The 57,671-nt window shown below is 59.4% G+C and carries 41 protein-coding genes and 1 pseudogene (1 of these 42 running past the window's edge); 25 read left to right on the forward strand and 17 right to left on the reverse strand.

The window, feature by feature from the left end:
* Nucleotides 1-590: 590 nt before the first annotated feature.
* The 4 genes from FJ398_00005 to FJ398_00020 all read right to left on the reverse strand — a co-directional run bounded on the left by FJ398_00005 (nt 591) and on the right by FJ398_00020 (nt 5,304).
* A complete protein-coding gene (locus FJ398_00005) occupies nt 591-1,406 on the reverse strand; it encodes an ATP-binding cassette domain-containing protein (GenBank protein ID MBM3836343.1) in 816 nt (271 codons plus the stop codon).
* A 106-nt stretch (nt 1,407-1,512) separates the two neighbouring features.
* Nucleotides 1,513-1,893, reverse strand: a complete 381-nt coding sequence (locus FJ398_00010; GenBank protein ID MBM3836344.1) for a hypothetical protein — start codon at nt 1,891-1,893, stop codon at nt 1,513-1,515.
* A 52-nt stretch (nt 1,894-1,945) separates the two neighbouring features.
* Nucleotides 1,946-2,227, reverse strand: coding sequence for a hypothetical protein (locus FJ398_00015; protein ID MBM3836345.1), 282 nt, complete (start codon nt 2,225-2,227; stop codon nt 1,946-1,948).
* Nucleotides 2,228-2,424: 197 nt separating this feature from the next.
* Nucleotides 2,425-5,304 (reverse strand): hypothetical protein, encoded by a 2,880-nt coding sequence (locus tag FJ398_00020; protein MBM3836346.1) that lies wholly within the window; start codon nt 5,302-5,304, stop codon nt 2,425-2,427.
* A 318-nt stretch (nt 5,305-5,622) separates the two neighbouring features.
* Here FJ398_00020 and FJ398_00025 point away from each other — a divergent pair, with 318 nt between their 5' ends.
* The 3 genes from FJ398_00025 (at nt 5,623) to FJ398_00035 (ending at nt 11,559) form a co-directional block, all read left to right on the forward strand.
* The gene (locus FJ398_00025) at nt 5,623-8,931 is read left to right on the forward strand and encodes a c-type cytochrome (GenBank protein ID MBM3836347.1); all 3,309 of its coding nucleotides are present in this window, start codon (nt 5,623-5,625) and stop codon (nt 8,929-8,931) included.
* Nucleotides 8,932-9,185: 254 nt separating this feature from the next.
* Nucleotides 9,186-10,502 (forward strand): amino-acid N-acetyltransferase, encoded by a 1,317-nt coding sequence (gene argA / locus FJ398_00030; protein ID MBM3836348.1) that lies wholly within the window; start codon nt 9,186-9,188, stop codon nt 10,500-10,502.
* A gap of 202 nt (nt 10,503-10,704) precedes the next feature.
* The gene (locus tag FJ398_00035; GenBank protein ID MBM3836349.1) at nt 10,705-11,559 is read left to right on the forward strand and encodes a L,D-transpeptidase; all 855 of its coding nucleotides are present in this window, start codon (nt 10,705-10,707) and stop codon (nt 11,557-11,559) included.
* Between the two features lie 5 nt (nt 11,560-11,564).
* Here FJ398_00035 and FJ398_00040 read toward each other — a convergent pair whose 3' ends face one another.
* The 4 genes from FJ398_00040 to FJ398_00055 form a co-directional block, all read right to left on the reverse strand.
* Nucleotides 11,565-12,353: a type II secretion system protein gene (locus tag FJ398_00040; protein ID MBM3836350.1), complete on the reverse strand. Its 789-nt coding sequence runs from the start codon at nt 12,351-12,353 to the stop codon at nt 11,565-11,567.
* 302 nt (nt 12,354-12,655) lie between these two features.
* Nucleotides 12,656-14,134 (reverse strand): DUF1501 domain-containing protein, encoded by a 1,479-nt coding sequence (locus tag FJ398_00045; GenBank protein ID MBM3836351.1) that lies wholly within the window; start codon nt 14,132-14,134, stop codon nt 12,656-12,658.
* Between the two features lie 181 nt (nt 14,135-14,315).
* Nucleotides 14,316-17,444, reverse strand: coding sequence for a DUF1549 domain-containing protein (locus FJ398_00050; GenBank protein MBM3836352.1), 3,129 nt, complete (start codon nt 17,442-17,444; stop codon nt 14,316-14,318).
* Nucleotides 17,445-17,751: 307 nt separating this feature from the next.
* Entirely contained in the window at nt 17,752-18,210 is a 459-nt protein-coding gene (locus tag FJ398_00055) for a hypothetical protein (GenBank protein ID MBM3836353.1), read from the reverse strand.
* Nucleotides 18,211-18,947: 737 nt separating this feature from the next.
* Between FJ398_00055 and FJ398_00060 the strand changes: the two genes are divergently transcribed.
* Nucleotides 18,948-22,595, forward strand: a complete 3,648-nt coding sequence (locus FJ398_00060; GenBank protein ID MBM3836354.1) for an MFS transporter — start codon at nt 18,948-18,950, stop codon at nt 22,593-22,595.
* Between the two features lie 247 nt (nt 22,596-22,842).
* Here FJ398_00060 and FJ398_00065 read toward each other — a convergent pair whose 3' ends face one another.
* The 4 genes and pseudogenes from FJ398_00065 to FJ398_00080 all read right to left on the reverse strand — a co-directional run bounded on the left by FJ398_00065 (nt 22,843) and on the right by FJ398_00080 (nt 26,814).
* Nucleotides 22,843-23,400, reverse strand: coding sequence for a hypothetical protein (locus FJ398_00065; protein MBM3836355.1), 558 nt, complete (start codon nt 23,398-23,400; stop codon nt 22,843-22,845).
* 811 nt (nt 23,401-24,211) lie between these two features.
* A pseudogene (locus FJ398_00070) lies at nt 24,212-25,517 on the reverse strand (serine/threonine protein kinase).
* Nucleotides 25,518-25,819: 302 nt separating this feature from the next.
* Nucleotides 25,820-26,398: a sigma-70 family RNA polymerase sigma factor gene (locus FJ398_00075; GenBank protein ID MBM3836356.1), complete on the reverse strand. Its 579-nt coding sequence runs from the start codon at nt 26,396-26,398 to the stop codon at nt 25,820-25,822.
* 167 nt (nt 26,399-26,565) lie between these two features.
* On the reverse strand, nt 26,566-26,814 hold the full coding sequence (locus FJ398_00080) for a hypothetical protein (protein ID MBM3836357.1): 249 nt from the start codon (nt 26,812-26,814) through the stop codon (nt 26,566-26,568).
* Between the two features lie 266 nt (nt 26,815-27,080).
* On the opposite strand from FJ398_00080, the gene pap reads away from it, so the two are divergent.
* The 9 genes from pap (at nt 27,081) to FJ398_00125 (ending at nt 38,768) form a co-directional block, all read left to right on the forward strand.
* Complete coding sequence (gene pap / locus FJ398_00085) at nt 27,081-28,562, forward strand: polyphosphate:AMP phosphotransferase (GenBank protein MBM3836358.1); 1,482 nt, start codon at nt 27,081-27,083, stop codon at nt 28,560-28,562.
* Between the two features lie 105 nt (nt 28,563-28,667).
* Nucleotides 28,668-29,672, forward strand: coding sequence for a magnesium/cobalt transporter CorA (gene corA / locus FJ398_00090; protein ID MBM3836359.1), 1,005 nt, complete (start codon nt 28,668-28,670; stop codon nt 29,670-29,672).
* A 3-nt stretch (nt 29,673-29,675) separates the two neighbouring features.
* Nucleotides 29,676-30,929: a PAS domain S-box protein gene (locus FJ398_00095; GenBank protein ID MBM3836360.1), complete on the forward strand. Its 1,254-nt coding sequence runs from the start codon at nt 29,676-29,678 to the stop codon at nt 30,927-30,929.
* On the forward strand, nt 30,922-32,298 hold the full coding sequence (locus tag FJ398_00100) for a sigma-54-dependent Fis family transcriptional regulator (GenBank protein ID MBM3836361.1): 1,377 nt from the start codon (nt 30,922-30,924) through the stop codon (nt 32,296-32,298). The genes FJ398_00095 and FJ398_00100 overlap by 8 nt, the downstream gene beginning before the upstream one ends.
* On the forward strand, nt 32,295-34,106 hold the full coding sequence (locus FJ398_00105) for a glycosyltransferase family 39 protein (protein MBM3836362.1): 1,812 nt from the start codon (nt 32,295-32,297) through the stop codon (nt 34,104-34,106). The genes FJ398_00100 and FJ398_00105 overlap by 4 nt, the downstream gene beginning before the upstream one ends.
* A gap of 119 nt (nt 34,107-34,225) precedes the next feature.
* Nucleotides 34,226-35,503, forward strand: coding sequence for a hypothetical protein (locus FJ398_00110; protein ID MBM3836363.1), 1,278 nt, complete (start codon nt 34,226-34,228; stop codon nt 35,501-35,503).
* Between the two features lie 59 nt (nt 35,504-35,562).
* Nucleotides 35,563-37,734, forward strand: a complete 2,172-nt coding sequence (locus FJ398_00115; protein ID MBM3836364.1) for a polysaccharide biosynthesis tyrosine autokinase — start codon at nt 35,563-35,565, stop codon at nt 37,732-37,734.
* A 38-nt stretch (nt 37,735-37,772) separates the two neighbouring features.
* The gene (locus FJ398_00120) at nt 37,773-38,378 is read left to right on the forward strand and encodes a polysaccharide export protein (protein ID MBM3836365.1); all 606 of its coding nucleotides are present in this window, start codon (nt 37,773-37,775) and stop codon (nt 38,376-38,378) included.
* Nucleotides 38,379-38,768: an FHA domain-containing protein gene (locus FJ398_00125; protein MBM3836366.1), complete on the forward strand. Its 390-nt coding sequence runs from the start codon at nt 38,379-38,381 to the stop codon at nt 38,766-38,768. It abuts the gene before it with no gap.
* Between the two features lie 4 nt (nt 38,769-38,772).
* Here FJ398_00125 and FJ398_00130 read toward each other — a convergent pair whose 3' ends face one another.
* Nucleotides 38,773-39,702 (reverse strand): metalloregulator ArsR/SmtB family transcription factor, encoded by a 930-nt coding sequence (locus tag FJ398_00130; GenBank protein ID MBM3836367.1) that lies wholly within the window; start codon nt 39,700-39,702, stop codon nt 38,773-38,775.
* Nucleotides 39,686-40,261, reverse strand: a complete 576-nt coding sequence (locus FJ398_00135; GenBank protein ID MBM3836368.1) for a hypothetical protein — start codon at nt 40,259-40,261, stop codon at nt 39,686-39,688. Before FJ398_00135 ends, FJ398_00130 begins: the two co-directional genes overlap by 17 nt.
* A gap of 417 nt (nt 40,262-40,678) precedes the next feature.
* On the opposite strand from FJ398_00135, the gene FJ398_00140 reads away from it, so the two are divergent.
* Both FJ398_00140 and FJ398_00145 read left to right on the forward strand, forming a co-directional pair.
* Entirely contained in the window at nt 40,679-41,857 is a 1,179-nt protein-coding gene (locus tag FJ398_00140; GenBank protein MBM3836369.1) for a methionine adenosyltransferase, read from the forward strand.
* Between the two features lie 75 nt (nt 41,858-41,932).
* Nucleotides 41,933-43,429: an adenosylhomocysteinase gene (locus tag FJ398_00145; GenBank protein MBM3836370.1), complete on the forward strand. Its 1,497-nt coding sequence runs from the start codon at nt 41,933-41,935 to the stop codon at nt 43,427-43,429.
* Here the strand turns inward: FJ398_00145 and FJ398_00150 are convergent, their stop codons facing one another.
* Nucleotides 43,430-44,149, reverse strand: a complete 720-nt coding sequence (locus FJ398_00150; protein MBM3836371.1) for a hypothetical protein — start codon at nt 44,147-44,149, stop codon at nt 43,430-43,432.
* Between the two features lie 676 nt (nt 44,150-44,825).
* Here FJ398_00150 and mutS point away from each other — a divergent pair.
* From mutS to FJ398_00165, 3 genes are all read left to right on the forward strand, one after another.
* Nucleotides 44,826-47,498, forward strand: coding sequence for a DNA mismatch repair protein MutS (gene mutS / locus FJ398_00155; protein ID MBM3836372.1), 2,673 nt, complete (start codon nt 44,826-44,828; stop codon nt 47,496-47,498).
* A 94-nt stretch (nt 47,499-47,592) separates the two neighbouring features.
* Entirely contained in the window at nt 47,593-48,000 is a 408-nt protein-coding gene (locus tag FJ398_00160; GenBank protein MBM3836373.1) for a hypothetical protein, read from the forward strand.
* Nucleotides 48,001-48,138: 138 nt separating this feature from the next.
* Nucleotides 48,139-48,375, forward strand: coding sequence for a hypothetical protein (locus FJ398_00165; protein MBM3836374.1), 237 nt, complete (start codon nt 48,139-48,141; stop codon nt 48,373-48,375).
* Nucleotides 48,376-48,614: 239 nt separating this feature from the next.
* On the opposite strand, the gene FJ398_00170 is transcribed toward FJ398_00165, so the two are convergent.
* Complete coding sequence (locus FJ398_00170; protein ID MBM3836375.1) at nt 48,615-48,809, reverse strand: hypothetical protein; 195 nt, start codon at nt 48,807-48,809, stop codon at nt 48,615-48,617.
* An 886-nt stretch (nt 48,810-49,695) separates the two neighbouring features.
* Between FJ398_00170 and FJ398_00175 the strand changes: the two genes are divergently transcribed.
* From FJ398_00175 to FJ398_00195, 5 genes are all read left to right on the forward strand, one after another.
* A complete protein-coding gene (locus FJ398_00175; GenBank protein MBM3836376.1) occupies nt 49,696-50,079 on the forward strand; it encodes a hypothetical protein in 384 nt (127 codons plus the stop codon).
* Between the two features lie 131 nt (nt 50,080-50,210).
* The gene (locus tag FJ398_00180; GenBank protein ID MBM3836377.1) at nt 50,211-51,644 is read left to right on the forward strand and encodes a polysaccharide lyase; all 1,434 of its coding nucleotides are present in this window, start codon (nt 50,211-50,213) and stop codon (nt 51,642-51,644) included.
* Between the two features lie 146 nt (nt 51,645-51,790).
* A complete protein-coding gene (locus tag FJ398_00185) occupies nt 51,791-53,044 on the forward strand; it encodes an MFS transporter (GenBank protein ID MBM3836378.1) in 1,254 nt (417 codons plus the stop codon).
* A 142-nt stretch (nt 53,045-53,186) separates the two neighbouring features.
* Complete coding sequence (locus FJ398_00190) at nt 53,187-53,429, forward strand: hypothetical protein (protein MBM3836379.1); 243 nt, start codon at nt 53,187-53,189, stop codon at nt 53,427-53,429.
* Between the two features lie 431 nt (nt 53,430-53,860).
* Nucleotides 53,861-54,238, forward strand: coding sequence for a hypothetical protein (locus FJ398_00195; protein MBM3836380.1), 378 nt, complete (start codon nt 53,861-53,863; stop codon nt 54,236-54,238).
* Nucleotides 54,239-54,444: 206 nt separating this feature from the next.
* Here the strand turns inward: FJ398_00195 and FJ398_00200 are convergent, their stop codons facing one another.
* Entirely contained in the window at nt 54,445-56,259 is a 1,815-nt protein-coding gene (locus tag FJ398_00200) for a DUF1080 domain-containing protein (protein ID MBM3836381.1), read from the reverse strand.
* 232 nt (nt 56,260-56,491) lie between these two features.
* On the opposite strand from FJ398_00200, the gene FJ398_00205 reads away from it, so the two are divergent.
* Both FJ398_00205 and FJ398_00210 read left to right on the forward strand, forming a co-directional pair.
* Complete coding sequence (locus FJ398_00205; protein ID MBM3836382.1) at nt 56,492-56,869, forward strand: hypothetical protein; 378 nt, start codon at nt 56,492-56,494, stop codon at nt 56,867-56,869.
* Between the two features lie 153 nt (nt 56,870-57,022).
* A protein-coding gene (locus FJ398_00210) for a DUF4432 family protein (GenBank protein ID MBM3836383.1) crosses the window boundary here: on the forward strand, nt 57,023-57,671 show its 5' portion. 116 nt of this gene lie beyond the right edge of the window; 649 of the gene's 765 nt are visible here — the first part of the coding sequence; it begins with the start codon at nt 57,023-57,025; its stop codon lies off the right edge, out of view.

Consider the following 57,671-nt stretch of genomic DNA (forward strand, 5'->3'; position numbering starts at 1 on the left):
GTTCTGCTCACTCGAAATGACCTTTTGTTGGTTGTTAGCTGTTCTTGAACAAACATATTTCAACCAATATTGACGGGCATTTCGAGCTTTTTTCTTTTTTCAAGCCAATAATCACGCTTGTTGCAGGACTAGTGATGTGTCTCACAAAATCTGAAAAGGCACACCCCCTGCTCCTTTCGGGTTTGCGACAGACAGATTCTGAATAGAACGTCCGTCGTTTACTCAAGCAAGGCGGCTCCGGGTGGAGTCGCCTCTTTGAGTGCCAGATTTCGGGAAGCCATGACGTTTGATGGCTAAAGTTTCGCAAGAAACTGCCGAATCATAATCCACAGGGCCCAGCGTGGGCTCGGGAAGTACGAATGGCGGCTCGGTGCATTTCACGGGGCCGCTATTCTCTGCTTCAAATTTCAGATTTTTTGGATTTTTTGTTGCGTTGGACCCTGGAGGAGCGTATAAGGAAATCCTTCCTGAGACGGTTCTGGTTCTATCTGTCACAAGTGCAACCGGTTTCGTTTCCACGCTGAGCCCGCTCCTTTGGAGGTAGCGGGCTGTTTTATTGGATAGCCTGCCATTCCAGTGCCCGGGGCAAGCTACAGTATGCGCTGATCCCGGCGCGCCACGGACATCCCATAGCGCCCGTTCGCCTGCCGGAGCCGAATGTGTGCTGCGAAAGCCTTTGATAGCCGCGAAGAGTTCAACACCGCGTTCTTTTTCCCGCCAACGAGAACCTCTCCCTCCTTCAAGATGAGGACGTGGGAGAACACCGGCATGATTTCTTCGACGTGGTGCGTTACAAGGATAAGCGTTGGGGCGCGGGGCCGCCGGCCCAGACGATCCAGGAATTGGAGGAAATGCTCGCGCGCGGCGGGATCCAACCCGGCGCACGGTTCATCCAGAATCAGCACGTGCGGTTCGGCCATCAAGGCGCGACCAATGAGCACGCGCTGACGTTCGCCCTGGGAGAGGTAACCCCACGCACGATCCGCAAGATAGCCGCACTCGATTCCTGCCAGAATTCGTCGGGCGCGGCCGCGATCCGCAGCCGTGATTTTCCCCCAGTAATCGATCACCGCGTATTTGCCGCTCACGACCGTTTGCAGCGCCGGTTCATCCTCCGCCATCCACTGGCGGATGGATGAGCTGACCAGGCCAATTTTTCGGCGCAGTTCCGGCCAGTTGGCGTGACCGTATCGCTGTCCGAGCAGTTCGATCGTGCCGGCCGTTGGCGTCAGATACGCGGTCAACGCGCTCAGCAACGAAGTCTTGCCCGAACCATTCGCCCCCAGAATCACCCAGTGCTCGCCGCGCTTCACTCGCCAGGAAAGATTTCTGAGGATGGAGGTTGTCCCGCGGCGAATGTTCAGGTCGGAGACTGCGAGAACGGTCGTGCTGCGGTCGGGTTTCACGCGACAGCGAGAAAGCGAAAGAGTGCGGTCAGCCGGCGCTTAGCTTTGCCTTGTTCCCCAGGTTCTCTTCCATGCTTGTGACATGGGTGGGATCGATCGTGAGCACTCAGTCCCCTTCGATAATGAGCACCAGCACCCGGGCGCCGACGGCGATATGTTCCGGGTGGGGCACAAGAAAACTGCGTCCGTCCGACAGGCTCAACGTAAACGGCTTGAAGTTGCCACGGATTTTCTCGCGGATGCGGTCAATAATCATACATGAGATTGCGCTGTTGCGATTGTGGCCATGACCGTATTTGAACGCAGTGCTGCCAGCAAACTTCTTTTTCGCCGCGTTCCAAACCGAGCAGCGTGGCGATACGTTGCCCGTGAACGCGGTAGGGCGAGTTGACCTCAACGAGCCGCTCGACGTGCGTGGAACACATCCGACTCGGCTCGCTGGGGACAGGCTCGCCCTACCGTCCGGTTCTTTTTCGCCGCGTTCCAAACCGAGCAGCGTGGCGATACGTTGCCCGTGAACGCGGTAGGGCGAGTTGTCCTCAACGAGCCGCTCGACGTGCGTGGAACACGTCCGACTCGGCTCGCTGGGGACAGGCTCGCCCTACCGTCCGGTTCTTTTTCGCCGCGTTCCAAACCGAGCAGCGTGGCGATACGTTGCCCGTAAACACGGTAGGGCGAGTTGTCTTCAACGAGCCGCTCGACGTGCGTGGAACACGTCCGACTCGGCTCGCTGGGGACAGGCTCGCCCTACCGTCCGGTTCATGGGAAGCCTGCTTGGTTTCAGAACCATGCTCTCGCCCCATGAACTGGTAAGGACGCATTCCACCGCGTCCCTGGAATTGCACTTTCGACCGCGGAGTAAAGTCAGGGACGGAGTGGAATCCGTCCTTACCGGATTCATGGGAAAACCAATAAAGACGGCCCTCTCCTCCCTTACCCGGGAAGAGAGGGAGTCGAACGTCGAAAAAAAGAAGGCCGGACTTTTGGTCCGGCCTTCGTGTGTTTTCCTGAGAATTCGTTAGTTCTTGATTCGCCCGAAGAGAGCAGCGCCCGTGGGCTTGAAGGTGTACGGACTGGCCGCTCCGGGGACGTCCTGCCACGGACCGGTCACCGCACCCGCCGCTTGCAACGTGCCGCCGCCGGTCCACTCAATCGTGATGCTGCCGTCGGCGTTCTTGGCGAACTTGGTGAACTTCGCGCCGGCGACCGTGATCGGCCGAATTTGATCCGGAGGCGTTCCCGTGAACAATTTGCCGACTTCTTCCGCCGTCAACGCGCTGGCAAACACGGCGAAATCGTCGATATCGCCGTGGGTGTTGTTGCCGCCGCCATTATCGGAACCGATGTTCAACTGGGTGAATTCCGCGTGGAGCGGCGCCGTGTTGCGCCTGTTCTCCAGGAACAGCTTGCCATCGATCCAGATTTGTTTGTGGTCTCCGTTCTTCTGCAGAACGATGTGCCGCCACTGGCCGAAGAACGCATTGGCGTCGCCGGTGAATCCGGAGAAGGTATCGATGTTTGCTCTCAAGCGCTCCGTGTCGTTGCAGCAAGCGCCGCCGGTGTCAAAGTAGATCACACTGTCACCCCACGGTGCGTGCGCCTGGAATGTCCGATTACGCTCCCCGCCCTCGCCGCTGCTCCAAAGGACCGAGCTGTTTTTCACGACGTCCAACCGTTGCCAGAGCGAAACGGAGAGCTGATTTTGCATGCCGCCGAGGTTCATGAACGAAACGTCCTTGCCGGCGATGCGGATTGTACCGTTGACAACCGGGTCCGCCGACCCGACTTTCGCCGCGCGGTCTCCCGCCTTTCCGGTTCGTCCTTTGGCGTCGTCCGTGTACTTGGCGCCGTTCAACATTTCGCCGACGTACCCACCGACTTTAGACTTGGCTTTCGCAGGATCGCTGGCGTCGTTGAAGTCAAAGTAAGCCACCAGGTCTTTGTTGATCGCGGTGAAGGTCCATTCACGGGTCACCGCTGCCCCGCCTTCGGTGTAGCTCAACTGGGCGGTGTGAACAGACTTGGAAGCAAATGGGCTCGCCGGTTTGAACGTCACCGTCGTCACGTTCCCTTGTTTGGCGGTGGTAGCCGCGACATCGGCGCCATCCAGCTTGAGTTTAACCGTGGCGCGGTCGATCGGGCTTGCGCCATCGACGATTTCAGCCAGGACCGGTTGTTCCCCGGTCGCGCCGCCCGAATTCGCAGCGGGGTCCACCTTGCGCACGACGGCTTTCGTGCCCGTTGGCAGAATGGCACGATAAGCTTTCAGACCGCCGCTGGCGTCGTCATTGACCAATACTTTTGTGCCGTCGGCTTTGAACGTGAACCATTCGATATTGGCGCCGCCGCCGCCTTCTTCCCAAATGGTCCGGAACGCATAGACACCCGCTTCTTGGGCGACCACGCTGAAGATCGTGTCGGCCGCGCCGCGTCCGCCGTTGAATTCTCCGGCGAATCGGGGCTCCGTCAAAGCATCTCTCAGTGAACCGACCGGACCGGCCGTGGTTCGGAAGCCATCGTCGCTGTTTACGCCCATCCGGGTAATTCCGGCCGGCAATTCGATGTAAGTGATGATCTCAGCCGCGATGGCGTCGGAGCCTCCTTCCACACCGGGGATACCCGGCATCTGTTCGTCTGGAGTAAAGGCTCCGTTGCTGCCGGCGGCCTGGTCAAAGTTGATGACTTTGCTGACTTCAAACGTAATCGGCGCCCACTCAGGATTCGGAGCCTGGGCAGGACCGTCTGCGCCGCCTACGGCGCTGGGGTCAGCGTGGTTGGGAAGAGGATTTCCATCCGCGTCTCTGAACAATCCGGCGAGTTGGTGTTCGGTGCGTTTATTGGTATTCTGCGTACCGACGGAGTTGTGCTGCGTCACGCGCCAGAGGAAGCCACGTTTGCTCGTATCTGGAGTTACTTTGTAAATAGGCGTCAACAGCGCATAGTTTGGCACCGTGAACGATTTTTCCAGGGACTGAGCAGCCCCGGCGCTGTCGGCGAAATCGAGCTTTGCCGAGTGTGTCGAATTTGGCGGAAGCGCGGCAGGGGCGTCGTACAACACAGTGGTCAGCGTCCCCGACTTGGCCGCCTTTGCGGTGACGGTCGCACCATCGAAAGTCAGCTTCACCGAACTGGCACTGACTGTCAGGGCTCCAGGGCCTGTCCCGTCCTCGATACTGAAGGAAACACCTGAAAGAGAGGAACTGAAACCAGCAATGTATGGCTTCGCCAACGACGGACGGTCGAACGTAGCCAGGAATTCTCCCGGAATGGGCGCATCTCCGTCCTGGGGCAATGGATCGCCCGGTTTGGCCCACGCCACGGCCAGGTTATCGCCGCCGCCGCCTTCCTTCATCAAGCCCTCGATATAATACGGTCGATTGGCGGTGAGCCGAATCGGCTTCGATATATTGTCGAACCGTTCCGTTGGCAGGCCGGCATCCAGTCTATTCCGCCGAGTCTCGGACGCGAAGGCGCGAACTGGATTCCATGAAGACTCTCGGCAGATCAGGACCCTGTTGGCAGGAGAGTCGTCCGTGCTTAACCACAATTCCGCATTGTCATCCGCGGCGATCGCAAAAGTGTAGTCGCCTGTTGTCTTAGGATAGAGATAGCCGATGATTTGGACGCCGTAGTTGTTTTTGACGTCGGCTGGAGGCTGCGAGCCATCCGGATTCGCGGGCCACTCGAAAACAGGGGGATAAGCTACCACGTCGGGGGAATTGGGGAACCTCGGGTCATTTTTCAAAGCGGGGAGGGTGGTCCCGGTGATGTTCAAGAATTCTCGGGCGGTAATGAGTCCCTGCGGGGCCGTGGGTGCTGCCGCATTAGCTGGCTGAAAAGCCAGGCCAGCCAAAAGCAGCAATCCTGAGGCGGCTAGTTTTCTTTGGAACGGGTTCATAGGTTTTGGTTTTGAGTTGTCTGCGTCGTTTGTTGATGTGGAAGGCCCAAAGCAAGTCTTCGCAGCCAGCTATTGACGGAATAGTGCTCTTGCCTGGGGCACTCTAGTTTCGCGGATTACACACGGAACGTCGGCACGTGGCAAACCTAAAAATAGAATTCCGCTTGAGGAAGCTGTCCCCAAATCTGGTTACAGCCCGCGCGGGTGCGGAGTTCAAAGTTTCAAGTTTCAAGTTCCAAGTTTCTATCCCACGGTCTGATCAGTAGTCGGCCATCTTGTTGACACCGCCGGTCAGATGGACTCGAATGGCCGCTCCAAATGCACGCCGCGCGCCTCCAGTTCTCGATCGTCACCGCCGCATGCGCTTGGGCCTTGAGCGGACACGGCCAAACGCCGGTGCCCACCTGTCCGCCGGATTGGAAGCTGGAACTGGTCGCAGCGGCGCCGAAGATTCGCCATCCCTCGGTCGTGGCCTGCGCGCCGGATGGACGCGTCTTCGTTGCCGAAGATCCGATGGACATCAGCGCGCCCTCCGCGAACCTGGCGTTGGGCCGGATTATTTGTCTCCATCCGGGCGGACGCGCCACGGTGTTTGCCGACCAGCTTTACGCGGTGTTCGGCTTGCAATATCTCGAAGGCAAGCTCTACGTTCTGCACAACCCCAAGTTCTCCGTGTTCACGGATGACCACGGCGTCGGGCGCGACCGCGTCGATCTGATCGAATCCACGAACCCCAATCCTTGGGCGTTGGATTGGAACGATCATGTGCCGGCCAATTTCCGCCTGGCGATGGATGGATATTTCTACGTCGCGGTCGGCGACAAAGGCCTCTACGGCGCGGTGGGAAAGGACGGCAAACGGATCGATCTTTACGGCGGCGGCATTCTTCGGCTGCGTCCCGAGGCCACGCAACTTGAAGTGTATTCCACCGGTGTGCGCAACATTCTCGACGTCGCGGTCAATGCCGAGGACGACCTCTTCACTTACGACAACACCGACGAACAACAATGGATGTCGCGCCTGACGCACATGGTCGATGGCGGATTCTATGGTTACCCTTACGATTTCATCCCGCAGCAACCTTACACGCTCTGGATGATGGCCGATTACGGCGGCGGGGCGGCGACCGGCGCGCTGGCTTACAACGAAGACGCGCTCCCCTCCGAGTACCACGGCAACCTTTTCCTCGCGGACTTCGGCAAACGCCAGTTGCTCCGCGTGCGGATCGCTCGCGACGGCGGCAGCTACCGCGCGGAATCGCGCCAGGATTTTTTCACGAATGTTCCGGAGGATTTCCGTCCCGTCGGGATCGCCCTCGCGCCGGACGGCTTGAGTATTTACATCTGCGATTGGAACCATCGCGACACGAAGGCCAAGGTGGAAGCGGGCCGGTTGTTCAAGTTGAGTTACACCGGGCCAAGCCGCGCGGCTCCCAGACCGGACTGGTTCCTTCCCGCCGCGATGGGGCAGGGATGCAGCGCCAGCTTTGATGAACTGATCAAAGCACTGGCCCATCCCGCTCAAAGCGTCCGGCTGACGGCCCAACGCCAAATCTCGGCCAAAGTAGGACAGGCTTCCAGCCTGTCCGAACGGAGCGACGCGACTGACCGACTCAGCCGTTTGTTGACAGATCCCGCCGCCCCGACTCACGCCCGCTGGCACGCGCTCTGGACGCTTGATGCTATCGATGGCGGTCTCGCCGCGCGGGCGGCTGTTGTTACGGCGGTCAAGGACCGCGATCCCAGCGTGCGCCGACAGGCCATTCGCCAGCTTGGCACTCGCCGCGTGCGGGAGGCCGCGGCCTTGTTGGCGGAGCAACTCAAAGACGCAGACGCGTCAATCCGTTTCCAGGCCGCAACCGCTTTGGGCCGGCTCGGAACTCCCTCCGCCGTGCCGGCCTTGCTCGACGCGCTTGACGAACGGGATTTGTTCGCCCGTTACGCCGCCTTCACGGCGTTGAATCGAATCGGGGGCGCGGCCCCGTCTGCCTGGAACGCCATCGTCACGGGTTTGGAAAGCGCGAAGCCACGAGTTCGCGAAGGCGTGACGTCCGCCTTCCGCGACACTTACGACGCAACACTCGTAAGCATTCTGGCCAAGCTCGTCCGGGAAGCGACAAAACCAGCTCCGGCTCGCGAAGCCGCGTTGAGGGTCCTCGCCAGTTGGCACCGTCAAAGGCCGCCATGGAAAGGCGAGTGGTGGGCGTACCATCCGGTGAACGCGCCGCCACCGCAGAAGACGATCGACTGGGCGGGCACGCCGACCATTCTTGCGGCGTTGCGAGAGGGCCTGCAAGAGGCCGACCGTTCGGTTCGCCTGGCAAGTCTTCAGGGCATTCTGGAAGCGAAGGACACCGCCGCAGCGCCTCGCCTTCGAGAATTGTTTCAAAAGGAGAAAGACCCGGAGATCAAACGGGAATTGCTGGCGGCCTTCGGCGCGCTGAAAGACAACGCCGCGACGAAGCTAATCCGCAATGTCTTGAGTTTGTCCGATGCCGCTCTGCTGGCCGGCGCAATTTCCGCAGCGGAACAGATTGGCGGGGATGAATTGTCCGAGGCGCTCACGAAATTCCTTCAGACGAATCCTTCGGATCGCGCCCTGCTCCTGAAAACCCTGCAGGCGCTGGGCAATTTGAAAGTCTCCCAGGCGCGCGATGCAATCGCGGCGCACGCCACGAGCCGCGATGCGGCAATCCGCCGGCAGGCCTTCGACGCGCTGGTGAAGCTGGGTCCCGGTGTGGCGCTCTCTCAATTCCCGGCCTTGCTGGATCACCCATCGCTCGCGGTCCGGCGCAGCGCGATGCTCGCGTTGGGCGCAACAAAATCCGCCGAAGCCGTGCCGCATTTGCTGCGGGCCTATTCCGTGAATGAAACCCGCGACGAAGCGATCTCGGCCCTGGCTTCGATTCCGGATGCGCGGGCCCTGGATGCCTATTGGGCGGGACTGCTCGCGAAGGATGCGTTGCTGCGCCAGAAGTGCCGCAAAGCGCTGCAAGAAATCCGCCAGACGGCGATCCCGGAAATCGAACGCCGACTGGACGGCATGACCCCGGACATCGTGGCCGAGTTGCAATCCACGTATCGTGGCGATGCCGAAGCGTTGAAGAGCCGGCTCTTTTCGGTGCCGGTGAAAAAGCCGCAGCCCTCCGAGTATTTGGATTTCGCCTTCAAGACCGGCGGCGACGCGCAGAATGGCCGGCAAGTGTTTGCCGATTTGGGCCGCACTGCTTGCGTGAAATGTCACGCGGTGGGACGCGAAGGCGGCAACGTGGGCCCCGACCTCAGCACGATCGGCTCGCAGTTTTCGCGGCGCGAACTGGCCGAAAGCATTCTTTTTCCCAGCAAAGCCGTGCGCGAAGGCTACCAGCAAGTCATCGTAGAAACCAAAGACGACGAGAGTTTTTCCGGACTGGTGAATGCGGAAACGGCCGAAGTGCTCGTCCTGCGAGATGGCGAAGGGAATCTCCATCGAATTCCCAAGGCTCGGTTGCAGAGCCGCCGGGCGAGCGCGCTGTCGCTCATGCCGGAAGGTTTGCACGAAGTGCTCACGCCGTCGGAGTTCGCCGACCTCGTGGCGTTTCTGGAATCGTTGAAAGACGATGCCCGAAAGTCTGGCCGTGAAAAATGAAGTTGAATCAACGCCGAAACGGTCTAGTTATTCTCCCAATGAACGCGGTTAAGACAGAACGATTCAGTCGGGATTGGGGAGCGCACGCGCCCTCGCGTGTGCGGACGGGCGCCTCGCCAGTCGGATCGTCGTTGAAACCATCGCGTAATGGGGGGGACGGTTCCGTTCGATTGCATGAGGTCGGCGAGGGCGCCGACGGGAGCACGCGAGGGCGCCTGTGCTCCCCATCCGACCCGAATCGTTCCGGCTAAGACGTGAAACTCACAGACCTTCGCGGCATTCTTCAATACATTCCCAGTTTCCGGGAAAAGGTTTTCATCATCAGCATCGATGGCGCCATCGTCACCGATGAGAACTTTGCCAACATTCTGCTCGACGTCGCGGTCTTGCGCTCGCTGAACATTCGCGTCGTGCTGGTCCACGGAGCGGCGGCGCAGATCAAAGCCCTGGCCGTGGAGCAAGGAATCACGCCCTCCGATCTGGAAGGAACCGGCATTACTGATGCCCCGACCTTGAAGCTGGCGCTGACCGCGGCCAATCGCCTCACGCACGAAATCCTGGAAGGCCTTTCCGCGAATGATCTGCGCGCGGCGTGCACGAATGCGATCATCGCCCACCCCGTTGGGATTCTTCAGGGCCTCGATCATTTGTTCACGGGCAAAGTCGAGCGCGTGGACGTCGAGCTGCTCCAAACCTTGCTCAGCCAGGGCATCCTTCCGGTCGTGCCGCCGCTGGGCTTCGACGGCGATGGCAAGACGTATCGCGTCAATTCCGACGCCGTGGCGGAGTCGATTGCGGAGGGGCTGAAAGCGGCCAAGCTGATCTACATCACCACCCAGGACGGTTTGGTTCGGCAAGGCCAGCTCATTCGCCAGATGATCGTGGGCGATCTGACGCAAATCCTGACGCATCGGAAAAGCGAGTTGGCTCCGGAGGGACTCTCGAAAGCCACCTACGCGGCGGCGGCCTGCACCAGCGGCGTGCCCCGCGTCCACATCATCAACGGCCGCGTCGATGAAGGCTTGCTGGCGGAGGTGTTTTCCAACGAAGGCATCGGCACGCTCATTTACGCCAATGAATATCAGCAAGTCCGGCGCGCCATGAAGAAAGACGCGCGGAACATTCTCACCATGATCCGCAACTCCGTCGAAACCGATGAACTGGTCAAGCGCTCGCGCTCGACGGTGGAGAAACAACTGGGCGACTATTACATCTTCGAGATCGACAAAAACCCCGTGGCGTGCGTCGCGCTGCACGTTTATCCGGAGCAACGCAAGGGCGAACTCGCTTGCCTCTACGTCCGGCCTTCGCATGAAAACCAGGGCATCGGGCGCAAGCTCATCAATTACGTGGAGACGAAAGCGCGGGAACTCGGACTGGACGAGCTGATCACGCTTTCGACTCAGGCGTTCACGTATTTTCAATCCAAGGGCGGTTTTGCCGAAGGAACGCCTGACGACCTGCCGCCCGCGCGCCGCGAGAAGTACGGCCAGAGCGGGCGCAACTCCAAGGTGCTCGTCAAAAAACTGGCGAAGCCCGCTCCGGCGGACGGGCCGAAGGCCGCGGAGTGACCGTTGAACCGCGCCGTGGGAGCGTCAGAGTGTGGGAGCGTCAAAGCGCCATAGCGTGGAGGCAGAATTCCCTCAGTTCAGGGTGGGGCGAGGCTCCCGCCGGGCCCATGCCATCGAAGAAAAGCTCGGCAGCCTCGCCCGGCCGTCGTTAACTGAGGGGTCACTGAAGGCAGAATTCCTGAGAGCTTGTCGGCGACACGACGTGCGCCCAACGCGATTTGTTCTGGCGGTGGATGTCCGCACGCAGACGATGGCGCTGCTGGAGCAACGCGTGGCCGGGGGGCGGAGCGCCGGTCTCCGACCCGGCGCGTTCCGGCAACATCCGACCTCCGCGCCGAATCGGAGTTCGGAGCTTCGTTTTAAGGGAAGCTCTCACGACGTGCGACCCGTGCGTACGGCCCTTGATCCCATCGGCGGTAGGGCGAGTCCGTCCCGGCGAGCCGCTCGACGTGCTTGGAACACGTCCGGATCGGCTCGCTGGGGACAGGCTCGCCCCACCTTGAGGTTCATGGGAAGGTTCGCGGAAAGCATCCTCAATGGACCGAACGATTCGCCGCGTCGCGCCTACGTGATGCGACGGCGATACCGTATTTCCACCTCCCGGTTTGGCGTGGGCCAGAAGTCAGGCTCAAACCGGACCCCGCTCGGCTTGCACCGCGTCGCCGAAAAAATCGGCGAGGGGCGCCCCATCGGCACCGCGTTCCGGAGCCGAAAACCCGTCGGATTAGTCTGGCATGGTCTGCCGCGCGAACCCATCGTGCATCGCATTCTGTGGCTGGAAGGGCTGGAACGCGGCTTCAACCGCGGCGGAACAGTAGATTCGCACGCGCGTTACATCTACCTCCACGGGACCCACGACGAAATGACCCTGGGTCGGCCCGCTTCACGGGGCTGCATTCATGTCGCGGCCGCGGACCTGCTGCCGCTGTTTGACAAATTGCCGGTCGGGACGCTCGTTTGGATTACTGATCAGACCGCGGGAGTCAGGTTGTCGGACATTTCCAGAGCAAACCCCACCGCGTTGGTCGGCCAGTTCATTCAAACCCGAATCGAGTAAGTCTTCTACAGTCCATCTCCGCCCACGTCCGGTTTGAGCCAGGGTGTGCCGGTCCAGTACCAGCGAGAGGACTTGAGGCTTTCGATGTGCGTGTCGGCAAATGCGACGTTGCTCCGTTGATTGTGGCGCAGGTGCGGGCCGCCCCAATTCGGATCGCCGGGCGAAGTCACGCACCCGGTGCACGGCTCGTCGTTCTGCGGATCGTGCACGATCCAGCAACCCGGCTTTTCTGGAGTCGCAGGCGTGACGCACAGATTCGGGTCCTTGGTGTTCCGAGGACGGCTGCCGCCGTCGGTGAGATAAACCGTGGCCGCAGGCCGCCGCACGTCGGTATCCTTGATCTGGCGCCAGGTCGTCATGGGCCAGGTCTCCGGCCAATCGCAGCCGCCGAACCGGAAATTGGCGCTGTAGTTCGAGATTGATTTATCCTGGAGATCGCTCGGGTAAAGGGCCACGGCCTCCTTGAATTTCGGGGTCTTGCTCGGGCAGAGAATCAGGTTCGTCGTCTGTTGATACGGCTGGAGGAAATTGAACCAGGCTTTGCGGAAAACGTTCGCGCCGCGCACCTGGAACGTGAAGGAGTAACGTCCGTCGTGGTCGTCGCCATACACGCGCGCCGCGATGCTCATCTGCCGGAGGTTATTGATGCAACTGGTAGATTTGCCCTTCTCTTTCGCGCGGGACAGCGCGGGCAGCAACATACCGGCGAGGATCGCGATGATGGCGATGACCACCAGAAGTTCGATGAGGGTGAAACCTGGAGTGGGTGAGCGATGGACAGGCAGGCGCTTCATGGTAGTCCCAACGTTACCTTTGGAGGGGAAAAACTCAACGCGAAAGCCAAAGTTCGGGAGGTGTTCGCTGTGGCGCAGGTTTTCCAGCCTGCGGGTTCGGGCGACTTTCCAGTCGCCCGAAGCGGAACTGGAAAGTTCCGCTCACCAGCAGACAAGAATGTCTGCTCTACAATCGCTTGCCTCCCGTTGTTCGGCGCAAACTCATCTCCCAGGACCAAGGCGTCGTCGCTGGTGTCTCGGTCCATGATTTCAAAGCCAACTCCCCTCACCATCCCAACCGCTTCCTTTCGGCCATCGAGCGATCAGGCCAAGATCTCCCGCACCACTCGCCCTGCCACGTCAGTCAATCGAAAATCCCGGCCATTGAATCGGTAAGTCAGTTTCTCGTGATCGATGCCGAGCAAATGCAGCACGGTGGCGTGAAGATCATTGATGCTCACCTTGTCCACGGCGGCTTTGTGGCCGATTTCGTCCGTCTCGCCGTAATGAACCCCGCCTTTCACGCCGCCGCCCGCCATCCAGGTCGTGAAGGCGTGGGGGTTGTGGTCGCGGCCGGGCATTTTTGATTTTTGGGAAACGGGCAGACGGCCGAATTCGCCGCAGCAGATGACGAGAGTGGATTCGAGCAGGCCGCGTTGTTTGAGGTCCGTCAGGAGGCCCGCGATCGGCCAGTCCGTTTCTCCGGCGAACTGACGGTGGTTGCCTTCGATATCGACGTGGCCGTCCCAACTGCGTTCGTTCTCCATGCCGCCGCTGTAGATTTGAACGAACCGGACCCCGCGTTCGACGAGCCGGCGCGCCATCAAACATTGCTTGGCGAAGTGGGCGCACTCTTTGCGTTCGATGCCGTAGAGGCGCTGGATGTGCTCTGGTTCGCGCGCGATGTCGAGCGCTTCGGGCGCGGCCATCTGCATGCGATACGCGAGCTCGAAGCTTTCGATGCGCGCCGCGAGTTCGGAGTCGTCCTGCGCGGCTTCGAGATAATGCCGGTTCAGTTTCTTGAGCAAGTCGAGTTGCGCGCGCTGCCGCGAATCGTTCATCCGCTCATCGCGAGCGAGATTGTTGATGGGCGCGCCCTGGATATTGAGCGCGGTGCCCTGGAAAACCCCGGGCAGAAAGCCCGCACCCCAGTTTTGCGCGTGGCCCTTCGGCACGCCACGGCCCAGCGTGTCGTACATGACGATGAACGCCGGAAGATTCTGGTTTTCGGAGCCGAGTCCATACGTGACCCACGATCCCACGCACGGAAATCCCATCCGGCTGAAACCCGTGTTGATCTGGAACAGCGCCGGAGAATGATTGTTCGTCTCCGTGAAGCACGAGTGGATGAAGGCCATATCATCGACGTGCCGGACCATGTTTTGGAAAATCTCCGAAGCCCAGGCGCCGGATTGGCCGTGTTGCGCGAACTTGAACGGCGATTTCATCAGCGGCCCGACTTGGTCGGTAAAAAAGCCCGTTTTCTTGTCGAAGCCTTCGAGTTCCTTGCCGTCGCGCTTCGTCAACTCCGGTTTGTAATCCCAGGTATCGACCTGGCTTTGACCACCGTTCATGAAGAGCCAGATCACGGACTTTGCGGCGGCAGAGAAGTGCGACGGATGCGCGAGCAACGGATTGGCCGGAAGGCTGCCGGCCTGGGTGGAAAGCGCAAGCAGGCCATGGTCGTTCAGCAACGAAGCCAGCGCGAGCAAGCCGCAGCCCGAACCCGTACGACGCAGGAAATCGCGGCGCGATTGGAGTAGCGGACCAGGCGTGGCGATGAGATGGGGAAGTGTATTCATGGTTCGGTCAGGTTCGCGTCAACGTAGGGCAGGCTTCCAGCCTGCTCTCCCTCCGGGAGAGCCTCTGAGGCAAACGTCCAATCGCGAGGCGCGGGTTTCCACCCTGCTCCATCCGGATTGACAAAACGCGGTTTTCGAAGCGGTTTTGGGCAGGCAAGATGCCTGTCCTACGTTCGAGGTCTCATTCAACATAAATAAACTCATTCAAGCTCAGGACGGTCTGGCAGAAATCCGCCAGCGCGAGTTTCCTTGCCTCAGATCGCCCTTCGGTTTCGTACGACTTCGCTTGCTCCTCGATAAATTCGACGCCGTCGCTCAACTCGCGGCTCAGTGGCGCTCGACTCAAAGCCGCCTGGTAAGCCAGCGTGACGCACGAATCGAGATTTGAAGTTCGCTGGGCCAACGTCTCGGCAAACTGAAGCGCCGCCTTGCGCACGTGCGGATTGTTCATCATGAGCAAGGCTTGCGGCGGCACCGTCGTGGTCGCGCGCAAACCGAGGCTTTGCAGGCTGTCCGGCCCATCGAACTGGACCATCCACGGGATCAGTTTGCTGCGCTTGACCGTGAAGTAAATGCTGCGGCGGTTCATCCCTTCGTCCAGCGAACCGGCCCCCAACATGCGCGGGCTGAGTTGCCCGCTGACCGCGAGCATGGAATCGCGGATGGCCTCGGCCTCCAAACGCTGGCGGGGCCGATGCCAGAACAATCGGTTCTCGGCATCGATCTTTCCGCGCGCCTCATCGGTCTCGGTGCCCTGCAAATAAACCGCGCTGAGCATGATTTGCTTGTGCAGCGCTTTAAGTTTCCAACCGCTTCGGATGAGCTCGGTGGCAAGCCAGTCCAGCAAATCGGGATGCGTCGGCGGCGCGCCCGTCGCCCCGAAATCGCTGGGCGTGCTCACGATGCCGCGTCCCAGGTGATGTTGCCACAGTCGATTGACGATCACGCGGGCGAGCAACGCGCCCGCGCCGGCGTCCACATCGGTGATCCAGTTGGCGAGCGCCGCGCGGTGGAAAGGCGTGCGGGCGCCAGCCGGCGGTTCGCATTGCCAGCGCTTTTCAGCCGCTTGCGGCCGCATCAGCACTTGAAGAAAACCCGGCGGCGCTTCGTTCTGCTTTTGCGCCAGGTCGCCGCGCTTGAGCAAGAAAGTCTTCTCGTAAAAGTCCGGCCCTTGCGTGTGCAGCCGCACGGCGGGCAAACCTTCGCTGCAGACGAGCGCTTTGACCATTTGCGGATGCGGTTCGCGTTTGAGATGGGCTTGCACTGCGCCGTGGAGTTTCCGCCATGCGGCGTCGGTTGTTCGAAAGATTCGAGACAGCGCTTCCTTCTGCGCGTCCTCGCGTTGGTCGGGTGCAGCGGCCAGAGCCTTTTGCGCCTCGACAAACGTCTTGTGCGGAAAATGCTCCGCCCCTAGCGCCGGCACTTCAGCGGAGGTGCTGATCGATAATCGGAATCGGCCCAGGTTGTGGCGGTATTCATCCGGGCCATTGAAGCGGAGCGAGAAGTTGAGGACCGCTCCTCCGTCAAACGCGATCGGCTTTTCCAATTCAAAAATGGCCGCGTGATCCTGGCCGACCTTCGATGTCACACGCCACCCGGAGATCCTGTCCCCGTCGATCGCCGCCGCGGCGGGCGCCTTCTGATCTTCGTGGCTGGCGCGAACGTTGGCGAATTTGACCTTCTGTCTGGCTGCGTCCTTCTCTTTGGCCGGTGCGGCGCTCAACTCGAAATCGGTCAAAATAAAATCGCTGTTGTCGTTCCAGCCCGGACCGCGCCCAGGCAGAGTGTCGTGCGTCAATGCTTCGAGGCGAATCGCAGTGATATTCGTCAGCGGGGTGCGAGCGGAAAACGTGTAGGCATTGGGCACGCCCGCCGTGACCTTCACCAGATACGAGTCGTCGCTTTGCCGTTGCGCGTTGGAGATGCCGTAGTAAGCGCTGGAAACGCCGACATTTTCCGCTTCCAGCGTCAGCCACGCCGGTTGCGGCAATGGCGGATCGGACTTCAGCCATTGCTCGAATCGCGCGGGCAATTCTTCTTTCTCGAACTTCGCCAGAGCTTCGGCCAGCGGTTTGTGCTCGCGGTCGAACGCCACCTTCCGCTCGCGCGTCTGGCGTGGATTCAAATCGATGTCGTGATCGCTGCGGACCGTGGTCGTGAAGGTCGAAATCAATCGATAGTAATCCGCGGTCGGGATCGGATCGAACTTGTGATCGTGACACCGCGCGCAACCGAGCGTGAGACCGAGCATGGCCGTTCCGATCGTGTGGATCTTGTCGTCGAGCTCATCGTAACGCTCTTTCTCCGCTTGATTGGCGGTAATCTGGGTGGCGTGAGTGCCGGCGGCGAGGAACCCGGTGGCTTTCCAGGCTTCCGCTTCGTCAGGGGCAAGTTCGTCGCCGGCAATTTGCCAGCGGACGAACACATCGTACGGCAAATCCTGATTTAGCGCCCGGATGACGAAGTCCCGATATTGATAAGCGAACGGGCGATCATAATCCTGCTCGTAGCCGTGGCTTTCGCCGAAGCGCGCGAGGTCGAGCCAGTGCCGGCCCCAGCGCTCGCCGTAATGCGGGTTCGCCAGCAAGCGATCGATCAGTTTCTCGTAGGCGTCGGGAGCGTCGTTCTTCAGGAATGCCTCCACCTCCTCAGGCTTCGGAGGCAAGCCGACCAAGTCCAGGTACGCCCGGCGAATGAGCTTTCGCTTGTCCACCGGCGAGTTGGGTCTGAGGCCTCTGGCTTCGAGTCTGGCGAGAATGAAGCGATCGATCGGAGTGCGAACCCAGGAAGTCGCTTTGACCTCTGGCGGTTCGACGCGGCGCAGCGGCAGGAACGACCAGAACCTCCGCCGCTCCTCCAGGTTCATGCTGGCGGCGAGCTTTGGCGGCGCGCCTGCTTCCCTCGGATCCGGCGCGCCCATTTTCACCCATTCGACGAGGACGGCGATCTGGTCCTCCGTGAGCTTCTTCTTCGGCGGCATCTGCGTCTTTTCATCCGAGGATTTCACCGCCTTGATCAAGGCGCTGTTCTCCGGGTCCCGCGGCAGGATGACCGGGCCGTTCTCGCCGCCTTTCATCCAGCCGGCGCGCGAGTCGAGCAAAAGCCCGCCTTTCTGCTTGCCCGACTCCAGCGAATGGCACTCGTAACAATGGTCCACGAGCAAGGGCCGGACTTTCGATTCAAAGAAGGAAAGCCCCTTCTCGGTCAGAGGCGCCGCCGCGCGCGGGGAACAGACGGAACACGCGAGGCACAGGGCGAGAAAAAGGCGTCGCAAGCGACGAGGGGTTGGACGCATCGGATCAAGTATCATGGCACTTCGTATCGGCGCATTTTGGCAGTTCTTGGAAATTTCGATTCAATATGACCGGCGAAGCGCAGCGTCGCAACTCCGCAGTGGGCCGGAACGCGTCCTCACCAGGTCAAGCCGTATCCATTGAGTTTTGGCATGGGGAGCGCACGCGCCCTCGCGTGCCGTGGTCGGCGCCCTCGCCGACCACGTCGGTTCAGTCGAACCAACGACTCATGATGGAAACGCCCGACGCGTCCATTTCGACCGGCGAGGCGCGGTCGAAACGCGCGAGGGCGTGTGTGCTCCCCAATATGACTGCATAGTGCGGCTAATCCGTGATGCCAAGGATTTGACGGGCGCGACGGATCAGGCCCAAACCATGTTCCGCTTCGCCTAATTCCAGACATACCTCGCCGAGCGTCAACACTGCCATTCCGCCCCAGAATGACTGCGTTTTGCCGGAACTCGTCGCGCTTTCCAGTTCGACCCGGGCCTGAAAAAGTTCGCCCTGACGAATCCAAAAGAAACCCCGGGCAATGGCGGCCAAAGCGGCATCGAACTGCCGGGCGAGTTGCGGGATGGCAGTGGAAGCGCGATCCGGGTTGTCCGAAAACGCGCGCTCGAACAGCGGAAGAAATCCGGACGCGGACCCGTGCAGCGACACTGCGAAACGACGCACCTGCTCCAGAACCGCCGCCAATCTCGGACTCATGGCGGCGCGCCAGGCGTTGTGCGGGCGGACGGCAGGGCGTTTCCCAGGGCTGGAGAACAGAGGATCGCCACTCACGGAGCGATTCTCGCAAAGCCGCCGCGAGAAACCAGCTCTTTCGGCAAACCCCTCAAGGACGGTGGAGCGAAGCTGCTGCGGAGCTTTTCTTCGATGGCATTGGCTCGGCAGCAATTCTGATTTTGGCTTGGAGCGCGCCCATCTTGGGAGCAGCGCGCAGTGAAATCCTAACGCCACGGGCTATTCCACACGGTTTTTCCAGCCTGGGACCGCTGGGGCCGGGAAGGCCGCGCTCCAAGCACGCCAAAACGAGAATTGCTGGGCTCGGCGGGAGCCTCGCCCCACCATAACTTAACTGAGAAGACACCTCGTTTGAGACCGCCATACAACGAACCAATGCTAGCGAAATGTTTATCGATTAACACGAATTCACCGGCGCCGGCTATAGAGTGGAGCGTGACAACGAAATCCGCCTCATCCGGCTCGCCAGAGTTTGGGAAAGACGCTACACCTTCACTCACGAACGCCTGCGCATGTGATTTCCATGAACCGTCTCTTCGGACCGTGGCCTTTAGGCCGCTTCGACGCCGAACTCCAAATTGCGCGCGGAAGCAGCCTGAAGGCTGCGGTCCGCACGGTTCTCGGTTCATGGGCCGTATGCACAGCTTCTTGGCCGTGGAAACTTCCCATGAACCCGCTAGGAACGGATTCCACTCCCTCCCTGATTTTATTCAGCGGTCGAAAGAGCAATTCCGGGGACGCGGTGGAACGCGTCCTCACCAGTTCATAAGCGGCTCATGAGTAAACGCACCCATTCGCCCCTCCCTGGGGCGGAACTCGCCGTTGGCGACGGCGAATCGGCCGCCAACCGGAAGCTCCCGGAGCACGGTTTCTGGAGCTTGATCGTCACGCAATTTCAAGGCGCCTTCAGCGACAACGTCCTCAAGAATCTGGTGGTCTTTCTCATTGTTGCCACCGGGATGTCCCTGAGCGACAAACACCGGATTGGCGAACTGGTCGGCGCGCTGTTTGCGCTGCCGTTCATTCTCTTCTCGATGGCGGGCGGTTATCTCGCGGACCGGTTCAGCAAACGCGCGATCGCGATCGGCGTGAAAGTATTTGAAATCGCCGTGATGGTGTTTGCGACGGCCGGGCTGGCGCTCAATCACCTGCCGATGCAGCTTGCGGCGGTTTTTCTCATGGGCACGCACAGCGCGTTCTTTGGTCCGTCGAAATACGGACTGCTCCCGGAACTGTTGCCGGAGAAGCGGCTCTCGTGGGGCAACGGCATCCTGGAGTTGGGGACTTTCACGGCGATCATTCTGGGCACGGTTGCCGCCGGAATCATGGCGGAACAGTTGCGGGGCAGTCATCTCTGGTCGGGCCTGATCCTGACGCTGCTCGCGGCTCTCGGTTTGCTGGCCAGCCTCGGAATCACGCGCGTGCCTCCGGCCGATCCCAATCGCCAGTTCAAGCTGAACTTTCTGGCGGAAGTCCGGCGCCAGGTGGGCCTGGTGAAGAACGACCGGCCCCTGGTGCTGGCGCTGATCGGGAACACCTACTTCAATTTCCTGGGCGCGCTCTTCTTGCTGAACATCTTCTTCTATGGCTCGGAAGTCTTGCGCGTCAGTGAAGCGAACATCGGGCTGCTCAACGTCGCGCTGGCGATGGGCATCGGGACCGGCAGCGTCGCGGCGGGTTATTTGTCCGGAGGAAAAATCGAATATGGTCTCGTGCCGTTGGGCGCGATGGGCCTGACCGTCAGTGGCATTGCGCTCTCGTTTCCCGGATTGTCGTATTCGGACGCGATGCTGCGGCTGGGGTTGCTGGGATTCACGGGTGGATTCTTCATCGTGCCAATCTGCGCGCTCTTGCAGCACCGTCCGGACAAGAAGAACAAAGGCGGGCTGCTGGCCACGGCGAACTGGTTTTCCTTTGTCGGCGTGTTTCTGGCTTCGGGAGCGCATTACGCGTTCACGAGCGTCGTCGGCCTGAGTCCCGAACACATCTTCCTCGCCGGCGGGCTTCTGACGCTGGCCGGCGCGGTGTACGCCCTATGGTTGCTGCCCGACGCCCTCCTTCGATTCGGCCTGTGGGTTTTGACCCGCTCGATTTATCGGATCCGGGTCGAAGGCCGCGACCACATCCCAGAGCGCGGCGGCGCGTTGTTCGTGTGCAATCATTTGTCTCAAGTGGACGCGTTGCTGCTCCTGGCTTCAACGGACCGCCGCATTCGGTTCATCATGTACAAAGGCGTTTATGAATTACCCTGGATCAAGCCGCTCGCGCGAACCATGGGCGTCATTCCGATTTCTTCCGAACTCCGGCCGCGCGAGATGATCCAATCGCTCAAAGCCGCGAGCGTGGCCATCCAGGCCGGCGAAGTCGTTTGCATTTTTGCCGAAGGCCAGATCACGCGCATCGGACAAATGCTCCCGTTCCGCCGCGGGTTCGAGCGCATCATGAAGGACGTGGACGCGCCAATCATTCCGGTGGCACTGGACGGCGTGTGGGGCAGCATCTTCAGTTTTGAGCGCGGACGGTTCCTGTGGAAATGGCCGCGCCGGATTCCGTATCCGGTGACCGTGAATTTCGGGAAGCCGATGCCCGCGAGTTCCACACCGGTCGCAGTTCGGCAAGCGGTTCAGGAATTAAACGCCGACGCGTGGCGTTACCGCCGGTCGCAGATGCTCCCGTTGCACCGGGCTTTTGTGCGCACGGCTCGGCGGCATCCATTTCGCTTCGCGATGGCGGATGCACAAACGCCGAAGGTCACGTTTGGATCAGCTCTGACGCGCTCGGTCTTTTTGGCGCGACGGTTGCGTCCGCTCTGGAACGGGCAAACCATGGTTGGCCTGTTGTTGCCGCCAACAGTTCCGGGTGCATTGGTGAATTTCGCCGCGCTTTTGTCGGGCAAAGTTCCCGTGAATCTAAACTACACGGTGTCCGAAAGCACGCTGGCGTCCTGCGTCCGGCAGTGCGACTTGAAAACCGTCATCACGTCCAAAGCGTTTCTGGATCAGATCAAACTGAATGTGCCTTGCCATACCGTGCTCCTGGAAGAGGTGGTCGCAAACCCGCAAGCCGGTGAGAAAATCGGGGCTTGGATCCTGGCAAAGCTTTTGCCGGTGCGCATGCTCGTGGATCTCTTAAGCCGCGTTCCCCCTCACCCTAACCCTCTCCCTCAAGGAGAGGGAAATACACATCCCGTCGCGGCAGAAGGCGAAGGTGCTTTGATTAGCCAACCGCTCAAGACCGTTCCCCCTCTCCCTGAGGAAGAGGGCCGAGGTGAGGGGGAACGTGCGCTGAGAAACAATGAGCACCGCGCAACGGCTCGGAGCGCCGACCGTCTCGACGACCTGGCGACGATCATTTTTTCCAGCGGCAGCACGGGCGATCCGAAAGGCGTGATGCTGTCCCACTACAACATTGGCGCGAACATCGAACAACTCGGCCAGACGTTTGCGCTGGGGGAGCAAGACCGCGTGCTTGGCGTGCTGCCGTTTTTCCATTCCTTCGGCTTCACCGGCACGCTGTGCCTGCCCGCTGTCCTCGGAGTCGGAGTCGTGTATCACCCGAATCCGCTCGACGCGCGCGGCATTGGAGAACTCGTGCGCGACCACGGTGTGACGATGCTCCTGGCCACACCGACGTTCCTGCAAATCTACATGCGCGGGTGTTCGCCGGAACAATTCGGAAGCCTTCAATTTGTCCTGGTCGGCGCGGAGAAATTGCCGGACCGAGTGGCGAACGCATTTGAAGAGCAGTTCGGCGCGCGCCCCTTTGAAGCGTACGGCTGCACGGAGTGCGCGCCTGCGGTCACGGTCAACACGCGCGACTTCCGCGCCGCCGGTTTCCGCCAGGTGGGCGCCAAGCGCGGCAAAATCGGGCATCCATTGCCCGGCGTGAGCGTGCGCATCGTCGATCCCGAAACTCACCAGACGCTGCCCCTGGGACAGGCGGGACTGCTCCTGGTGCGCGGCCCAAACGTCATGCAAGGTTATCTGGGCCGGACCGAAAAAACGGCGGAAGTCTTGCGCGACGGCTGGTACGTCACCGGCGACATTGCGACGCTCGACGAGGATGGCTTCCTTGAAATCACGGACCGCCTGAGCCGCTTCAGCAAGATCGGCGGCGAGATGGTGCCGCACATCAAGGTGGAGGAAAAACTGCACGAAGCGGCCGGCGTCACGGACCAATCGTTCGCCGTCACGGGCGTGCCCGATGAAAAGAAAGGCGAGCGCTTGATCGTGCTCCACACGCTCTCGGACGAAAGACTGAAAGCGGCTCTGGAGAAGTTCGCGCAGACTGATCTGCCGAACCTTTGGAAACCGCGCGCAGATCAGTTCTACGGCATCGATAAGCTGCCTTACCTGGGCACGGGCAAATTGGATCTGCGAAGGATTCGAGAGTTGGCCGTGGGTTTTGCGAGCGCCGCAAAGTAGGGCAGCGCTTCCACCCTGCCCGGTATCTCCTCAGTTAACAACGGTGGCGCGACGCTCCAGGTGCGACTAAAGCTGTCGGTCAACGAAATCTTCTCCCTCTCTTCCCGCAGGGAGGAGAGGGCTGGGGAGAGGAGGGGCGTTGGCTCGCTTCTCATGTTTCCAAGAAACCCCTCTCTCAGGCCGTAGGTGTGCCGCTTCAAACGGGGGGCCGAGTGAACCATCGCTTCGGACAGGCAGGATGCACGCCCTACTTTGAGTGGCTCCTGGCTGCGTCGGGCGTGGCCGGCATTTTCGAAAGGTCCGCTCCCTTTACCGGCGGATTGAACGACGCCGAACTGTTGGTCCTGCCGGGCGTTTGGCCGGCTGCCGCAAAATAGCGGACTAACCGCTGAAGATTGACGTCCATCGTCGGCGGCCCTTTGTCGCTTCTCGATGCGTTGGCCGGTTGGGTGGGGAGCGTGAGGACTTCGACACCGCTGTCTGCTCGCCAGACCTTTGCTGTTTGATCATCGCTCCCTGTAACAATCCATTGGCCGTCTGGTGAAAATGCCACGGCATAGATGCGGCCGTTGTGTCCTTTCAGCGTGGCTGTTTCTTTGCCGCTCTCTGTCTGCCAAACTCTTGCTGTGTGATCATCGCTGCCTGTGACAATCCGCTGGCTATCTGGGGAAAATGACACCGCGTTAATGGCCCCGTTGTGTCCCGCGAAAACGATCAGCCTGTGTCCGCTCTTCGCATCCCACAACGTCGCCCTGCCGTCGAAACCGCCGCTCGCAATCCATTGATCGTTCGGCGAGTAAGCCACGCTCGAAATACGATCGCGGTCGCCTTGTCCTATGAGGCTATCCCCGCGAATTACGAGGGCAAAGAGCTGTTCGCCGGTCGATGCATCCCAAACCCGTGGTGTCGCTCCTAGTGGTCCACCGAACAGTCCAAACTGGCGAACGATCTGTTCGTATCGATCTACCTCAATTGATGGAACCGCAAAAAAAATTCACTCCAGCGCTGACGATGCGCCGAGAATCCGGAGAAAACGCCACTGAGAAAGTCATGCCGCGGTCTGATGTGAAGCTGAGAAGTTCTCTAGCGCTGGCTACGTCCCAAATTCTTATTGTTCCAAGAGGCGGGCGAGGGGCGGAAGAATTGAAACCGGCAGTGGCGAGCGAGTGGCCGTCGGGCGACATCGCCGCCGAGATGATCGATCTCTGCTCCTTGAGCATCACAAGTTTCTTCCCCGACGCGGCGTCCCAAATTATAGCAGTATCGCCTTTGGCAATTTCTTGAGCGGTATTACCAGTCCCAGCAGTGACAATTCGCTGGCCGTCGGGCGATATTGCCACGGCGTTAACCAAAAAATGCCCGCGGAGTGTCATTAGCTCCAGATGAGTCTGTTTCTGCCAGTAATACCACTCAAAGCCGCGGTCTGGATAATCCGTCGTTTCTTCCAGGATCTGGCGGACTAGCCCGACGTTGTTCTGCGCCCAGGCAAGCTGCGCCTGGTTCATGTTTGAAACATAGAGATTGTGCTGCGCTTGCTTACGGAGTTGCTCGGACCGAAAGTAAAGCGCAGTCATTCCGATGATTCCGAGAAACAAGGCCGCAGCGACCGCCGCTGCACCAGCGAAAGCCACCCTGTTTCGCCGCACCATTTTTCGGAATCGATAGCCCATGCTCGGCGCAACTGCCGTCACCGGTTCGTCGTTGAGAAAATGCTTGATGTCACTGGCAAAACCGTTGGCCGTCTCGTAGCGGTGGGCCCGATCCTTCTCCAGTGCTTTCATTACGATCCAGTCCAGATCCCCGCGAATTATCAGGCCCAGCTTCTTGGGATCGGCCCGGCGTTGACTGGCCACGCGCGTCTGTTCCTCGTCTTGCATCGTGCTCAGTCGCGTCGAGGGCTTCGGTGGTTCGACCTCTCGAATCACCCGCAAGATTTCGTTGTAACCGGCGCTGAGCAGAGCTTTCGTGTCGAACGGCGTCTGGCCGGTGAGCAGTTCGTAGAGCAACACGCCCAGGGCGTAGATGTCGCTGCGCGTGTCAATGTCCAGCCCGCTCAAGCTGGCTTGTTCCGGGCTCATGTAAGCAGGCGTGCCGATGAATTGCTGGAATTGCGTGAAGAGCGTTTTCTCGGTGAGCCGCTGCTGTGTCGATTTGGCGATGCCGAAGTCGATCACCTTCGGCACCGGGTCGTCGCAATCAGCGTCACCAGCACGTTCGAGGGCTTGAGGTCGCGGTGAATCACGCCTTTCTGATGCGCATGTTGAACCGCGGAGCAAACCTGAATGAACAGCTCCAGCCGCTGCGTGGTGTCGAGCTTGGCTTCGTCGCAAAAGCGGGTGATGGAATGCCCTGGACTAATTCCATCACAAAATAGGGACGACCCGCGGAAAGATGCTGGGGACCCTCACCCCCAACCCCTCTCCCATCCGATGGGAGAGGGTGGTCGGAGACCGGGTGAGGGCTCTCCGTCGCGCCGGCGTCCAGCACTTTCGCGATGTTCGGATGGTCCATGAGCGTGAGCGCCTGGCGCTCGGCCTCGAACCGCGCCACCACCTGGCGGGTGTCCATGCCGAGCTTGATAATTTTGAGCGCGACCTTGCGGATGACCGGCTCCTGTTGCTCGGCCATATAGACCACGCCCATGCCGCCTTCGCCGATTTGCTGGAGCAATTTGTACCGGCCAATGCGGTCGCCTGGTTTCTCGGTCAGTCCGCTTTCGGACTGGAGGGTCGGAACAAGCTCGGTCGCGTCACTGTTGAGGAAGCCCCCGGCGGCATCATGGGCACGGAGCAACTTCTCCACCCGCTGCTGCAATTCGGCATCCTCCCCGCAAGCGCGCCGGACGAATGCCGCGCGTTCGCCGGGAGCGGGAATCTCGATGGCTTGATTGAAGATCTGTTCGATGCGGTCGTTAGCACTCATTGGACAGTTCAGTTTGTTTCTTCTCTACAGTGCGCCGTCAGGCCGGAAAAAGGACCAGCCACAGATAAAACTTTTCGTTGCGGGCCGATGCCCTCAGAACGGCAATTCATTTAACCACAGAGATCGCAGAGAAAAGAAGATGAGCAAGACCAGCGTTTCACCTGCCGGGTGATGGGGTCCGACGCCTGAACTGTTTGCCCTTCTTTGTGTTCTCTGCGCTCTCTGTGGTTGAACCGCTTTTTCCAGTTTAACAGGAGAAAACGGGGCGAGGATGGCTATTTCGATTAGCTCTGTTTTCTCAGTTACCTCCGGTTTGGAGATTCCAGGGTGGACGTGGTTTCGTCGTAAAGCCAGGCGCGGGCGTAGGTCCAGTGGCGTTTGACGGTTGTCACGGAGATGCCGAGCAATGCGGCGGCTTCTTCGTTGGTCAGTCCAGCGAAAAACCGGAGTTTAACCAGGCGCGCTTTCTCCGGGTCTTCCGCTTCGAGTTTTTCGAGAGCTTCGTTGACCAACAGTACCTCGTCGGGCGCGGTCTCTGCCGCCACCGTCACGCTTTCAAGATCCAGTGGCCTTTGACCGCCGCCGCGACGCAATCGAGCTTTCGCGCGAGCGCGTTCGATTAAGATTCGCCGCATGGCTTCCGCCGCTGCGCCAAAGAAATGTCCGCGGCTGTTCCACTGGTGCCCGGCTTCATTTCCGACCAGCCGCAGCCAGGCCTCATGGACAAGCGCGGTGGGCTGAAGGGTTTGGCCGGGCGGTTCGCTGGCCATCTTATGCGCCGCAAGTTTGCGGAGCTCTTCATAGACCAGGGGAAGGAGTTGATCGGCGGCTTGAGCATGGCCCTGCTGGATCGCGTCTAAAATCTGGGTGACTTCGCTCATCGCTGGTTTCGACCGCACCCCTTGTAGCCCAGTTCAGATCAAAACCCAATCCCAATTGTCAACGGTTCAAGCCACGCCTCACGATTAGTCAGAGACGTGGTGAAAGGCGTCCGGACCGATGACAACTCTCTGGCTCAGGTTCGTATAGGATCCGCTCCCGGTTGCGATCAGTTTGGCGGTGCGCACTTGATACAGCGCGCGAACTGCCAGAGGGGAAGCATCCGTGAATGCGGTTTCGAGAATAGGTTCCCCTCCATCAGCCACACCAGGTTGCGGCCGTTCCTGTGCCGCCAGAGCAGATCGGTGTTGCCCAGCAGATTGAACACGCCGGTTCCCGTGAGTTGCCAGCCGAGATCCGGCTGAGGCTCGAACTCGAGGCTCCGCGCCAGTTCCATTCCATTCAGCAACCAGATCATGTTGCGTCCGGAACGCCGGTCGCGCCAGACCAGGTCGGTGTAATCAACCTGTAGAGCCGGTAGGACGAGCCCGTCCCGGCGAGCCGGGGCCGACGTATTGGGAACACGTTGGAGGCGGCTCGCTGGGACAGGCTCGCCCTACCGAAGTCAAACCGAGAAGTGCGGGAATCACGCGCTCAATTCTCCTTTTCAAAGTTACGCTGATGAAGAAAGATTCTTGCGCACAGACCGCACAGACAAAATCGGAGTTCGAACCGAAATCGCTTATGGCAGACACCGCCGAAGGCAATCACCGCCTCTCAAAGAAGGAATACGAGAGGCTCTTGCCTGATCTCCGCGCCCGCCTGGTCCAGGCCCAATCGGCTCTGCGCCAGGCGAATTTTTCTGTCGTCATTATCATTTCCGGAGTGGACGGCGCGGGCAAAGGCGAAGTCGTGCAGCGGCTCAACGAATGGCTCGACCCGCGCGGCGTCGATACGCAGGCATTTTGGCAGGCCACGGATGAAGAGCGCGAACGGCCGCCTTATTGGCGCTTCTGGCGGACGCTGCCGGCGCGGGGGCGACTCGGGATTTTCGTGGGTTCGTGGTACAGCCAGCCGCTGGTGGATCGGGTTTATGGAAAAACCCGGAATTCCCATCTCGATCGCGCTTTGAAGCGGATTGCGGATTTCGAGCGCACCCTGGCCGAGGACGGAACGCTGATTCTCAAGTTCGCCTTGCATCTTTCCAAGAAGGACCAGCGCCGTCGGCTCCGCGACCTGGAGAGGAATCCCGAAACGCATTGGCGCGTCCTGCCGAGCGACTGGAAACACCACCAGCTCTACGACCGGTTCACGCAGACGGCTGAGAAAGTGATCCGGCAGACCCACGGCCCAAAGACACCGTGGTTCGTTGTGGAGGCCGCCAACCCGCGCGGGCGCGATATCACCGTCGGACGCCTTCTGCTTAAGTCGCTTCAGGCGCGACTGGCTCAGCGGCGCGACGAAAAGCCAAAGAAAACCTCCTCGCGGCGTCCTGTTGAAGCCAGGAAGCCCGGGACGAATCTCCTGCGAGAGGTCGATCTCACTCAATCGCTCTCAGACAAGAAATACCACAAACAACTCGGCAAATATCAGGGACGGCTCGGACGATTGATCTGGGCGGCCAACGCGCGGAAGATTTCGACAGTAATCGTGTTCGAGGGTTGGGACGCCGCCGGCAAAGGCAGCGCCATTCGGAGGCTGACGGAAGCGATGGATCCGAGGCTTTACCGGATCATTCCCACCGCGGCGCCGAATGATGAGGAACGCGCCCACCATTATCTCTGGCGCTTCTGGCGACACATCCCCAGAGCGGGGCTGTGCACGATTTTTGACCGGTCCTGGTACGGACGTTTGCTGGTGGAACGCGTAGAAGGCTTCGCTCGCCCGGAGGAATGGAAGCGCGCGTATCAAGAGATCAAGGAGTTCGAGGAGCAACTCGCCGAGAGCGGGATTGTCGTGGTCAAGTTTTGGATTCACATCAGCAAGGCCGAACAATTGCGGCGGTTCAAGAAGCGCCAGGAGATTTCCTACAAACGTTACAAGATCACGGAAGAGGACTGGCGGAACCGGCGCCAATGGGGCGCGTACGAGCAGGCGGTGAATGAGATGGTCTTAAAGACCAGCACGGAATCCTGGAGTTGGACATTGGTCGCGGGCAATGACAAGAGATTTGCCCGAATCCAAATCTTGAAAACCCTTTGCCTCAGTCTGGGGAGAGCACTTTAGTCGATTACTTCGGTTCCCCACTAACAAATCTTGCCTTGGGGAGGGGTCCTCATAAGATGCGCGTCATCCTGACACAACTCCCGGCGAGTTTAACGGAAGCGAAGCATGATTCGGTCGTTTGCATTTACGACGCAAGGCCGCCTGCACACGAAGGACATCGAGATGTTCTTGATGCCGACGCTGTTGGCGGACACGAATCTTTTCCTCTGGGTGGACCTGGAGAACCCGGCTTCGGAAGAGACAAAATCGCTCCTGGAAGATGTTTTCCATTTCCATCCGCTCTCCATTGAGGACTGCGTCGCGGCCAGTCCGTCTCCGAAAATCGAGGAATATATCCCGAAGGAAGAAGACCGGTTTTCGCCGTATCTGTTCATGGTGATCCACGCGGTGGACTACAGCCGGAAGGACGGCGTGTTCGCGACCAGCGAGTTGAATTTCTTCCTGGGAAAGAACTTCTTGGTCACTTATCACGACGTGCCGCTGCGGAGCATCGCGTCGGTGGAGGAACGCTGCATGCGGAGCACGGTTCACATCGCCCGCGCGCCCGACCGCGTGGCCCATACGATCCTGGATTCGATCGTCGATAACTACAAACCTGCGCTGGAGGAACTGTCCCTGGAGATTGGCGAATTGGAGACGATGGCTCTGCAAAGCCCGAGCGCGGCGACGCTGAACAAGATTCTGCAGATCAAGAAAGAGGTGCTGCACCTGCGCCAGATCATCGGGCCACAGCGGGAGGTTCTGGCGCGGTTTGCCCGGGGCGAATTCAAACTCATCCGCGCCCATCTGGTCCCGTATTACCGGGACGTCTATGATGCGCTGTTCCACATTTCGGAGCTGGCGCAGAATTACACGGATTCCTTGACCGGGATTCTCCAGGTTTATCTGAACATGTCGTCGAACCAGACCGGCGAGGTCGTCAAGCTCCTGACCATGATCACGGTGATCACAACCCCGTTCATGATGGTTGGTACCTGGTACGGGATGAATTTCAAGAACATGCCCGAACTGGATTGGCCGGCGGGTTATTCGTTGGCCGCCCTGGCCACGGGTTTGTCCACGGCAGGGACGTACTGGTATTTTAAGAAACGGGGATGGTTTCGGAGGTGACCGATGGCGTCCGCGAAATCCAGTTTTCTTGACAAAGTTCTGGGCCGGATTGGCCGCCTGGACACGCACGGCCTGCAAGCGGTCGTGCAACGCCTGGCGCGCGAGCGCAGTTTCCTCGAAACGTTGTTTAACACCATCGAGGACGGCGTTCTCGTCGTGGATGAAGACGGAGAAATCATCTATCTGAATCAGGCGGTGGCCAATTTGCTCGGCGTGCAACCGGGAGCGGCCGAAGGCCAGCATATCTCCCGATATCTCCCGCAGTTGAACTGGCAGGAACTGACCCATTTGGATCGCGCCGGGGGAAGAAAAGTGATTCGGCATGAATTCGAGATCTCCTATCCGCGAGAGCGTTTTGTGCGGTTGTATGCCGCGCCGTTGGACGGAGAGACCATTGGCAGCGCCGGTCTGGCTTTGATCCTGCACGACGCCACGGAAGCGCGGCAAAAGACGTTTGAAGCCATCGAGAGCGAACGCATTCAGGCGCTCACCTTGTTGGCCGCGAGCGTGGCCCACGAAATCGGGAACCCTCTCAACGCGCTCAACCTCCATCTGCAACTCATGGAGCGCCAGCTCAAGAAGCTCAAACGCCGGTCGAGCCGTTTTCCGCGGAACGGGGCGGCTCAGGCCAGGGTTGAGGAACCTCTGGACCCGGCCGAAGTCGATGAAGTCGCCGGGAAGCTGGAAGAATTCCTGAGTGTCGCCAAGGGCGAAATCGAGCGGCTGGACTACATCATCACGCAATTCCTGCAGGCCATTCGCCCGACTCAACCCCAGGTCAAGATGGCTTGCCTGAACGACGTCGTGCACCAGACTCTGGATTTGCTCCGCCTGGAATTTGAAAACCGCGGGCAAACCGTCCAGGAAAAACTTGCGCCTGCGATCCCCCAGGCGCCCATCGATCCTCTCCAGATCAAGCAGGTGCTGGTGAATCTGGCCAAGAACGCAATGCAGGCCATGAGCAAGGGCGGCATCCTGACCGTCCAAACGGGCGCGACCCCGGATGAGGTCTGGGTCAGCCTCTCCGACACCGGCCGGGGCATTCCCGAAGAGCAACTCAACCGCATCTTCGATCCGTTCTACACGACCAAAAAGAAAGGGTCGGGATTGGGTTTGATGATCGTGCAACGGATCGTCCGCGCCCACCGGGGCATCATTGAACTGGATAGCCGCGTGGGCCGCGGCACGACCTTCCGAGTGCGGTTGCCGCTGCGGGAACGCCAGACGCGTCTGCTGGAGTCCGGCCGCCATGATTAAGCACACGTTGCTCATCGTCGATGACGAAAAGCCGACCCGCGACGGCCTCCGGGCGGCGCTCGAAGATCGCTACGATGTCTATGTCGCGGATGACGCGCCCGCCGCCGCGGCGCTGTTGGAGCGAGAGAATTTCGACGTGCTTTTGACGGATTTCCGGCTGCCCACGGACGACGGCATGAAATTGATCGCGCTCGCCAAGTCGCTTGCCAAACCGCCCGTGTCCATCCTGATGACCGCATACGGCTCGGAAGAAGTGGCGGTCGAAGCCATGAAGCGCGGGGCTGACGACTACATCGCCAAAGGCCGGTTGCAGATTGACGAGCTGGAAATGCGGATCGAACGCGCGCTGCGGCGCCAGACGCTCGAAACCGAGAACGTCTCGCTGAAACAGCAACTCGACAAGAAGTTTGGGCTCGAGAAAGTCATTGGCGAATCAACGGCGATGCACCAGGTGTTCGACGTGGTGCGCCAGGTGGCGCCGACGAAAGTGACGGTGCTGATCCAGGGCGAAAGCGGCACGGGCAAGGAACTGATCGCGCGCGCGATCCATCAACTCAGTCCGAGGGCGCGGCAGCCGATCGTGGCCGTCCATTGCGCCGCTTTGTCGCCGACTTTGCTGGAAAGCGAACTCTTTGGCCACGAGAAGGGCGCGTTCACGGGCGCACACGAAAGGCGGATTGGCCGGTTCGAGGAAGCGCAAGGCGGCACGTTGTTCCTGGATGAGATTGGCGAGATCGATCCGGCGATTCAGGTCAAGCTGCTGCGGATTCTGGGGGAGCGAACATTTGAGCGGGTCGGCTCGAACAAAACCCTGACGGCCGATGTCAGACTGATTGCGGCGACGAACAAGAACCTGTCCGAATCGGTAAAGGCTGGGAAGTTTCGTGAAGACCTCTTTTTCCGTTTGCGCGTGGTGGAAATCTGGCTGCCGCCGTTGCGCGAACGAGTCGGCGATATTCCGCTGCTGGCCGCGAGTTTCTTGAAGGAATTCGCGCGCGAACACAGCAAAGGCGTGAAGGAATTCAGTCCGGAGGCCGTGGATGCGCTCATGAAGTTTGGCTGGCCGGGGAACATCCGCGAGCTGCGCAGCGAGATCGAGCGGGCGGTGGTCTTGTCGCAGAAAGAACGGATTGATCTGGCGGATCTTTCGCCCTCCGTTCGCGCGGGACTGGACCGCTCCGTAACGCCAGGGGCCAATGTCTTGCTGGCCCAGAGCGATCTGACAGTCCAGGAAGCGGAGAAACAACTCATCATCCGCGCCTTGAAAGAAGCAAACGGCAACCGAACTCTGGCGGCCAAACGAATCGGCATCAGCCGCCGGACTCTGCATCGCAAGCTGCACACGTACCATCTGGAAGGATTCGAATGATACCCGGCATTCAGGAATGGATTCATAGGTTCGAGGTCGGTGAAGGCACGCGCCACGTAAAGCTGGTGGCCGTCATTCTGGGCCTGCTCGCCTTGGCCGCCTTTTACGATGTCCGCAACTTTAAGAACTTTGCGACCCAGGAGGCCATGGATACGGCGCAGCTTGGGCGGAACATTGCCGAAGGAAAGGGGTTCACGACGGATTTCATCCGGCCGTTGAGCATTCATTTGATCCAGAGTCACCGAGGCGATGACAGTTCGGTTCTCAAGGAGCGCTTGCCCGATTTGTCCAATCCGCCCGTTTACCCTCTGTTGCTAAGCGGACTGATGAAAGTCCTGCCCTTTCGGTATGAGATTCCGGCGAGCACTCGGTTCTGGCGACATCAACCGGAGATGCTCGTCGCGTTTTTCAACCAGGCGCTGTTTTTCCTGGCCGTCTTCCTGGTTTTTCGGCTGGCGCGACGGTTGTTTGATGAAGCCGTGGCCTGGGTCTCCGCGCTGATCTTCGCGGGCACTCATCTGTTTTGGCGACTCAGCGTCTCCGGGCTTTCCACCCTGCTGCTGGTGGTGCTGTTTCTGGGCTTGATCTGGTGTTTGATCGAGGCGGAAGAAAAAAACCGCGCGGAGGTCCGAAGTACCGGGTGGTTCATCGCCCTGGCCCTGGCTGCCGGCGCGCTTGTGGGGGTCGGTGGTCTCACTCGCTACTCGTTTGGCTGGCTGATTCTTCCGGTCGCGGGTTTCTTTGCGATCTACTTTGGGCCGAAACGGGGCGCGCTCGTCGCTGCCGCACTCGGCGCTTTTCTGGTTATCATGGCGCCGTGGCTCATCCGCAATTATCAGATCAGCGGCACGCTATTTGGAACCGCGGGATTTGCGATCTACCAGGGAACCACGGAGCCATTGGAAGGGAACCGATTGGAGCGTTTCCTCACCCGAGAAGTGGACGCGGAATTAGGGCGAGTCGAAGCCGAATCCTTCATTCGCAAACTCTTCGTCAACTCCAGTGCCATCCTCGAAAAAGAACTGCCCACCCTGGGCGGAAGCTGGACCACGGTCTTTTTCCTGGCAGGGCTGCTCCTCCCCTTTCGGAACGCGGCGCTCAATCGGATCCGGCTGTTTGTGGTCATGTGTCTGGGCGTTCTCGTCATCGTCCAGGCCCTGGGGAAAACCCATCTCAGTACGGATGTTCCGGAAGTGAACTCGGAAAACCTCCTGGTGTTGCTCGCGCCGATGGTTTTTGTCTTCGGGGTCGGAATGTATTTCATCCTGCTGGATCAGGTGAACCTGCCCTTCCCTCAGTTGCGATCGGCGGTAACGACGGTTTTCGGCCTGGTGGCTTGTTCGCCGCTGATATTTGCGTTGCTCCCTCCCAAACCGCACCCGCTTGCTTACCCCCCGTACTGGCCTCCCGTGATTCGGGCGGACATCGCGGAGTGGATGCGGGAGGACGAGTTGATCATGAGCGACATGCCGTGGGCCGTCGCCTGGTACGGGCAGCGGCAGTCAGTTTGGGTGACTCTTGACGCGCCAGACGATACGCGCCCTGCCATCACGAGTGATTTCTTCAGGATCAATGATGGTCAGAAGCCAATCTACGCGCTCTACCTGACGACGTTCACGAGCGACGCGCGGTTCTATTCGCAGATTTTGAAAGAGAAGCGGTACGACTGGGGCAAGTTCATGGTGGAAAGTCTGGCAAAGCACAACGTGCCGAAAATCTTTCCGTTGAAGAAGGCGCCTTCCGGTTTTATGCAGAACGGACAACTCTTTTTGGCGGATCGCGTGCGTTGGAAGGAGTCCACGCATTAACCGTCTGGAGAGAGATTTGCCAAGATTTCTAATTGACAACCCATTCCTCAAAACGTAAAAAAGACGCACTTCAAGAGAACGGTTCTTGGGCCAATTTAGTTGAATTTAGGACTTACGATATGAAAAGACTACTCACATCGGCGGGGTTAGTTGCGTTTGGAGCGGCCAACTTGCAAGCACAGCATGCAGCCGCGCCTCAGTTGACCTCCCTCCAAACTACTAAGCCCTGGAGTGTTTCCGCGTCGTTGCGCGGATTCTACGATGACAACTACGTCACTCGGCCCTCGAGTTCTCCCACCGGCCTGAGCAAGACCGACAGCTTTGGATTTGAGTTGAATCCTTCGGTCGGATTCAACTGGGTCCTCCCTCAAACTTACGTTGGACTGAGCTACTCCTACGGTTTGCGCTACTACGAAGACCGCGAGAGCAATAGCGCCGACCACACTCATCAGGCCGATCTCAAAATCAGCCACGCCTTCAGCGAACAATACAAACTGGACGTCAATGATTCGTTCGTGGCCGCACAGGAGCCCGAGTTGCTGGCCAAGCCAGGCGGTGGAATCCCGGTGCCCATCCGGGTTGAAGGCGACAATATCCGCAACACCGCGACGGCGAATCTGAACGCGGGGCTGACCGAAAAGCTGGGCGCGTTGATCGGTTACTCGAACACTTACTACGATTACGAGAAGACCGGCGTCGGCAGTCTTTCCGCCTTGCTCGACCGGACCGAGCACCTCTTCACCATCAACGGACGCTGGCAGGCGTTGCCAAGCACCGTCGGGATTCTGGGATACCAATACGGCATGAACCATTACGACGAGGACCAGACCATTGGCTTCTTCCGCGATGTCCCGGTTCGTAGCGACGCTCGCGACAGCACATCCCATTACATCTACGCCGGAGCCGATCACAGCTTCAATCCTCAGTTGAATGGTTCGCTCCGCGCGGGCGCGCAGATCACCGATTACGACAATATTTCGAGTGATTCAAAGGTCATTCCTTACGCCGACGCGAGCGCGACCTGGACTTACAACCCCGGCAGTTATGTGCGCCTCGGCGTCCGGCATACACGCATGGCCACCGACGTCGCCTTCATTACCGCGGCAACTCCAACGCTCGACCAGGTAGCAACTACGGCCTACGGCGAAGTCAATCACAAGATCACCGCCAAGTTGAACGGAAACCTCATCGCCCAGTACCAGCGCGGGACTTTCGAGTCGGGCGGCGCTGATGACAAGTCGGAAGACCTCTTCTTGATCGGCTTGAATGTTTCTTACGAAATCAACAAATTCCTCGCAGCCGAAGCGGGTTACAACTACGATCGTCTGAGTTCAGACCTGGATGATCGAAGCTTTACGCGCAACCGCGTTTACATTGGAATCCGCGCGACTTACTAGAAAAGATTGAACATTAGTCTGGGAGGCTGGATCGAAACTTCAGCCTCCTTTTTTTTCCTATGGAAGCACCGAAAACACCGAATACATCGGAAGCAAAACTGCACTTTTTGGATTACTGGCGGATCATCCGCATCCGCAAGACCGTGATCCTCGCCGTGTTCCTTCTGGTCGTCCTGACCACCACGGCCGTCACCTTCATCCTGCCCGAGTCCTTCTCGAGCACGGTGCGAATCGAGGTTAACAAAGACACGACGGATATCGCCCCGCTCCTTCTGGGTGTCCCGACGCAGAACACCTTCGATCCCTACTTCATCCAGACAGAGTTCGAGAAGATCAAGTCCAAGACTGTGCTCTACCAGGTCATCACGAACTTGGCACTGACGAATGTCATTTCCAAAGCGCTCAATACAGAGGGTATCCTGAGGGTCTCAGAGGTGTACCCATTTTTGCTCCGGCAGATTGATGTCCGTCAGTCGCGCAATACGAGCCTCATTGAGATTCGGGTTTATGACGAGGACAAGAACTTGGCGGCGGCTATTGCGAACGAGATCGCGGCCGTGTATCGGAAGACACGCGAGGAAAGATCCGGGAGAGCGTCCGAGGAGAGCATCGCGGAACTGGCAAAGCAGCTCGCCCTTCAAGAAGTCGCCCTCACCAATGCCCAGAACACGATGGATGATCTTCGCAAACAGCTCGGAGTCGCTGACATCGACGCCGGAGGCGGACTCCTGACCGTGGAACCAGAAATCGTCCGCATGGTCTCGCGCGATCGCGTTGGAGCGCAGTCTCTGTATGCTCAATTCAAAACGCTCTTCGACGAACTCAGTTCGTTGCCTAAAGAAGAATTGCGCCGGGTCATCCCGACGGCTTCACCGGATCCACAGTTGTCTGATCTGCTGAGCAAACATGCGCAAGCCGAGGTCGAATACGCGTCCATCTTCAAGGAGTTGGGAGACAAACACTCTCGGGTCGTTTCACTGAACGCCATCATAACCAACCTGAACGGGCAGATTGACGCTCGATGCCAGGGCATTCTCAAAGGCCTGGCAACTCAAGCGGCCGTGCATGCCGCCCGGATTGAGGCTTTGGATAAGGAAGAACTCCGTGCGAGGACAAAAGATGCGGATCAAATGGAGAAGTATCGGCCGTACTTCCAGGCCAAGCGCAACGTGGACACTCAGCAGCGCATCTACGAAACGATCAAACTCCGCATTCTGCAAGAGACGGTCGATAAGGCTCTGCCCAAGAAGTCGATCGTGCAAGTGATCGACAAGGCCGAGGCGAGCTTGCGTCCCGTCCGCCCCAACATACCGCTCAATATTGCTCTCGGCGTGATTGTCGGATTGCTCATGGGCTTTGGCCTCGCCTTCTTCATCGAATATCTGGACACGAGCGTGAAGACGATCGACGACGTGGAGCGCGCCGTCCAGGCGCCCGTGCTCGGCGTGATCCCGCAAAACGTCGGCGCCTTGATCGAAGAAGGGCCGGAAAGCCCGCACGCGGAGGCCTATCGTGTCCTTCGCACCAATATCATGTTCGCCCGCAAAGAGTCGAACTGGAACTGTTTGACCGTCGTCAGCGGCGGCGCTGGCGAAGGAAAGTCCACGACTATTTTCAACCTGGCGACCGTCTTCGCGCAGAACGGCCAGCGCGTGCTGATGGTCGATTCCGACTTGCGCCGTCCGAGCCTCCACAAGCTGTTGAACGTCTCCAATTCGGCCGGCCTGACCAACTTCCTGCTCAACCAGGTCGGCCTGGAGCAAGTCATCCAGACGACCAGTTTGCCGACCTTGCACTTCCTGCCGAGCGGCAAACTGCCGAGCAGTTCGCTGGGCGTGCTCAACTCGCCGCAGATGAAGGAGTTCATCACGGCCGTCAAAGCGCGCTATGACTTTGTGTTCTTCGATTCGCCCCCGATCATGGGCGTAAGCGACGCTTCGATCCTGGCCAGCGTCGTCGATATGTCGCTGCTCGTGATCCAATACCGCAAATACCCGCAAGCCATGACCATCCGCGCCAAGCAAATGGTGGAAAAGGTTGGCGGAAACCTCCTCGGTGTCGTGCTGAACAACATCAACATCTCCCAGGATTCCTACTACTACTACTACAGCGGCTATTACTACGATTATTACTCGAAGCACGACGACAGCGAGTCCTCGCCCAAGAAAAACGGCGAAGCCAAGACGCCGGCTTCAGATCGGGGTGGTCTCGAGATCAAACAAAAATATTAATTGTCCTCCGCCGGTTCTATCGTTAAGTAGTCGTGGCCATGAATTCACTTTGCAGCGGCACCGCCGCACTAGCACGTTTATCTGTTCTTTTGCTGCTCGCCCTGGTTTTCGCGGGATGCGAGACGCCTGGCGGTCGGAACCCGAAACCCAACGACCAGGCCGGATCACCGGACTTGCTGCAGATCGGCGACGCCGTCTATATCAGTTTCTCCGGCGTGCTTGATCCACCACCGAAAGTCGAGGACCGGATTCGGCAAGACGGGTGCATTACCTTGCCATTTGTGGGCGACCTCAAGGCCGCGGGTCTCACGCGGGAACGGCTTCAAAAAAGCATTACTGAGGCATATGTCCCCGGTTACTACAAGCGCCTGACCGTCAACGTGAACCTATCTGATCGTTTCATTTATGTGCATGGACAGGTGAGAAGAGAGGGAGCTATCGATTACAGACGAGAAATGACCGTGCTTCAGGCGATCTCTGCCGCCGGCGGATTCACCGACTTCGCTAAAAAATGGGAGATCACCGTGACCCGCGCTGACGGACAAATCATCACCGTGGACTGTGATCGCGCACTCAAGCAACCCGACCTGGATGTGACGGTCTTTCCAAACGACAAGATTTTCGTGCCTCGGCGGATCATCTAAGTGATTCAATTCCGATTCCTGACCGGAAGCCATTCCGGCACATTCCACCGCATCGCACAGTTTCCCTGTTCCATTGGAAGAAATGCCTCGGCGGATATTCGCCTGGAAGACTCCGGCGTCTGGGATCGCCATCTGGAAATCGACCTGAGCTCAGACCGCAGTTTTGTCCTTCATGCACGCCCTGAGGCATCCGCATTCGTCAACGGTCAGCGGACCGAACAGTCGATCTTGAAGAACGGCGACCTCATAGAAATCGGCGCCGCCAAAATTCAATTCTGGCTGGATCCCACGCGTCAGAAAGACTTCCGACTGCGCGAGTTCTTCACCTGGATGGCCCTCGCGATCCTGTCGGTGGGCCAGGTCGCTTTGATTTACTGGCTTCCCTGGTAGGAGTTCACTTCGTTCCGCCGGCCAGAATGGTCTGGAAGTGCGGCGGCTGCTCTTCCCGGGCGACGACGCTGATCTCGATTCTTTTGAATCCGGCGGCTTCCAGCCATCGCTGCAGGTCGCTTTCGCGAAATCCCAACCAGCGGTCCCCATACAGATCGCGGGCTTGCTCGAAAGTGTGTTGAAGAAGATCCAGGACCATGAGCTGTCCACCCGGAACGAGAAGCGTGTGCGCGCTTTGAATGGCGCGTTCCGGGTTCGCGGCGTGATGCAGCGCCTGGCTCAGAATCACGAGATCCACACTCTGAGGATCGATCGGCGGCGTTTCCAAATCTCCCAGGCGGAATTCGAGATTCTTGAGACCATTCTTCTTCGCCTTGCTCGCCCCAAAGGCGATGATCTTCTCCGAATTATCGACCGCGATCACTTTCTTGGCGCGACGCGCCAAAAGTTCACTCAACAAACCTTCACCGGCGCCCAGGTCCGCGATCACCAGCGGTGGAAGCACCCGCAAAAGCAGTTGGCCAAACGCCTGCCAGGATCGGCCCGGACCGTAACTTCGGTCGAAGCGCCCCGCCACCTGGTTGAAGAAGAGTTGCGCCTGCTCGGTGCGGCGGTTCAGAATGCGTTTGAGGTTGATCTGATCCGCCGCGTACTCGTCGATTTCTTTGGCGCCGCGAACCGCCAGTTGGATGAATTCGCGCGCCATCCCATTGGCCGCGGCGCTCAGTTTGTAAAAAGTCCGCTTCCCGTCGCGCCGTGATTGGAGCAGCCCCGCTTCTTGCAGCAAACCCAGGTGCGTGGAAATCCGCGATTGCCCCATGCGCGTGATCTCCTGGAGTTCGTTGACCGACAACTCGTCGCGCTCCAGCAGAGCCATGATGCGGAGCCGCGTCGGGTCCGCCAGCGCGCGCAGGGATTTAAGGACGCGCGACATGTTTTCGTCTCCGCTTCGAGATTGAGGTTCGCCCTTGGCGCACTTGCCTAACCATCTGCCGGAACAATGTCGTCAAAGCTTTTCGACGACCAGAAGAAACCGGCAGAGTGGCTATGCGGTCTGCCAAAATCATCGGCTTGATCAGTCGGCTGCGAAGCAAGGCTTCTAGATAAGAGCGATCCTTTTCACGTCCCGCAGCCAGTTTGCTCGCTGCCAGATCGTGCAGTTCAAGACACCATCCCGTGACACCACCTGTGCGTTTCGTCCGGAAAGGAATTAGCCGTTCCGTCCATCCGTCCGGGAGCGAGGCCAGTTCAGGTGTGACACAATCGACGAAGAAGCCATTCTGTCGTGAGAAATCGGACCGAGCGCCAAGTTGGGTCACAAGAAGCGGCAATGCTTGGGGATTGGCGCGCGGATATAAGTCAACCTCTTGCGATCTCAGACAAACTCCAGGCGGGCGTGCCACCATGCCCAGAATGCACTGACTGCCAAAAACGATAGAATCCCACTGATGACCATGAGTCCAGGGTGGTTTGAGTCGCGCGGTCTTTTTCATACCGTGATCTTAGCGCAGCTTGATTGCTGGGTCTCAACCCCTCAGAGCGTGTCCGAAAATTGCGCGGGGTCCTGCGGCGAGGGATTTTGGCTGTGGCCAAGGCGGCGAGGTCCGAGCATCCCCAACGCGGGCTGTAAGGACCGAGCCAACGCAGGCCACGGACAAAAGACCCGCCGCCCGGAGGGTTTTCGCGCCAAAGGCCGCCTGGCTTCGTTGCTCCTCAGTCGAAGATCCAGGGAGGATATTCTCCTTCGTCGCGCCTCGCCATCCGGCCTTTGGCGCGAAAACAGGACCCCGCGGAATTTTCGGACACGCTCTCAAAGATTTTGACACTTGAGGGTTGACGAAATACAAAATTAAAATATCTTCCTATCCTGATACGTCAATATGTATCTCTTAAAATCACCTCGAATCTGAATGAGCAAAAACTACATCTTCTCCTCCGAGTCCGTCGGCGAAGGCCATCCCGACAAGGTCTGCGATACGATCTCTGATGCCGTCCTGGATGCTTGCCTCGCGCAGGACAAATTCAGCCGCGTCGCTTGCGAGTGCTACGCCAAGAGCAACCTCGTCATCGTCGGCGGCGAGATCACGACCAAAGCCAGGCTGGACTACAACGCCATCGCCCGCCAGGCCATTCGCGAAATCGGCTACACGCACGACGACGACGTGTTCCACGCGGATCGGGTGTTGATCATGAACGCGATCACGCAACAAAGTCCGGACATCGCGCAAGGAGTGGATGCTCGTTCGGCCGAAGGCAAGGAGACTGCCGAGCAAGGGGCTGGAGACCAGGGATTGATGTTCGGCTACGCCACCAATGAGACTCCGGAATTGATGCCCGCGCCCATCATGTACGCCCATCAACTTGGCCGCGAACTCAATCGCATCCGGAAGAACGGAAAGGTGAAATGGCTGCGCCCCGATTCCAAGACGCAAGTCTCCGTTCAGTACGTGGACGACCAGCCTGTCCAAATCACCAACGTGGTTGTCTCCACTCAGCACTCCGCCGATGTCAAGCACCGCACCATCAAAGAATTTGTCATTGAGGAGGTCATCAGAAAGGTTCTGCCAAAGCATCTGCTCCGCAAAACCACTAAGTTTCTCATCAATCCCACCGGCCGATTTGTCGTGGGCGGGCCGCAAGGCGACACCGGTTTGACCGGACGCAAGATCATCGTCGATTCCTACGGCGGGATGGGCCGTCACGGCGGCGGCGCCTTCTCGGGCAAGGATCCCTCCAAAGTGGACCGCAGCGCGGCTTACATGGGACGCTACGTGGCAAAGAACATCGTGGCTTCCGGCCTCGCGACCAGCGCAGAAATCCAGTTTGCTTACGCCATCGGCCATCCCGATCCCGTCAGCGTTTGCGTGAACACGTTTGGCACGGGCCTGGTTCCGGATGATTTGATCGAGAAAGCCGTGTGCGAAGTGTTCAGTTTCAAACCGGCGCACATCATCCGGCAGTTGGACTTGTTGCGCCCGATCTATTCGCGAACCACCAACTACGGCCACTTTGGCAAAGTCGATGACCTCGAAAGCATTTCCTGGGAACGCACAGACAAAGCCGCGGCCCTGAAACGCGCCGTGAAATGAGCCGCTATCGCCTGGAATACCCCAATGCAACGATTTAACGTTTTAACGATGTAACGATTTAACACCTAAGGAATCATGCCCTCGATCAAACTCCCTCCCTCGCGCAAGTCTAAAACCGCCAAGGCCGCCGCGAAAGTCAGCGGCAACGGAAAAGGCAACGGCTCGCCCAAACAAGATTTCTACGTCAAAGACCTTTCGCTCGCGGACCTGGGCCGCCGCGAAATCGAAGTCGCCGAGCAGGAAATGCCCGGCCTCATGGCCATCCGCCGCAAATACGGCCCGCAGAAACCGCTTCTGGGCGTTCGCGTGTCCGGCTCGCTGCACATGACCATCGAGACCGCTGTTCTCATCGAAACCCTCGTCGAACTGGGCGCGTCCGTTCGTTGGGCAAGCTGCAACATTTTTTCGACCCAGGACCACGCCGCCGCGGCCATCGCTAAAGCCGGGATTCCAGTCTTTGCGTTCAAAGGCGAATCGCTGGAGGAATACTGGCGGTTCACGCTCGACGCGCTCACGCATCCCGGCGGCAAAGGCCCGCAATTGATCGTCGATGACGGCGGCGACGCCACCCTGTTGCTCCACAAGGGCCACGAGATGGAGCAGGGCGACAACTGGGTCAACACGCCGAGCGACAGCCACGAAGTCGCTGTGGTCAAGGACCTCCTGAAAAAGTGCGCGAAAGAACGCCCGGGCTGGTTCACTCAGGCCGTCAACGAGTGGGAAGGCGTTTCCGAAGAAACGACCACCGGTGTGCATCGCCTCTACCAGATGCTCGAAGCGGGAAAACTTCTCGTGCCCGCCATCAACGTCAACGATTCCGTCACCAAGTCCAAGTTCGACAATCTTTACGGCTGTCGTGAATCTCTCGCTGACGGACTCAAGCGCGCCCTCGGCGTGATGATTGCCGGCAAAACCGCGTGCGTTTGCGGTTACGGCGACGTCGGCAAAGGCTCGGCGCACAGTTTGCGCGGTTTCGGCGCGCGCGTCATCGTCACGGAGATCGACCCGATCAATGCTCTTCAAGCGGCGATGGAAGGCTTCAAAGTCACGACCATCGAAGACACCCTTGGCGAAGCCGACATCTACGTCACGACCACCGGCAACTGCGACGTCATCACGGTGGACCACATCCTCAAAATGAAGGACCAGGCGATCGTCTGTAACATCGGCCACTTCGACAACGAGATTCAGGTGGAACGCCTGAACAACGCCAAAGGCGTCACCAAGGTGAACATCAAGCCGCAGGTGGACCGCTACGACTTGCCCGGCGGCAACAGCATTTACTTGCTGGCCGAAGGCCGCCTCGTGAACCTGGGTTGTGCCGAAGGCCATCCCAGCTTCGTCATGAGCAACAGCTTCACCAACCAATGCCTGGCGCAGCTCGATCTCTGGTCAAACAAGGACACCTACCAGATCGGCGTCTATCGGTTGCCCAAGAAGCTCGACGAAGAAGTCGCCCGGTTGCACCTGGAAAAAATTGGCGTCAAGCTCACGAAGCTCACGAAGAAACAAGCCGGCTACCTCGGCGTCCCGGTGGATGGGCCTTACAAACCAGACCATTACCGGTACTGACTACTTGATTCCGGCCAGCCGGTCCTTCCAAATCTGGTAAAGCGTCACGGTCGCTCGCACGTCGCGCAGGCAATATTCGGCGATCTCGCGGTAGCGGCCCTCCGCCAGCAGCGCGTTCACGTCCAGGCCCGTCACGCCGTGGCTTTTCGGTGAATCGATGCCGAAGGCTTTGCAGTAAAAATCCAGATTGAACCGCCGCGCCGCGCCGTCGCGTCCGCTCACGCCGTAAAAAGTCAATTGTTCCGCCAGATCGCAATGCGGATCAGTTTGATAGCGGTAGCCGAGCCAGTCCTTGCGCGAAATCGGCACGTTCAAGATGGCGGAGCGGAGGTAGAGAAACGGCACGTCAAACGAGCGGCCATTGAACGTCGCAATCGATTCGTAATGTTTGGCCACGTCCCAGAACGCGGTTAAGATCTCGACCTCGTCCACGCAGGGCACGAATTCGACGGGGCCGCCTTCTTCGGCGTCGGCTTCAAAATCCTCCGCCGTGAACAGCACCTGGCCGCGCGACGTCTCCGCGTTCAACATCGCGATGCACACGATCTGGGCCGTGAAAGGATACAGGTTCAACTGATGCTGCAGCTCAGCCTGCCGGGCCTGACGGGCGGCTTCGTCGGGAATCTTTTCGGCGTCACGAAACAAATACTCGATTTGGACTTCGTCGAACGATTCCAGGGGAAGCGCGGAGGTTTCGATGTCGAAGACGAGTATCGCCATGCAAGAAAGAGGGTGAAAGGCGGCTTCAATTCAGTCAAAGAGAATTGGAGTGAATTGGCGGGCGATAGCACGGCTGGTTCAAGAATGCCATCGGAGCGCGGCGTTCACGCCGCTTCCTCCCAGGAAAGTCCGGGGTGTTGCGATTTTCCAAAGCCCACAATAATTTCGGCGCCGAAGCGGCATACTGATCAGACCGTGGGAATAGAATACATTTTGCCAGGAGGGATTTTGGCCAGCCGCGAGGAGCGCGCGAAGCGGTGTATCCCTGCGATCCACAACGAGCGAGCGACGAAGCGGCGGGCCAAAAGACCCCTCGCCCTGCGGGTTGCGCCGCATTTGGGCTCTGGCTTCGTTGCTCCTCAGTCGAAGATCCACCAGGGATATTCTCCTTCGTCGCGCCTGAGCCCAAATGCGACGCAACAAAGTGTATTCTATCCCACGGTCTGATCAGTAAATGCCGCGCTCCGACGTATTGCGAAGCAACACGAATTGAACCCACTCCTTCCTCTCCCGGGAGGGAATCTCGTCGAAAGCGATCTGAGCGAAGTTCCCCTCCTGAGAGGGGAGAAGGAGTGGGTGCTTCCCTGGAAAAGAACCATTCGCCATTTTCCCTTCGACCAGCCGGATTTTGCTCACTAACTTTTCCCGCGTGCCGAGCGATTCACAACTCACTCCGATGACGGCGCAATACCGGCGCATCAAGGCTGAATTGCCGCCCGATGCCTTGCTCCTCTTTCGCCTGGGCGATTTTTACGAGATGTTTTTCGAGGACGCTCAGATCGGCGCGCAGTTGCTCAACGTCGCGCTCACCAAACGCGGCGTCATTCCGATGTGCGGCATTCCTTACCACGCCGCGAACGCTTACATCGGGCGCTTGCTTAAGGCCGGCAAGAAGGTCGCCATCTGCGATCAAATGGAAGACGCGCGCCCCGGGCAGTTGGTCAAACGCGAGGTCACTCAAATCCTCAGCCCCGGCACCCACCTGGACGACCGCATGCTCACCGCCGAGCGGAACAATTATCTCGCGGCCGTGTATTCTTTGAGCACCAGCTACGGACTCGCCTTTGTCGATTTGACCACGGGCGATTTCAAGACGACGCAACTCGACTCCGAGGCGGGCCTGTTGAGCGAACTCGAACGGGTGCGTCCGGCAGAAATCATCTTTCCGAACGAAGCCGCCGCCGTGCGCGCGCTGCTCCAAGGCCGTTGTGCGGTGATCAACGGCTACGACGATTGGGTCTTCGCGCCGGAAACCTCCCAGTTCACACTTCGCGATCATTTCAAGGTCAGTTCGCTCGATGGATTCGGCTTGAAGGACCGGACCGCGGCTGTCGGCGCCGCCGGGGCCGCGCTGCACTATCTGGCGCAGCATCTCCGGCGGGATGTCGCGCACCTGACGCGCCTGTCGTGCTACGAGTGCAAGGATTATCTCGTGCTGGACGCCACCTCGCTGAGGAATCTGGAAATTCTTGAGCCGCTCCATCGCGACGCACCCCGCAACGCCTGCCTTTACGGCGTCGTGAACCGCACAGTCACGCCGATGGGCGCGCGGCGGCTTCGGGAGTGGCTCACGCAACCGCTCGCCGCGGCTGCTCCAATCTGCGCCCGCCAGGAAGCCGTGCAATCCTGGATCGAGAATCCCGCCGGTCTGGAGCGTTTTCGCCAGCATTTGAGCGAAGTGCGGGACATGGAACGCACCCTGAGCCGGTTGAGCGTGGGCACGGGCAACGGACGCGATCTGGCGGCGCTGCGCCTGGCATTGGAACAGGTGCCAAAACTGCGCGACGCGCTTGGCGAGGTCATGAAATGCAATTCCACTGATCCCTCGGGAGGGGCCTTGCAAGAACTCGCCTTCGAAGCGCGCAACTCGTCCAACGTAGGGCAGGCTTCCAGCGTGCCAGTTCCGGAAACATCCAACTGCATGAACGACGGGGCAAACATGCCCCGCCAACCGGCAGACAAGATGTCTGCCCTACATGAAGGCCCGTTGCCGTTGCTCGCCGAACTCACCGGCCAGTTATGTGATTGTCCTGACCTCGCCGACTTGATCGCGCGCGCGATCGTCGATGAGCCGCCGCTGGCGGTGAAGGAAGGCGGCATTATCCGGGACGGCTTCGATCCGGGCCTCGATGAGCTTCGGCGAGCCATGCGGGAAGGAAAAGATTGGATCGCCAAGTTGCAGCAGCAGGAGATCGAACGCACCGGGATTCCTTCCCTCAAAGTGCGCTTCAATTCCGTGTTCGGCTACTACATCGAAGTGACCAAAACGCATCTCGAAAAAGTGCCCGCCGACTACGTGCGAAAGCAAACTATCGCCGGAGGGGAACGCTTCATCACGCCCGCGCTCAAGGAAATGGAAAGCAAGATTCTCGGCGCTGAGGAGCGCAGCGTGAAACTGGAATACGAACTTTTCCTCCGCGTCCGGGAAGCGGTGATCGCGCGCTTGCCGGAAATCCAACAAACGGCGCAAGCGCTGGCCCAGCTTGACGTGCTGGCCGGCTTCGCGGAAACGGCGCGGTTCTTCAACTACTGCCGCCCCGAAGTTGCTCAAGAAGGCGCGCTGCAAATTCGCGACGGGCGTCATCCCGTGCTGGACCAGGTCCTCGTGGAAGAACGCTTCGTGCCCAACGACACCGAGCTTGATCTCGCGAGTCAGCAAGTGGGGTTGATCACGGGACCGAACATGGCGGGGAAGAGCACTTACATTCGGCAGGTCGCTCTGCTCACGCTGCTGGCACACACGGGCTCGTTCGTCCCTGCGAAACAAGCCCGCATCGATCTGGTGGATCGCATTTTCACGCGCATCGGCGCGAGCGACGATCTGGCGCGCGGGCAATCCACGTTCATGGTCGAGATGAGCGAGACAGCGAACATCCTGAACAATGCCACGCGAAACAGCCTGATCATTCTTGACGAAATCGGGCGCGGCACCAGCACGTTTGACGGCTTGAGCCTGGCCTGGGGCATCGTCGAGCACCTGCACAATCAAGTCGGCGCCAAGACGCTGTTCGCGACCCATTATCACGAACTGACGGAACTGGCGAGGCGCCTGGCTCGGCTGCGCAACTTCAACGTTGCCGTGCGCGAGTGGAACGATCAGATCATTTTCCTGCGCAAAATCGTCGCCGGCGGAACGGACAAAAGCTACGGCATTCAGGTAGCGCGGCTCGCGGGCGTGCCCAAGAGCGTGCTGACGCGGGCCAAGGAAATTCTATCCAATCTGGAAGAATCGGAACTGACGCCGGAAGGGAAAGTGCGCTCCACGGCGCGACATCGCGCCGAACGCGAAAGACTGCAAAAGCTTGCGCCCCCGCCGCAACTGGATTTGTTTGGCAACGCGCCCGTCTGAGCCGCCAGCTTTGAATTGGAACAGGAGTTCAGGATCACGTCTGAGTTGCCGGGACCGAGGGTTTGGAGCAGTATTCAGCCGCAGTGTTCAGCCTGTGCCGCTCGATTCGAATTCAGTTCTTTGCGTCCCTGCTTTTTGTCTTGAGCCTGCCCTCCGGCCGGGCCGCCCCTCTGCAAACGCCGGACGACTCCGAATTCACGGTCCGCACCTGGCGGTGGAGGACGGGCTGCCTTCCAATTCGGTGCTGGCGATCACGCAGACACCCGGCGGTTACCTGATCGGAGAGTTCGCCGGGCGGGTCCGAAAAGTGTCGCCCTCCGTTATCACGGCCGCAATCGACATCAAGCCCGGCACGTATCCCAATGCGATCAACCTCGGCTCGAACGGCGCGATCCCTGTGGCGATCCTCAGCAGCGCTGACTTCGACGCGGCAACCGTCAATGTTGCGACCGTCACGCTCGCGAGCGCGCCGGTCAAGATACTGTGCAGACCGTGGGATTGACGACAGATCGACCGGAGAACCGTAGCGCAGATTTTCAATCTGCGGTATCGCCGATTTCCAATCGGCGGGGCGCCGGCAAGTCCCAGCGGGCTCGGACTGGGAGACGCCCCGCAGAATACAATTCTGCGATACGGCAGAGTGCAACTCCGCGCTACGAGCTTTGTCGTCCATCCCGCGGACCAAGCAGTAACAGGCAAAGGCAAATACCTCGCTTCCATCCAGGACGTAAATGGCGATGGGAGACTCGACCTGGTCCCGCACGTGGACACGACGGCGCTCGCGTTAACCGGAGACGCAGCCGTGGCCGTGCTCGAGGGCCGCACATTGACCGGGCAAGCGATCCGCGGCACCGACTCGGTGCGCCTCGTGCCGTAGTTCCGTGGAACCACCGAACCATTTATCCACCCATCCGAAATCCCCAAAAATCCGACCGACCGAAGAAATGATGGCCCCATGAAAACCAACCGGACCATGAAGACGGCCAACCCCGTAGCGCAGAGTTGCACTCTGCCGTATCGCCGATTTGCAATCGGCAGGGCGCCGACAAATTCCAGAACCCTCGACTGCGCCAGCGTCTGGCAGAGGTTCTTCGCTTGTTTCGAGGAACGCTGTGATCAGTAATGAACGCTCCGTTCCCCCTCACCCCGGCCCTCTCCCTTGGGGAGAGGGTGAGCCAATCGCCACACGTCTCCCGACCCGACGTTCCGGACTTGCTCCAGCGCGGCACACGAAGTTCCGTCCTCACGAACCTGATTCAACCACGGATTAAACGGATCACACGGATAAAGCGGATAAAGCCGCTTCTCCATCCGCGAAATCCGTGAAATCCGTGGTTAAAGAATCTGTTCAGGGCGCGACGCTGGCCTTCGCGCTCACATGTGTGGTCAGCACCCTACCGCCCCTCCGTGCCGAGGTGCCGGGCGTGATCCGAGTTCAGGGCACGCTGGAGGTCAAAGGCAACCCGCACAACGCAAGCGCCTATTTGAAATTCGCCATCGACCACAGGAACCTTCACGGAACCGGTCGAGTCACAGGAAAGAGAGCGAAAAGGGGACGTAACTCCCCGGCCAATGACCACCAGGACAAATCCAATCCAAAGCGAAGTCTTGGCGCGGCGCTTCATTCGCCCCAGCCCACCGGGGCGGGGCGGCGCCTGGCAGGCTGCGGCGTTGCTCGTCGGTCACAGCCTCACCGGGGGGCTGCTCCCTCCTCGCGCCTTGCATCCGGCCAGGCGGCGCTCCCGCCAAAACCCCAAGTTATTTTTGAGCAGACCCTTAACAAGTGATGGCCCGGTTAGCAAGACTTCAACCTGTTCCGTTTCAAACCGGTAACCCGCAGCAAGCATCAGCTTTTGCACTCTGTTTTCGAGCGATGTAGCGCAGGCTTTCGAGCCTGCGGGTTCACGGAGCTTTCCAGCTCCGTTTCGCGAACTGCGCCGCTAGGGACTGGAAAGTCCCCTAACCGGCAGGCCGGAAAGCCTGCCCACAACGCCACCACAACGCCACTGTTCCGACATGCAATAAGGTGAAATACGCCCTACCCAAACCGTTCTTTCCGTCTCTTCCATCTCAATTTGATTGATTGTTCCGCGAGGACTGGCCAGGATTCCACTGTTCGGCTCCAGTTCGAAAAGCGTCGAAGGAAATGGTCTGCCGGTTTTCGGCGCCTGTTCAACTGAGCCTGGCGATAGCAATTATGACGAAGACGCTGGTGTTCTCTGCTCTGGGCCTGCTGATCCTGGCGTTCGGCTTCACCTGGCTCGTGACGTTCGTTCGGTATCGGATCACACCTCGGCATTTCAAGGTCACTTTGTTGGGAATCACCCTGCGCCGAGTCCGCCTGGAGGATATTGAATCGATCACCAAACGGCGTCCGGTGGGTCTGGCGGAAAACTGGTGGAGCACCCTCAAGCCAAGCCACCGCACACTGGTGATTCGCCGCCACCGCGGCTTGATCAAGAACATCGTGATCACCCCGCGAAACCGTTACGTTTTCAAGACCAGCCTCGAAAAGGCGATCCAACAGAAGGACGCTCCCGCCGAGGAAGTGGCGGAACGGGTCTTCGTTGTGACGGATTGATTGCCCTTAAGGTAGGGCGAGCCGGTCCCCAGCGAGCCGGATCGGACGTGTTCCAAGCTCGTCGAGCGGCTCGCCGGGGCGGACTCGCCCACCTTGCTCAGGGTGCGTGTGCAAGCTCTCCGTGAAAAACCATGCTCATTAGCGCAACAGCCTTCTGTTTGTTGAGCGGCCCGGCGGTAGCCGCTGAACCTCTGGAGTTGCGGTCTCACGCCGCTTTGGAAAAGGCAACCGCGTTCATGCGCTCCATCTCCACCGAAGGCGGCTTTCTCTGGAGGTATTCGGAGGACTTGCAGGAGCGCTGGGGCGAAAACAAAGCCACGCCTTCGCAAATCTGGATCCAGCCGCCCGGCACCCCCAGCATGGGCCAGGCTTTCCTTCGCATCTACGAAGTGACCAAAGACCAGCGGTACCTCGAGGCCGCGCAGGCCGCCGCAAGCGCGTTGGCTCGCGGACAACTTGAATCCGGCGGCTGGGATTACCTGATCGATTTCGATCCGGCGAAAAGCTCGCAGTGGTATCGGCGCACCGACAAAGGCCAAATCGACGAGGATCAAGCGGCCGGCAAGAGAAACATTACCACCTTCGACGATGACAACACTCAAAGCGCGCTCCAGTTCCTGATGGCCTTTGTGGAGGCCGCGCCGAGCAAGGATGCGGCAGAGGTCCGGACAATCCGTGAGGCGCTGGAATACGGCCTCGCGAAAATGCTCGAAGCGCAGTATCCGAACGGCGCGTGGCCGCAACGCTATAACGGCAGGCCGCGCGACCTCGGCAAATATCCTGCGCGGCGCGCGACGATTCCCGAGTCGTTTCCTCGCGAGCATCCCAGATCCGATTACGCCGGCTTTTACACGCTGAACGACCACACGCAGCGGGATTGCATCCGGACCATGCTCGAAGCGTTCAAGCAGTTCGGGGACCGCAAATATCTGGAGGCGGCGCTGCGCGGCGGCGACTTTCTCGTCGCAGCGCAATTGCCGAATCCGCAGCCGGCCTGGGCGCAACAGTATAACTTCGCCATGAAACCGGCCTGGGCCAGGGCGTTCGAACCTCCCTCGGTCTGCACGGGCGAAAGCGCCGGGGCGATTCGCACTCTGATCGAGCTCTACCTCGAAACCGGCGAGGAGAAACTCTTGAAGCCCATTCCGGCGGCGATCGATTGGTTTCAACGTTCGCGGCTCGGCCCGAACACCTGGGCGCGGTTCTACGAACTGGGCACCAACAAGCCCATCTACGGCGATCGCGACGGCAAGATTCACTATCGCCTCGATGAAATCAGCGAAGAACGCCGCCGCGGTTATGCCTGGCAAGGCAACTTCAACATCCCGGCGACCATCGCTTACTTCGGGGAAGTCCAAAAGGCGGGCCGTCAGGCTTACATTGCCCGACGCGAGATCAAGTCTCCCCAAACCGAGGCTCAGCGCGCTGCGCTGGAGAAACAAGCCGAGCAAGTGATCGCCGCTCTGGATGAACGCGGCCGCTGGATCGCCAATGGCCGAATCGAAACGCGCGTCTTCATCCGCAGCGTGCAAACGCTGTGCGATTATCTGGAATCGTTGCCGTAACCAGAGTCGTGAGTGATCAGTTGTCAGTTGTCAGTCAATTGACACTCGGCCCGTCGGCACTCAAGGCGCTGTTTCACGCATCACGTTTCACGTTTTAACCCATTCAAGCTTTTAACGATTTAACGCCAACGAAATCCTTCACGCCTATGTCTGCGCCGAACACAGAAACAAACGCCCCCCTGCTCGTGCTCGCCGCCAGTTTCTTGGGCTGGCTGTTTTCGGGGGTGCAGCTTGGCCTCATGCCGCTGGCGTCGTTGTCTGTTTCGAAGAGCCTCATGGGCTCGGCGTTCAACCATGCCATCGCCGGCGATTGGTTCGCGCGCTACACGGCGGCGATCATGTTCGGCGCGGCGATTGGGGGGATTCTGTTCGGTCAACTCGGGGATCGTTTCGGACGCGCGAAGGGTTTGGCGTGGAGCGTGATTTGTTACTCGGTGTTCGGAGGGCTTGGCTACTTCGTAAACAGCCAGGAGCAACTGCTCCTGCTGCGGTTCCTGGTCGGATTGGGGATTGGCGGCGTGTGGCCGAACGGCGTCGCGCTCATCGCGGAGTTCTGGCCGGATGTCTCGCGGCCCACCCTCGCCGGCATTTTCGGAATGTCCGCCAACCTCGGCGTGTTCGTCATGTCCCAACTCGGTTCTTTCAAGCAAGTCACCCCCGAATCGTGGCGCTGGCTCATGCTGGCCGGAGCAACACCCGTTATGCTGGGCCTGCTAACGCTGCTCATCGTGCCCGAATCACCCAAATGGCTTGCGGCACGTGAAGCCGGCCAGGGAGCGAAAGCCGCGGCGCCGATGCGGGAATGTTTTCGTCCGCCGTTGCTCCGGCTCACGCTCATCGGGATTTGTCTCGGCGCGATTCCGCTCATCGGCGCGTGGGGCGCGAGCAAATGGATGATTCCGTGGGCGGACAAACTCGGCGGCGAAGCGGGATTGCCGGGATACAAAGCCACGGCCCAGGCTTACTGGGCCGTCGGCGCGGTGCTGGGCAGTTTGCTGGGCGCGCACATCGCCAATAGGCTGGGCCGCCGGTTGACCTACTTCCTGATCAGCCTCGCCGCCACGCTCATGACGTGCGGAATTTTTATGTTCATGAAACCGCTGCAAGGCGGGTTCCTGCCGGCGATCTTCGTGCAAGGCTTCATCGCCACCGTTTTCTTCGGCTGGCTGCCGCTTTACTTGCCGGAGCTGTTTCCGACTCGCGTGCGGGCGACTGGCACAGGCGTGAGCTACAATTTCGGGCGATTCGCCTCGGCGGCGGGCGTGCTGGGCGCGGGCGCGCTCATGCAATTGTTCGGCGGCGACTACGCCAAGGTCGGCACGATCACGAGCTTGATTTACGCCTTCGGGATGTTGGTGATTCTCTTCGCACCGGATACGACCGGGAAGAAACTGGAATGAACCGGCGAGCACACGCGCCCTCGCGAGTTCCGACCGGCGCCTCGCCGTGGGTGTTTGCGTAGCGCAGATTTGAAATCTGCCGTATCGCTCTCACCGGCTTGGAGCGCGCGGATTCCTTCACCACCGGCTCAAACGCATCTTCGTGCCGTTCGTTGCCGGGATGGTTTTGATCGTGCCCGTGGTCCTTGAGCTTCTGGAAGCGCGGCTGGACCACCTTGCGCCAGTGCACCTGTGGTTTCTGGAGTATCTCCTGATCTATTACACGACCGCTCTCGTGGGCGTGGGCCTCAGGAATTGGACGCTCCGCAACCGCGATCTGGAATGGTTGGACAGGTTGATGGCAAGCTTGCTGGGAGTGGCATGGAAGCCGGTGGCCCGTTGGTAGCGCGAAGCGCTGCCGAACGCGGAGAAAATGCATCGATAGCCCGCGCGTCGCATACGGTCCCACTTACGCCATCCCTTCCCATGGACCGTTCGTCCGGACCGCGGCCTTTAGGCGCCTTTAGGCCGCTTCAACGCCAAACTCCAGAGTGGGGCCGAAAGCAGCCTAAAGGCTGCGGTGCGCACGGTCTTCGGTTTATGGGCCGAGTGCTTGGTTCTGAAGCCAAGCAGTACCGCTTCCGGGAGGGAACTGCCCGCGCCCAGGTTCAACAACCGCCCTTATCGTCCTCTCGCCCACGGCGAGGCTTGAACCTTTAGTGGCAATCAATTGAGCGCAACATGCCGGCGAAACTTTCTTCTTTGTTTTCAAGGCGCTCTCCGTAAAACTTCATGGCATACGAATCAGTTGAACAGCTCACACAAACCCGTTTTTTTATGAGAAGAATTCTCTGCTCTCTTCTGGCGGTCGTGGCCCTGGCCGGATTCCTGATCGGTTGCGGAACCCGCGGCTCGGTGGACACAAGCAAAATGGAAAAAAGTTTCCAGGGCGCCGCGTCTCAAGCGGATGTTTCAACGGCCGTCGCCGCGATCAAAGCTGCCGACTTCGCGAAAGCCGTCCCCGTGCTTCAGAAAGTGATCAAGGTTGGCGGATTGACGGACGAACAAAAGGACGCCATCTCCACCGCGATCATGGGCATGCAGATTGTCGCCTCGCAGAATCCCAACAAATACTCTGTGGAAGTCTATCAATCCTTGAGCGACCTGGTGGCCTACCTTGATGGACGCGAACCCGTCCGGCGCCCGCTCCCCTGACCGCGCCTCCCGGCGTTGGATGAGTGGATTAATGGATTGATGGATTAATGGATCGGTGGACTTGAGAGCTGTTGAGAGCTGGCTGTTCGTCGCTACTTTGAGTGGCTACAGTAGGATTAGGAGTAAGATTAGGATTACGATTAAGAATCCACCTATCCAGTTATCCAACGATCCTGCTCAGTTCGCCTCCGCTCGTGAGTTGCGGGTCAGTTCGCCGTCTTCAGCTTCGGTTCAGGATTCAGTTCCAATTGGAAATCTTTGAACCGCACTTCCAGCGGCCCGCCCGCATGAAGTTGCAGGGCCACGATCCCGCGCGCAGCGCCGCTTGAATCGCGGAGGCTCACGCAAGGCTGTCCATTGAGCGCGGTCAATATTTGATCGCCCACGGCGACAATCTCGTAGAGGTTCCAGTCTTCGAGCTTCGCAAACTTATCGCCGGGCTTGTCCCAGAGAAGGGCGCGCCCGTGCTCTTCGTAGAGCTTTCCCCACCACGCGGCGCCGATGTCCGCCTGATACCCCTTCACTTCGCCGTTGGGCAGCGCCTCGCTCCGAAACTGAATGCCGCTGTTCTCCTTGTTCGGCGTCAACCGGACTTTGCACACCAATCTGAAATCGCCCAGGACCATCTGGCTTTTCAGGAATTCACTCTGTTTCAGCCCGGTGGCGCTGCGGCCCACGATCTCTCCATTCTCCACGCGCCACAGGTCCGGGTCGCCATCCCAGTTGGTGAGATCTTTGCCGTTGAAAAACAGATCCAGCGTTTCCGCGGTCGCCAAAAGCGGAACCTGGCCGGGCCGGTTGAGGTAATAAATCAAATCTCGAACTTCCTGGTCGGAAAGATTCGCGAGCAATTCTTCCGGCATCATCGAGATTTCGCCAGGCCTCAGGGATTGAACCTCGGCGCGCGGGATGACGAGCGTTTCGTTCGCCGTCACGACCGTGATGGAACGCTCGTCCTGCCTGCTCGCGAGGCCTGTGATGATCCGCTCGTCTTTGGTCTCGACGGTTGTGGTGCGATAATCATTGGGGATCACCGCATTCGGATCGACAATGTTTTGCAGGATGTATTCGAGGTCGGCGCGGTTGGACCCGGTGAGGTCCGGGCCGATTTTTCCGCCGCTCTCGAACAACGTGTGGCATTGCGCGCAGGTTCTCGCATAGACGATTCGCCCGCGCGCCGCGTCGCCTGGCTGCGACCCGCCCGACCGATAGATCGCCTTGTACCGGTCGATCTCCTTGCGTTTGTCGCCCGTGCTTTCGCGGGCCACTCCCCACACTTTCTGCAATTCCTGATCGATCGCCTCGTTTTTCAAGCTGCGCACCTGGCGGACAATCTCGGCGCTCAAATCCTTCGCCGGCACCGCGCCTTGGGCGACCGCAGCCAGCAAAGGTTTTGCGTAAGTCGATCGCGAAGCGAGCGTGTTAAGCGCGTCTCGTTTTTCGCCGGCGGTCAGGGAGGAATAGACGTCCAGAATTGCGGCGGCGGTGGCGGAGAGGTCGTAAGCCGCCAGCGCGCGCAACGCCGAGCTGCGCAGGCTCGCGTCTTTCAGCAGAGCCAGAAGGATCGTGGGGATCTCGGCATCGCGCGCGCCTTGCAGCATGTCCAGCGCAGCACGGCGCGTGGCCAGATCCGCGCCAGGATTTTTCAGCGCTTGGCGGAGCGACTCGATGGCTTGAGGGCTGCCGAATTGAACCGAAAGGATCTGGGTGTGCGAGCGGACTTCCGGATTCGCGCTTTCGCGAAGCCTGGGTTCAACGGCTTCCCAGCCTTTGGGCATCGTCACATTGCGACGGCCTTTCAAGCCCTCGACCAGGCCTTTCAAGATATCGAGTTGGAATTGCGGGTCCTCGGTCTGGCTCAACACCTCGACCAGTGCGGGCAAGGGATCGGCGTCCGCGGCATTCCCGACGGACGTTTGCGCGCGAGCACAAAGGTTCCACAAGAGCAGCAGCCCCGTCGCGGCCAGCGTCAGGGAGATCCGCCTTTTCAGTGACTGGTTGACCGATTGGTTCGCTTTCATAGTTCGCCCGTGAAATCAGGCGTGAAGTTTCGCGGTCCAGCCTCCGCGGAAGCAAGAAAACTTTTTCGGATCTCCTGTTCAATCCACGCAGGGCGTTCTTCATGAATCCAGGTCGTTGGCCGCGAATATACTTGAGCCGCCGGATACACAGAAGTGGGGTGTCACACTGACTCTTGGGGAAGTCAAACCCCATAGGCTCAAGTCCAGACTGTTGCACCTCCAGGAGCGCTCCATGCTCGATGCGCAAGGCGCTGACGGCGGTATCCACCGCGTCCTCCATCAGCAGCAAGGGATCGATTCCCGCCAGGGCGATCTTGCTGAACTCGGCGATAGCCGCCTGCAACCGGGCCAGGACGAGAAGCTCTTCCTCCGTCTGTTTGCGTTCCGTGATGTCGCGGTAATTGGCGACGAACTGAGGTGGTTGTTCGACCGAGTCTTCCCCAACTTCAGATGCCGCTGCTTTTACATCCAAGGCAATCGCGACAGGTTGGTGAAGGAACAAAGTCTGGGAGTCATTCGGCAATCGGCGCAGGCATCGAAGTCACTGTGCTTGACGCTCCGCATTTGGTTATGCAACGTCAGCCTGTGCGGGCCATGGAAGCCATTTTGAGATTTCTCGATCACCACGGATTAAATGGATCACGCGGATAGGTCCCGGTCGGGCACAAACTTCGCCCATCTTATCCGCGCCCATCCGTGATATCCGCGGTTAACTCATCTCTGAGTTTCTGAGCGCGTGCGTGTTCAAACAAGTGTGCCGCAAATGAACCCAAAAAGGAATGTGCCAGACCGGCGTCAGGTAATGATTCTGACCGCCCTGATTGCTATGAGTGTTTACTCCAGCTCCGCTGCCGAGCCGTTTCGCCAAGTCCTTACCAGCTCCAGCCAGAACATCCACGTGGATTCGTGGGAGGCCTCCAGCGAGAAGGTCACGCCCAAAAGCGCGGCCCCGTGGTCTGTGCGCAAGCTCACCTTGCGCGGCGGCAAGCAGGAAGGTGTGGACCTCATCGTGATCAACAATGGCAAATTGGAAATTACGATCATCCCGACGCGCGGCATGGGCGTGCTCAAAGCGCAGATGGGCGACGTGCGGCTGGGGTGGGATTCGCCGGTCAAGGACGTCGTGCATCCGCAATGGATCAATTTGCAGAGCCGCGGCGGCCTGGGCTGGCTGGATGGATTCAACGAATGGCTCTGCCGGTGCGGCCTGGAAAACAACGGCGGCCCCGGTCCGGACACATTCATCAACAACATCGGCGACGAAGCCGCGATGGAACTGACGTTGCACGGCAAGATCGCCAATCTCCCGGCGCAGGAGGTCGAAGTCATCGTCGATCGCCAGCCGCCGTATCGAATCCGCGCGCGCGGCCGCGTGGACGAAAAAATGTTTTACGGCCCCAAGCTGGAGTTGG

The organism is Verrucomicrobiota bacterium (genome assembly GCA_016871535.1).
Lineage (GTDB): Bacteria > Verrucomicrobiota > Verrucomicrobiia > Limisphaerales > SIBE01 > VHCZ01.

Excerpts from the sequence above, each read along its gene's own strand:
- FJ398_00015 (MBM3836345.1), bottom strand. The coding sequence starts at position 2,227 with ATGCGTCCTTACCAGTTCATGGGGCGAGAGCATGGTTCTGAAACCAAG.
- FJ398_00020 (MBM3836346.1), bottom strand. The coding sequence starts at position 5,304 with ATGAACCCGTTCCAAAGAAAACTAGCCGCCTCAGGATTGCTGCTTTTG.
- FJ398_00025 (MBM3836347.1), top strand. The coding sequence starts at position 5,623 with ATGCACGCCGCGCGCCTCCAGTTCTCGATCGTCACCGCCGCATGCGCT.
- FJ398_00040 (MBM3836350.1), bottom strand. The coding sequence starts at position 12,353 with ATGAAGCGCCTGCCTGTCCATCGCTCACCCACTCCAGGTTTCACCCTC.
- FJ398_00045 (MBM3836351.1), bottom strand. The coding sequence starts at position 14,134 with ATGAATACACTTCCCCATCTCATCGCCACGCCTGGTCCGCTACTCCAA.
- FJ398_00050 (MBM3836352.1), bottom strand. The coding sequence starts at position 17,444 with ATGATACTTGATCCGATGCGTCCAACCCCTCGTCGCTTGCGACGCCTT.
- FJ398_00060 (MBM3836354.1), top strand. The coding sequence starts at position 18,948 with ATGAGTAAACGCACCCATTCGCCCCTCCCTGGGGCGGAACTCGCCGTT.
- FJ398_00075 (MBM3836356.1), bottom strand. The coding sequence starts at position 26,398 with ATGAGCGAAGTCACCCAGATTTTAGACGCGATCCAGCAGGGCCATGCT.
- FJ398_00080 (MBM3836357.1), bottom strand. The coding sequence starts at position 26,814 with ATGATCTGGTTGCTGAATGGAATGGAACTGGCGCGGAGCCTCGAGTTC.
- pap (MBM3836358.1), top strand. The coding sequence starts at position 27,081 with ATGGCAGACACCGCCGAAGGCAATCACCGCCTCTCAAAGAAGGAATAC.
- corA (MBM3836359.1), top strand. The coding sequence starts at position 28,668 with ATGATTCGGTCGTTTGCATTTACGACGCAAGGCCGCCTGCACACGAAG.
- FJ398_00095 (MBM3836360.1), top strand. The coding sequence starts at position 29,676 with ATGGCGTCCGCGAAATCCAGTTTTCTTGACAAAGTTCTGGGCCGGATT.
- FJ398_00100 (MBM3836361.1), top strand. The coding sequence starts at position 30,922 with ATGATTAAGCACACGTTGCTCATCGTCGATGACGAAAAGCCGACCCGC.
- FJ398_00105 (MBM3836362.1), top strand. The coding sequence starts at position 32,295 with ATGATACCCGGCATTCAGGAATGGATTCATAGGTTCGAGGTCGGTGAA.
- FJ398_00110 (MBM3836363.1), top strand. The coding sequence starts at position 34,226 with ATGAAAAGACTACTCACATCGGCGGGGTTAGTTGCGTTTGGAGCGGCC.
- FJ398_00115 (MBM3836364.1), top strand. The coding sequence starts at position 35,563 with ATGGAAGCACCGAAAACACCGAATACATCGGAAGCAAAACTGCACTTT.
- FJ398_00120 (MBM3836365.1), top strand. The coding sequence starts at position 37,773 with ATGAATTCACTTTGCAGCGGCACCGCCGCACTAGCACGTTTATCTGTT.
- FJ398_00130 (MBM3836367.1), bottom strand. The coding sequence starts at position 39,702 with ATGTCGCGCGTCCTTAAATCCCTGCGCGCGCTGGCGGACCCGACGCGG.
- FJ398_00135 (MBM3836368.1), bottom strand. The coding sequence starts at position 40,261 with ATGAAAAAGACCGCGCGACTCAAACCACCCTGGACTCATGGTCATCAG.
- FJ398_00140 (MBM3836369.1), top strand. The coding sequence starts at position 40,679 with ATGAGCAAAAACTACATCTTCTCCTCCGAGTCCGTCGGCGAAGGCCAT.
- FJ398_00145 (MBM3836370.1), top strand. The coding sequence starts at position 41,933 with ATGCCCTCGATCAAACTCCCTCCCTCGCGCAAGTCTAAAACCGCCAAG.
- FJ398_00150 (MBM3836371.1), bottom strand. The coding sequence starts at position 44,149 with ATGGCGATACTCGTCTTCGACATCGAAACCTCCGCGCTTCCCCTGGAA.
- mutS (MBM3836372.1), top strand. The coding sequence starts at position 44,826 with ATGACGGCGCAATACCGGCGCATCAAGGCTGAATTGCCGCCCGATGCC.
- FJ398_00170 (MBM3836375.1), bottom strand. The coding sequence starts at position 48,809 with ATGGAGAAGCGGCTTTATCCGCTTTATCCGTGTGATCCGTTTAATCCG.
- FJ398_00175 (MBM3836376.1), top strand. The coding sequence starts at position 49,696 with ATGACGAAGACGCTGGTGTTCTCTGCTCTGGGCCTGCTGATCCTGGCG.
- FJ398_00180 (MBM3836377.1), top strand. The coding sequence starts at position 50,211 with ATGCTCATTAGCGCAACAGCCTTCTGTTTGTTGAGCGGCCCGGCGGTA.
- FJ398_00185 (MBM3836378.1), top strand. The coding sequence starts at position 51,791 with ATGTCTGCGCCGAACACAGAAACAAACGCCCCCCTGCTCGTGCTCGCC.
- FJ398_00195 (MBM3836380.1), top strand. The coding sequence starts at position 53,861 with ATGAGAAGAATTCTCTGCTCTCTTCTGGCGGTCGTGGCCCTGGCCGGA.
- FJ398_00200 (MBM3836381.1), bottom strand. The coding sequence starts at position 56,259 with ATGAAAGCGAACCAATCGGTCAACCAGTCACTGAAAAGGCGGATCTCC.
- FJ398_00205 (MBM3836382.1), top strand. The coding sequence starts at position 56,492 with ATGCTCGATGCGCAAGGCGCTGACGGCGGTATCCACCGCGTCCTCCAT.